A 57671-nucleotide genomic window follows, 5' to 3' on the forward strand; every position below is an offset into this window, starting at 1 on the left:
TTCCTCCATGCCAGAAAGATGAACAGATTTCGTATCAAAATGTTTCCCCATATAATCGCTCCCTTTTTACCAGCTTTCACATAATTATTCCTACTTTAACGCAAGATTGTTGAAAAGCGCAAGCATACTAAATAGAAAAGGAGAGGCTCGGTTCACCTCTCCCTATCTGGTTACACTGGTTGAATTCCTCTGTTGTATTTTTTTCCTGGATGGTTTTCTGAAAGACGTGGACCTGCTCCAAAAAGGTTATCCCTCAAAGTTTCACCTTTATAACTAGATCGGATAAGGCCGCGCTCCTGCAAAATCGGGACAACCAAGTCGACGAAGTCCTGGAAGGTTCCAGGCGTTATCGCATAGGCAATATTAAAGCCATCGACACCAGCCTCTTTGACCCATTTTTCCATCGTATCGGCTATCTGTTCCGGCGAGCCGACTGCATAGGCACCTAGACCGCCGATTCCAATAAACTCCTTGATTTCTTTTACTGTCCATTGTTTGTTCGGATCAATCCTTGTAAAATTCTCCACTGCTGATTGGATGGCATTATTTTCAACGTATCGTAAACTTTCATCAGGACCATATTGCGAAAGGTCAATACCAGTCCATCCACCGAACAAGGCAAGTGCCCCTTCATGGCTGATATGGTTTTTATAATCGTTGAACTTCTCTCTTGCCTCCTGTTCGGTACGCCCGACGATCGGAGTGAACATGGTCAGTATTTTAACATCTTCCGGATTGCGTCCAGCCAGTACCGTCTCTTCCCGCAATTTTTTGACCGACTGCCTGGCAGCTTCAATAGTTGGAGCACCGATGAAGACACATTCCGCATTGCTGGCGGCAAATGCCCTGCCTTTTTTCGAAGCACCAGCCTGATAAATCACCGGTGTGCGTTGTGGCGATGGCTCGCTTAAGTGTGCACCTGGAACTTTGAAATACTTGCCTTCATGCTGGATGTCATGGACTTTTTCCGGATCCGTATAAATCCCGTTCTCTTTATCGAGACGGACTGCATCATCCTCCCAGCTGCCTTCCCACAGCTTGTAGCAAACATCGACATACTCTGCTGCAATATCATACCGCTCATCATGACTGACCTGATCTTCCAAACCCATATTGACTGCGGCGCTCTTCAAATAAGAAGTAACAATATTCCAGCCCACTCTTCCCTTTGTCAAATGATCAAGCGTCGACATTCTGCGAGCAAAGGTATAAGGATGTTCGTGGCTGACAGAAGCGGTCACGCCAAAACCAAGGTGTTTCGTGACTGCCGACATAAGCGGGACGACCAGCAACGGATCGTTCACAGGTGATTGGGCGCCCTGTCTTACCGCCGCATCCCGGGAATCCTCGTAAACATCATAGGTGCCTAACACATCAGCTAAAAACACGGCATCAAAGTTTCCTCTTTCCAAAAGCTTCGCCAGCTCTATCCAGTATTCACTGTCCTTGTATTTGTGTGATTGGTCGTCCGGATGTGTCCATAACCCCGGTGACTGGTGTCCTGCACAATTCATATCAAAGGCATTTAAATAAATACGCTTATCCGTCATTTGATTACTCCTCCTTGTATGGGATATTTTTTGATTCAAATTGGCTGCTTTTGCTTATTGACCATCTGGACGAAATAATTCAGTTGCTTCTCTAATCGCTGGTTTAAGTCGCTATCATGAATCGGCTGTTGGATGTCCTGTTTATCGATGCATTTGTTCAAAAGATAAACGCCCTTCAAATTCTGTGCCTTCAATGTTGCCAACAGTGGCTTCAGACTATATTCCACTGCGAGCAAATGGGAGGGACTGCCGCCGGTCATCAGTGGCAAAACCGGAGTATCTTCCAACACATCCTGCGGCAATATGTCTAATAATGCTTTGAGAACCCCTGAGTAAGCAGCTTTATACACGGGTGATCCGACAATCGCCCCCTTTGCCTCCCGGATGAGCGCTGCTGCTTCTGTAACAGCCTGGCTGTCATACCTTCCTTCAAACAAATCCGCCTGTGGGATATCCTTTACAGATAAATGGGCAGTGGAAAACCCCTTTCGCCTTAAAGACTCTCCTAAATAATTCAGTACCGCATCAGTTCCTGATTGGGTCGAAGGGCTTCCAGATAAAATAATGATTTCGCTCAAAACAATCTCTCCCTTTCTGCCATATGGTATTTTCGGTTCAACTCGGGGAAAGAGGGAATTTTTCCATAAAGAAAACCCCCTTTTCCGCAGAATGAGAAAAGAGGGTTTTTATCGTCCGATATCCGCTCTTATCTCCCAAGAATACATCTTGGCTGGAATTAGCACCTTTCTGACAAATAGTCAGAGGTTGCTGAAGCTTCAATGGGCCAGTTCCCTCGGCTTCTCTGGATAAGAATTTTTAATTTGACACCAATCATAATACCAATGACTTTCCATGTCAACTACTTTTTGTAATAATCAGAATAGTGCTGGCTTCTGAAAGCGGCTTACACGGCAGGTTTATCTGCCCGGTTTTTGAGAAACATATAGATATACTTAATCCAGGAGGAATCGCGATGCACGAATTTAACGAGACTTTTATCCAAATCCTTATCCTGCTTGCTATCTCGGTCGCCGTAATCGGGATTGCCAAAAAAATCGGCCAGCCATACACGATTGCACTTGTTTTAGTCGGTTTAGTTCTTGGCATTATTAATGTTCACGTACCGCTGATAGATGAAGCAGAAGAATATATCACCCAATCAGAAGTTTTTCAGGCAATTATCATTTCTTTATTCCTGCCGATTTTACTGGGAGATGCGACACTGAAACTGCCATTTCATCATCTATACCACCATAAGCGGGCTGTTCTCGGAATGGCCTTCATCGGCACGTTCCTATCGTTTATCGTGATCGGCTTTTCCACCCATTACATTATCGGCCTGCCAATAGCGGTAGCATTTACATTTGCCGCGTTGATGAGTGCTACAGATCCGATAAGTGTTGTATCCATATTTAAATCGCTGGGAGTTTCGGAAAAGTTATCGACGATCATGGAAGGAGAGTCATTATTCAATGATGGGATTGCAGTCGTGCTTTTCAAAATTTCATCGATTTATTTGCTTACGTATATCGAATTAGGCTGGGAAGGACTTGGCAGCGGCATCCTGCTGTTCTTGAAATTCAGTCTCGGCGGGGTGCTTGTCGGTGTCATCCTTGGCTTTGTATTTTCACAAATCATCCGCTTTTTTGATGATTATCCATTTGAAATAGCTTTATCAGCCATCTTGTTCTTCGGTAGTTATTTCATAGCAGAGCACTTGGAAGTATCTGGGGTCATCGCTGTTGTGGCAGGTGGCTTTATGTTCGCTGACTATGGCGGAAAAATCGGTATGTCGGAAAAAACACGGGTCACCATCAACACTTTTTGGGATGTTATCACCCTCGTTGCCAACTCGATCATCTTTTTGCTGATTGGCTTGGAAATCCGCAATATCGACTTTAATAACCAGTGGGATATCATTGTATATGCAATCATCCTTGTAATCACAGGAAGAATCATCGCCTTGTATATCAGTACACTGCCTGTTAAAGATTTGAACCGAAAAGAGCGTATCCTGCTGAATTGGGGCGGTTTACGAGGCAGCTTGTCGATTGCACTTGCTCTCAGTCTGCCAACGGACTTCGCTGGCCGTGATACGGTATTGTTGCTGACCTTTTCCGTTGTCTTGTTTTCTTTGATCGTCCAAGGGCTGTCCATCAAACCATTGATCAAAAAGCTTGGTTTGTCAGGCACCGATTCAAAGGAATAAAAATGACTGGTTTTAAGTCTACTACCAATCGATAACAGGAATGAACGTGTCTAAAAATAATTTCCTCATGCATCCAGTTGGTTACGCAATGAAAGAAACAGAGAAGGACGTTTGCCCTTCCCTTGATCGACTTCCTTTATCCTGTTACTGATAAGTGCTTCTAATCGCTACGGCAAGATACCTCACGGAGTGGCGAGTCAGCATCATTCATGGTTACGAGTTTCTATCTAATATTTAAAACCGGACGAGTTCAAATGCGCTTAGCTTCGAATCATCGTCCGTTTTTTTGATATGACCACTACGCCGTTGTCGTGGCCATTTACTTCGCTGTATTCACTTCAATTACTTTATTGACAAAAGAGGCAAAGGGAGTGTCCTCAAAAGCAAAGTCATCTAAGTCCTTACGATAGATTTGCAGGACAACCGTATCATACCCCTTCCCATTTTGTATAATTCCAAAGTGAGAGGTCCGTGTATGGGATAACTCATCCTTGTGCGGCAATTTTATTGCATTATTTATTTCCTCAAGGGAAACAGAATCCCCAGGTACCTCCAAATCAATGCGCAATCGATTTTCCCCAGCTTGAATTTTTCCAAATCGTCTGGAGTGCCGCTTCCAAGGCAGTTTTGTCATTGTTTCAATCGCATAATTATGTTTTTCCCGATTAATCAACTTCACTTCACATTTCCCGCTGTTTTCCAACAGGGTAATGAGCTCGTTCACTTTCTTATACATCCAATCCGTCCTTTCCATACGAGTCAGCATCTAGTTAAACTATTCCCCATCGCAAATTGTTTTACCCGTTGAATCTTTCTTTTCAATGAATGTGCTTTGAAGGCTGGGCCATGGTGAAAACAAGGATGGTCGTTTAATTTTGCACAGTAGGAGCGTACCAAATTAGCAACGTGAAACCCCTTTTCATTTCATTAAATCGTATTATAATCATTATTAAGTTAGCTGACTTTCTTTAGTATTTGCACTTAAGAAACACTGCATGATTGGGGATCCTCATATGACTTTAGATGCGAGAAGCAAGTATATTTTAAACCGGTTTGTCGATGCAAATGGATATCTGTCCGTAAGATCCATTACTAGTTCACTGAATATTTCCAGAAGAACATTTTATTATGATTTAAAAAAGATCAACAATTTCTTACAGGAAAATGGACTTCAAGAAATTCAGAGGCAAAAAAAATCAGGTTATTACCTAAGGGAAGAAGATAAACAAAAGATACCTTCTCTGGTTCAATTAATGAATCATAACCAGTATTTTTTCGATAAGCAGGACCGTAACATGATTATGGCTGTTCAATTGTTGTCTTCTGAACAGACACTAGAAGAATAAAGAAATCATTAGGAACTACGGAGATCCAGACTCCACAAGGAAAGTAGAATCTGTTTATAGAACAAGCACAGATGAGTCAAGACTTTATCGGTTTTCTGAAAGACAAGCTATATAGTTGGAAAAAAGTCTTTGATAAATATCAAAACATACCAGCAAGCGGATTTTCTGATCATCATGTGCCAATTATCGTTCTGTCAACTTCTTCCTTATCTGTAGCGGAAGTACTTCATTCAGAACTCTTATTAGACACTTATCCTTTTACTATCTGGATTTGTGTTGAAGAGGATATGTGGGAAGACGGGTTAGAAACAGCATTCTACCGACCGCTAAAGGACAAGTTACAGCGTATGCGTTTAGATTTTCTAAGCAGGAACGAAAGCACAGAAGATTGAATTTATTCAGACATTCAGGGAGGTTGGAATCGAATGCGAATTGCTTTAACTTATAAAGGGACAAACTCTTTTTATGATCCAACTTCTCTGGAATCCTCACATGCTTACATTTGCATACGTTGCAACAATCTCTACGTGTAAGTGTTCTTTGACACTGTTTTTATTAAACTCAGTACAGTCCGTTCTTATAGTTCTTCTACTTGGTCCTTATATTCTCCTCAGCAAATACATACTACATCTTAAAAGGCTCTCTTTAGAGTCTTTTATTATGCAACGGAAGCAAAGCAAACTTACTACGGATTCTCACTAAACAAAAAAATTGAAAGTGAAAGTTTATTTTCCTCCCTTTTATGACACTTTGTTAAATGTAAGATCATAAACAGTCCGGACGAATCTTACAAAATTCACAAAAAAGGAGAGGAAACAGATGCCTTCTATAATTTTAGACCCTGGTCATGGGGGACGTTATTCTGGAGCTACGCACGGTTCAAATAAAGAAGAAGAAATTACTTTAGATATTGCTAACCGTGTACGGTTTAAATTGATTGATGTAGGAGCTTCACCCGTTTATCAAACCAGATACGAAGATGAAGACTTTGGTGGTGTTGACGGTAATGATGATATTAATAAACGAGTAGATTACGTGAATCGAACTTTTAGTGGATATGGTGCTTTAATCAGTATACACGTAAACACTGCTTTGGGGAGCACCGGTGTATATTGGTACGATGGCTCAAAAGCTACTGAGTATGAACGTACTGAGTCGAGAGCTTTAGCAAATGATATGAATTTAGAGCTTTTTGGCGTAGGAAGTGTATGGACCGAGGATTGGGCTATTCTTCGGGATACTTGGGAGTCATGCCCAAAGGTACTAGCTGAGATAGGTCAAATTGATGATGAATGGTCGGAAGATTACTATAGAGAAGCAATTGCTCAACGTGTTACTGACGGTATCCTCCGTTACTTCCGCCGTTATTACCCTATTTAAAGATGAGATGGAACGGTTTATTTTAAGTGCAGTAAACCGTTCCACTTTTTTATGAATGCTCTGGAATCTTTATTTTCATTTTGCCATCTCTAAATCGAGCATAGGGATCCTCCCTTTCTCCTATCAATAATTTTCCCTTCCATATTTCTGCTACTTCATTAAACTCCTTCATCTTCCCATTAACCTCTACTTTTAACAGAATATGATGCCAAAAAGTATGAGCATCAGAGTACTCTACATTTTTAATCTTATAGTCTTTTATAATATAATTTTGCTCTTTTAAATACGCTATCTTTTCCATAAAAAAGTCCTTAGCTTGTTCTTTAGGTAATGTTGTTCCAGTGGATAAAAATTCGTTGCTGTTTTTCTTATAATCGTATAAATATAAAACTTTAAATGCGTCCTCATAATCTTCATTAATAAGGGAGTTGTAATACTCGTTTATCATATGTTCCGCTTCTTTTTCAGGAAAGAATTTTTCTCTTATGTTTGGCCAGGAAAAAATTAAAATAACCAAGACTGCGACGAAAATTATAAGAGTAACTACTTTTTTCATCTGAATTACCTCCTTTAAAAAATCATACACCGGTGTATTCTAACATATATGTTTGGTAAAATATTTCCTGTATTTGTTTTTAGTTAAAAAGTAGCAGTAGTAAAATATATTTTGGATGGGAAGTATTATACTGAAAAAGGAGCCATCTATGTTTACAGAAGAGTTAACGCCCAATTTTTATATGCTAACGGGAAAATCCCGAAATGATCACGATTCTTTTATCTTGTGATTATTTCGGGATTTTTTTATTGCATAAAAGCGGAGTGAAAGCATGAAAAAGGTACTTTTAGCTATAGGAAATGAATCCTATAGCAATATTATAAGAAACCGTTTATCTGAACATAAAGAACACTTTTTAATTCCGGAACAAAAAGTAATGCACCACCGGTATTTGAAAGAAGTTGTAGAGTTAGAAAAGACAGACTTACTAATATTACATGACTACTATTTACCATCCGACTTTGATTCCAAGGAAGGAGTGTGGGAATGGCTGTCTTATATTCAACATATTAGGGAGCTTTATGATGACTCCATCAGAGTGGTCTTTTTATGTGAAAGAAATAGAGGAGATCCTTTTTCTTATCTCAATTGGTAAACAACAATGTATTAGATATATTTAACGATAGTGCCACTGGTGGCACAGCTTAAAGACCGGCCAAAGTTTTCAAAAGTATCTAAGTTTAAAGCTGCCACCCTTACTTTAGCTATTCCAAGGAAACAAGATGAAGAACAAGGAGTAGATGAAAATACAAAAGATAAAATCGTCTCTTCTAAAGGAGCTAAGACGGCTTCCTCCGCACCAAAAAAGAAATCACAAGAGAAACCTGTAAAAGAGAAGTCAAGAAAGGAAAAACCTGATAGTCCTCCTCGACCTTTAGTTGAAAAAGTTGTAGAAAAAAAGTTGAATACAAACAGGTCGTTAAACGAGCATTAAACTTTTTAGTCCTTTAATCCTCACTATTCTTATCAGACGAAGATGGAGTTTCCTTATTAGCAGTAACACCATCAGAAGAAGTATTAGAGACACTTGAAGTGGTGCCACTTGTAGGACTCGTGTTAACCGCCCTTTTTTTAGTGGAAGATTGAGAAACTGCCCGATCCGACTCAGAAGATATTTCGTTTCTCTGCTTTGCAGCAGTGTCTGCTGGTAATGTATCCTCATCGGTTGAAATTCCGTTAACCTCCAAGGAATCTCCCAATACTTGTTCACCTGCATTACTGCCGCTCGCCAGCACATAATGATGAGCCCCCGTACTGTTTCGCAATACGGCAGCTGCTAATCTTTTTTCTAACCTAACCTGCTTCAATAGAAAAGTAAATGCCTGGTGCTCCAGGCTTCTACGTTAATGACCAAGTGTAATAAAACAAAACCCAGCAGCCTATTCATAGCTGACTGGGTTTTGTCCGAATATCAAGATTTTGCTTTTTTAATCATATCGTGCACCTTTTGAATCTCGTCATCAGAAACGACTAGATAGTAAACATCCTGGCCACTTGAATTGGTAATATATTTGCCTTCGCCTTCCATTTGATAACTGACAACGTTCTTCCTGGTGTCCCGATAGTTCATCATCAAATTTTTCATATCACTGAAATCCAAATTGGTCTCCATGTTGTTTCCAAGAACATCGATCATATCATCGATTTTGTTCACAGAAGCCACGCTGGCACCCTTATCGACTATAGCCTGGAATACCTGTCGCTGACGACCTGTTCTGGCAAAGTCACTGTCGAAATGGCGCATCCTGACAAATCCCATTGTTTTAGCACCATTTAATTCAATTTCGCCTTTTTCATAATGGTATCCTTTTTTATAATAGCCTTCGTCAATCCAATCTGTCTTGTTGTCGACTGTGATACCGCCTACCGCGTCCACCATCTCCGACAAACCTTCCATATTCACTTTGACATAATAATCAAGTTCGATATCCAAAAGATTTTCCACTGTGTTGATCGACATATCTGTACCGCCATAGGCATACGCATGATTTATTTTATCTTCGTATCCTTTTCCAACGATTTCCGTTCGTGTATCGCGGGGAATGCTTACCAGATTCATGCTGTCGTCTTTCGGATCCAGCGATAAAACCATTAAAGCATCTGAACGGCCGGAATCTCCCGAACGTTCATCTACACCCAGAAGCAGGACATTCAATGGCTCGTTATCCCTCACTTTTTTCTTTCCGACTGTAGTGTCGATTGAATCCACCTGCTGATGCATCTTTTCCTCAACCGTATTCTTTGCATTACTATATATAGAAAAAGCATAGACACCTACGCCAATCACAACTATCGCCACTACGGCAAGTAATATTTTCCACCAGCGTTTCGACTTTCCCGCTTTTTTCGCTCTTCTACTTTCAGCCAATAAATACACCCCATCTGTTATATGATAACGACTTCTTTTTCTTCAACTATTATACTATAACATTGTAAATTTTTGTCTACCCCTATCGAAAAATTTTTTACCGACAACCTTTTCCAGTTTACCAGAAGACCTCCAAACTATGGCTCTTCTGCCAAAGGTCGTGCTAAAACGTCGTAAAGAGAGAAAAAACGACCCCCATTCAACTGAAAGGGGAGCCATTGTAAGTTGATTGCTGTACGGAATCACACTTATTACCTGCCGTTTAAAACAATGCAAGCCGAATAAAGAGCATTTTACTCCGGCCTTACCTGGCGTGCTAAAAGCATAAAAAAACAGAGAAGCAGCAGCCTCTCCGTTTTTTCTTCTCCGTTTATGAGTCCTTGACTTATAATTGCTGTCCATAACAATCACTTTGTTTCAATATATCCATTGCTTCCTGATAATCCGCTTCGTCTACCTCAAAGTGAAGCAAATGGGTCACTGTTTCCGGATTCCCGTCTCCTGATTTGCTCGGCTCATTATTATTGACTAATGGAGCAATCGGAGCAAATCCACCATTTGTACCTGTTCCTGTATTGGCAGGGAAAAACGGTACAAGAACTTTTGTATCCGTTCCTTCTGGCACTTCCTCGACTGATACATTATTCACTTTTAAAGGTTGAAGCTTGGCGTGCACTGCTTCTGCATCGTTCTCATTCTTAAAGTAAGCATCAATCTGTTTCGACATTCCTCTCATCCTTCCGCAACTTGTTACCGTTATCATTCCCGTTATCGCACGCTTTAAAACCGATCTCCCCAACTGATTAGTTAAGTCCGGATCCTTATATAAGCTCTGTCATCAAACGATTCATTACCTTTCGCCATTCCTTTGGAGGCTTTATAAGCTCGAAAGCATAACGGATCTTCACGGAGTAATTTCTCCAGCGCAACTTCAGATTCAGATAGATTATTCCTTAGAAAAGGATAGCCGTCCGAGGCGAGGATGACTTCGGTCTTACCAGCAGGAACGGGGGTTACTTGAACCATATTCTGGTCAACCGGGAAACCATTTATCACTTCATAACCATATTGATTTTTGGGGTCGTTTTGCAGATAGTATTGCTGCAAAATCAAAGGCTGAATGAATTCCCAGCCGGTGTCGTGCACAAGCAAGTCCTCTACCGCCTTCCCTTTTTTTAATTCTGCTTCTAAGTAAAGAGAGCGGGCGTTGGCCGTGATGGTATCAAGTTGTTTTTCGTTTTTGTAAAGCTTGCCTTCGATAATAGCCTGACAATCTCCGATTTGCCAGACCTCCCTGTGATAATTGCTATAAATAGCCATGCATGCAGAAGGGGCAAGCCACTTCACTCGACTTATCTCCTCCAGCAGCTCTTGTTTTTGATAGAATGACTGCATAGATTGATTAATTTGTTCAATCATTCCTTCCAACGTCACTTTCTTATCCATTCGTTCAACAGTTTGTTTGACGATTTCACCCGCAATTCTTCCAGGTGACTTTCCATTGATTTTTTTACCCGAAACATTGGTGGCACCGTCTATCACAGCTGTAAAATCTTCATTGATCACAAGCATATCTTCACAGAGTTCTGGGTCAGGTCGCTTTCCCTGCAAAAACGATTCGATGACATGGATTCCCACAGTTCTTCCTCCTCAGAATTATTCCAATATTTTCAACGATTGCTTAGTACATTCCATGCTTTAGCTTTTAAGTGGTTATGTTTATAATATATAATTGGGTTTCTAACTTGAAAAGAGGAAGGAAGGTATTTGTGCGAATAAAATTCAATCTCATTACACAAATTTTCATAGCGTTCATTCTCGCTATTATTCTAGGAATTATTTTCAAAGAATCCATCGCAGTCATCGCACCGCTTGGTGATTTGTTTTTACGGCTGATCAAATTCATCATCGCCCCACTCATCTTATCGACACTTGTCGTCGGGGTTGCCAGCAGCGGGGACCCCAAGCAGCTCGGAAGAATCGGGTTGAAAACCGTTGTTTACTATTTGTTGACAACAGCGGTTGCTATTATCATCGGCCTGGCCGTGGCCTTCATGCTGTCACCGGGCAAAGGAGTGGATGTTTCACTTTCGGAGAGTGCTCCTGAAAAGGAAGTGCAGGAGTCCCAAAGTGTTGTCGATACCTTCTTAAATATCATTCCGGAAAACCCATTCGAGGCGCTGGCAAGCGGCAACATCCTGCAAATTATCTTTTTTGCCTTATTTATCGGACTAGCAATCACATTCGTGGGAGAGAAAGCCCAACCAGTTTATCGATTTTTCGATGGGTTTGCAGAGGTTATGTATAAAATTACCTCCATCATCATGTATGTAGCGCCAATCGGAATTTTGGGACTGGTTGCTCCTGTCATAGGGGAGTATGGACTATCTGTACTGCTTCCTTTGCTCAAGGTAATTCTTGCAGCTGTTATTGCCTGCATCCTCCATGCTGCTATTGTTTATTCTTCAGCAGTCCGGATATATGGAAAAATAAACCCTGTCACCTTCTTCAAAGGGATTTCACCGGCCGCTTTAGTAGCTTTCAGTACGGCTAGTTCTGCCGGTACCTTGCCTATTACATTGAAAAACACACAAGAAAACCTGGGAGTTCCCAAGAAAATCAGTAGTTTTGTGCTGCCGCTTGGTGCAACAATCAATATGGATGGCACGGCGATTTATCAAGGGGTTGCCGTTGTTTTTATCGCCCAGTTTTATGGTTTGGACCTGTCGTTCATCCAATTGCTTACCGTTGTAGTTACTACGGTTCTGGCCTCTATCGGAACAGCCGGAGTACCAGGAGCAGGTTTGATTATGCTGACCATGGTATTAAGCTCCGTCGACATGCCTTTGGAAGGCATTGCGTTAATTGCCGGGGTCGATCGAATTTTGGATATGTTCCGGACAACCTTGAATGTTGTCGGAGACGCTTCCGCGACTGTCGTCATCTCCGGATCCGAAAAAGAACTACCAGGCCAAAGAAATGCGGAAACGCCTTGATAGTCCCTGTATTTAACATAATAACCCCTGCCGTTATCGGCAGGGGTTTTGTATTCGTTATTATCATTCATAGTTTGGCAGAATCAATACTTCCACCCGTCGATTCTTCTCCCGGTTCTGTGGACTGTCGTTCGGAGCGATTGGTTCATACTCTCCATATCCTTTTGCACTGAACAATCGCTCATCCAAGTCTTCATTGCCCAATAACAGCCGCATGAAATTGACTGCACGCATGACGCTTAACTCCCAGTTCGATTTGAATTCGCTGCTGTGGATAGGCTGATTGTCTGTATGTCCGCTGACTGTGATTTCATGCGGAGGATTAGTGTACAAAAAGTTGGAAACTTCTTTCGCAATTTCCTGCCCATCCCCGCTCACTTCCGCGCTTCCAGAATCAAAAGAAACATCATTCAGGATAGAAATCAATAAACCTTTATCGGTTAAATTCGTGTCCAGCACATCCGTTAATTCATTTTCAGTTATATATCCATTAATTTTTTGCTGGATTTTTGCGAGCCTCTCAATTTCCGCTCTTTTTTTCTCTTCATCCTCTGCCTTTTCCTGCTGTTCTTCTTCCTTTTCCTCCTGCTCTTCACCGACCAAGGGTTGTTCTTCAGGGGAAATCGTTGTGCCGTTTTCCATTATCCCTTCGCCGCTTGAGAATTCCCCTCGCATTACATTGGCCAGCTCAGCGAACTTTTCTTGGTCGACTTTACTGATGGCAAACAATACAATAAACAGCGCAAGGAGAAGCGTCAGCAAGTCGGCATAAGGGACAAGCCAGGTTTCATCAATATGGTCCTCCTTATGCTTCTTTTTCTTTCTCACTGTTCTTCTCCCTCCTCAAATTCGGCATACTCTTTCGGTGAGAGATAGGAGCTTAATTTCCCCTTGATCACTTGGGAAGAATCCCCAGTAGTCAAGGATAAAATCCCTTCAATCATGACACGTTTTGCATGCAATTCCTTTTTAGATTTTTCCTTCAGTTTATTGGCAAATGGATGCCATAGTACATAACCGGAAAAAATACCAAACAAGGTCGCTACAAAAGCAGCAGCAATGGCATGTCCTAATGCCTCGGTATCCTCCATATTTCCAAGGGCAGCAATCAATCCGATAACAGCTCCTAATACTCCCAATGTCGGAGCATATGTACCCGCCTGGGTAAAAATGGATGCTCCTTCCTGATGACGCTCTTCGATAGCATCTATTTTTTCCAATAAAACATCGCGAATGAATTCTGGTGTCTGTCCGTCAACTGCCAACTCCAAACCAGATGCCAAAAAAGGATCTTCAATTTCATCCAAATGGTTTTCCAAAGCCAAGATTCCTTCTCTTCTGGTCAAATTCGCCCAATCCGTGAACATCGGTATAATATCTTTTACATCTTCGGTTTTTTGCTCTGTAAAGATGATTTTGAATAGTGCCGGTACCTTTTTCAGCGTTTCGAGCGGAAAGGCAATACATACTGCAGCCATGGTACCAAGAAAGATAATCAAAAGGGCCGCAGGATTGAGCAAGTTTACAGGACTCACTCCTTTTAACACCATCCCCACTCCAACTGCAATAATCGCTAAAAATATTCCTCCAAAAGATGTTTTGTCCATTATTCTCCCCCATATCGATTCCTGTTGTTATGCCTAAACAACTCTTTATTTTTGATGTCTCTTTAAAAACAGTAATTCCTTCGAGTTTTGGTAAGTACCAACAACTCTACTGAAAAACCTATTCTATGTACTGTGACTACAAAACCACAGCGGAATCGCCCCATGTCGAATAAAGGCGAATTTCTTCCTCATATTATTTATCGGATGGAAAATAGCAATTTTAAAGGAGAAAAGGAGGAGAAAAAGAAGGAGCTGCAAAAAAACATTTTAGAAAGCTCTTTTTGCATGCTTTTTTGCTGTTAACTGGCGTAATTGATATAAACTGTGATAGTTTTCTTTGTCTTCCTAACTTGCAAGAAACGTCTTATCAAAAGACATAGCTAGGAAAACAAACAGAAAGTCCAAGAGAAGGAGAAAAGACGGAATCCCAACTGTTTTCCAGGGAGAAAAGCACGCCTTTCCTGACAACCGTTTGTAAGAAGTCTGTTGGGTTTCAAGGAAAAAGCGCGAGCTGAAGATCCGCTTGGTAAAGTGGTTTTCTTTACCAAGTTAGCTGAAGCCGTGCCTGCGGAAAAGCAAAGTATGTTACCGAAGCGGTGGTTAACCACTCTTTTGAATAGACATTTGAACTTCCCATTACAGGTACTGTGTTATTAACATTTTTTCACAGTTTTTTAGCGCATCCTTCAAAAACAAAAACAATGCACGAGTTATCGGAAAATCGCCGGGGAGGCCACTTATCGGAGTACTCGTGCATTGTTTTGAAAAATATATTGTTCTCCATTATTATGCCATGGATTTCTCAATCTGTCATACATCTAAGGTTGGAATTTTCCTAATATTTTCGACGGAATTGACAACATGACTAGTAAGCATGTTGTTTAACAATGCTCATATACTTGGATTAGCAATACCTAAGTAGGACACCAATCAATTTTTAAAGAATAGAATAAGAAAAACTGGTCATGATTACATAAAAAGCCTTGTGTGAAATCCACCATTTGTTTCTTAACCAAAAAAGGAGTTGGATAAGATGAAACAAGGCAGAGCGCCTTACCCTCCAAGCCATCACTTTATGAACCTAACCGAGAAAAAGTTAAGTTTTGAAGCGGTCTTTAAACGTATCATTACTTTTATGCAACAAGACCCTGCCGCAAATTATCGCTTGATGGTTGGAACGGATTCTCAAGTGTATCGATCGCACACGCTCTTTGTAACCGGGATAGTTATACAACGCAAAGGAAAAGGAGCTTGGGGATGTGTGCTGCCAACTATTTTCCCACGGAAGTATATGAATCTGCACGAGAAGATTTCCATGGAAACATCATTGACCGAACAAGTCGCCTATTTATTTGATGAGAAGAAAAAAGAACAATTGATCGATATCATCCTGCCCCACCTTTACCATGGAAGTTCCCTGACCATGGAAGGGCATATCGATGTAGGATTGGAAAAACGATCTCTCTCCCGTTTTTTGGCCGGGGAAATGATGTCCCGTATCAAAGCTTCTGGATGGGAACCAGTAGTGAAACCAGAAGCATTCGTTGCTTCTGGCTATGCCAATCGATATACAAAAACACCAGAGAAATTTTCCATCTAGATAATTCATTGCTTTATAATCGCAATGGAAACGCCTGTAAGAAGTGCTTTTATCTCTTTAGCTGAAAAGGTTACCTTACTCATGTTACCATATAGAAGAAAATTAGCATAAAATATACTGTAGCTAAAACATTCTTTCTCACGTGTACTAACTACAGGCACCACCTGTTTCTATAGTAATTTTTAATCCTCTATATTGTTGGTACAACTTATCCTCAACATAGTTGAATTCATGGCTATGAATTAACATGTGCTTACATAGCCCGTCTGTTATCACCCCTTGGTTTATAAGACATAGGGCATAGTTGATCTTTTCTTCATCAGCTTTTGTTCTTCCAGGATATCCCCCCCCCTTTTTTGCAGCTAAAATGCCTTCCTTTGCCCGTTTAGAAGTGAGATCTCGCTCAAATTGGGCAATGCCTGCAAAATTAGTAAACATATTATTCCATGCCCGTTGTTGTATCCACATCAGTCCTTACGTGGAACGAGATAAATATGGTGTCTTCGGGTCGAAGTAACTCCAGCATACGATTTAGGGCCGGACATTCCTGTTACCTTCTCCAAAAGGATGCCTTTACATCCAAATTCTTCAAGCTGTCTTTTTTTGACGATCCAAATTTTGATTAATAGTCGAAACGCGCATGTAACCAAATTTCATTTGTATCCTCACCTTTTAGCATAATTGAAGCAACTGTAGGGTGAAACTGCATTTTAATTGATGTATTTTTCGTATATTAATTAATCCAATGGAATAAGGTGGGGTATGAAATTGAATCCGAGGGGAGAAAAAACCATGCCTTATTCCATGTATCCATATTTAGGTTGGAAGCAGCAATGTACCAACGTCCCTGTCGTCTTTCCGTCACAGCATCAAAATAGGCAACCAGGTTTTGAATATTTGATGAATCCTCACCCGCTATCAGAAAATCCTACCTATACAGGTAGCGGGAAGTTGAAAAATAAGGTGGCGATTGTTACAGGCGGGGACAGTGGGATTGGTCGGGCCGTCGCTATAGCTTTTGCCAAGGAAGGTGCAGATCTTGTCATTGCTTATCTCGATGAACACCAAGATGCAGCTGACACGAAGCAATTCATTAACAGTTTGGGCCGTCAATGTTTGCCCATTGCTAAGGATTTAAGACTAGAGGAAAACTGTCATTCAGTTGTGGAAACAACAATAAAAACCTACGGACGATTGGATATTCTAGTCAATAATCACGGTGTGCAGTTTCATCAAAGAAGCATTATGGGTATTACGAAAGAGCAGTTGATTAATACATTCCAAACGAATATAATATCGTTTTTTGATATGACAAAAGCTGCGTTGCCTCATCTTCGTGCAGGTAGCTCCATTATAAATACGACCTCAGACACCGCTTTTTCAGGAATGAGCTTCATGATTGATTATACGGCCACCAAAGGCGCCATTGTTTCCTTTACGCGTTCTTTATCCCTCTCGCTTGCCGATCAAGGCATTCGCGTTAATGCAGTAGCACCCGGACCGATTTGGACGCCGCTAATTCCATCTGCATTTACGGCAGAAGAAGTAACCACATTTGGAACGGATGTACCGTTACGACGCCCCGGGCAACCGTTTGAGTTGGCTCCTGCATATGTGCTGCTGGCTTCAGACGATGGCTCATACATGTCAGGAAAAATTATTTTCGTTAATGGGGGCTCGATCGTTACTTGATAAATTGGCTAGAAAGTATGGGGAATCTAATACCCTAGGAGTGAATAAGTGGTCAAACTTATATTGGAAATAGCTAAAAAATTGCTTGCGGTCGATGAAGGTTTTCCTTTGGAGGGCTATTAATAAAAATTACAGATAATATGCGGAAAGATGACATAATTATAAACATGAGTGATTCTATTATCATTGGTGCCCTTGTTTTTGGATTAGTAGGCTATCATAACTTATAGAATTGAAAAGAAAGATGATTAATTTATTCAGGAATAGCCTCTTTAATAAAAGTAGTATGGGGGTACTTGTACCGATTTCCCTTAAATTAACCTGATCTTTTCGAATCATTTATAGTCACTTCATTTTAAATTGCTAAAATTACGGGTATACCACGAAAAGTACCCTCCCATCCTATAAATGAGGTGATTCGAATGCTTGAAAAATTGTTGAATGTATTGGTAGACGATTATGATGAGAAAGAATTTGAAGAGGATTTTGAATTACAAGAAGAAATGATTGAGTCAGACGATGAGGAAAACCTGGATCAGGATCAACTTATTGAGGACCCTGGCATTATTGGTAGGTATGAAGGAAATAATGTAACCGCCCATTCCTACTATTAAATCCTTTAAATAAACATATTTCAGCAGGCCTGCTTTTTATGTAGGCCATCCTTCCCCGTAACATCAACCTGTCGAAAAAATAATCCCTTATACCTGTGTAAATATACCTTTAGAAATAGTTTCTTTTCTATCAATAGGGACTTATTCGGTATAGACAACTATATTAATCTTTTAATAAAATGAAAAAGAGAAAGAGTTATTTATCGAAAGGAGGTACTTCTCGAAACAGAAACGTATCTAAATACGAAATATGGAGATAAAAGGAGGACGCATGAAAAAATACTTCATCCCTTTTTGCACAGTCGTTATTTGTTCATCATTTCTCATACCCGCTATCGTCACCGCAGATTCCCGCACCTCAGACAAACATTTACCTTCAATCGAAACCAAATTAAATAAACATTCGCAGCCAGTGGCCCATCCGGTTTTTTCCTGGGATCAACCAGGGAATTTGCCACCAGTCATTCATCCTGGAAACGCCCGGGGAGCAGGAATGGTCCAACAGCCGCTTCATGCAATCGACCAAACGATCAACGGATTTATCGCTGAACAAGCGATGCCAGGTGCCGTTACATTGGTTGCACGGCGTGGACATATCGTCCAGCACGAAGCATACGGTTATGCAGCCCGCTACTCGGATGCAAACCATACCGAAATGGAAAATCCCATTTCCATGAAAGAAGATACCATCTTTGATTTAGCCTCACTTAGCAAAATATTTACAACCACTGCTGCAATGAAATTGTATGAAGAGGGCTACTTTGAGCTGGATGACCCTGTCTCCAATTATATACCTGAATTTGCGGTTAACGGAAAAGAAAGCGTTACCATTAAACAACTAATGACCCATACATCCGGCTTTCCTGCCTGGATTCCCCTTTATACCGAGGGAGAAAACCGGGAAGATAGAATGGAACTTGTCTATCAATCGGGACTAACTGCCCTTCCCGGTGAGCAGTACACCTATAGTGATTTGAACATGATTACGCTCGGAGGATTAGTTGAAAGATTATCCGGCAAGCGTCTGGATCAATTTGTCTATGAAAATATAACGGAGCCGTTAAATATGGACGATACCATGTACAATCCACCAACCGATTTAAAAGATCGAATTGCTGCTACAGAATACCAGGCTGTTCCCGACCGTGGACTGGTATGGGGAGAGGTCCATGATGAAAACGCCTGGTCCCTCGATGGTGTTGCCGGACATGCCGGCGTATTCTCAACAGCCGAGGATTTAGCTGTATTTGCCCATATGTTCCTCAATGAAGGGAGATACGGCGGCTCACAAATTTTACAGCCCGAAACAGTGGAATTGCTTATGGAAAATCAAATTCCCGAATTCCCGGGAGACAGCCATGGTTTAGGCTGGGAACTTGGACAGGGCTGGTATATGGATGCACTATCTGAGGGAACAACTCTTGGCCACACAGGGTACACCGGCACTTCGATTGTCATCAACCGGAACAATGATACGATTGCTATCCTGCTGACAAACCGCGTCCACCCCAGCAGAGACACCGTATCGACCAACCCGGTAAGACGACAGTTTGCCCAACATGTTGCAGATGCAATTCCTGTAGCCATCCCCGGCAAAAAAGATGCCTGGTTTGCCGGATATGGCAGTCAGCTCGATCGCTCATTAACTATTGAATGGAATGAAGAGAAACCAGCTTTGTTAAGGTTTGATACTTGGTACCGAACCGAAACCAATTACGATTTCGGTTATATCGAGTCATCCAAGAATGGCGAAGACTGGACACAGTTAGACTCAATCAATGGAAGCAGTGTTGATTGGCAGCACCAGCAAATCCAGCTGCCGGCAGGTACAAGGTATATCCGCTTCCGTTATGAAACAGACGGAAGTGTGAATGGAAGAGGCTGGTATGTGCATAATATCCACTTAACTTCTGAACAAGGTAAAAACATCCCTACAGAAACAAAAAGTAATGGCTGGGTTGAACGCAACTATTAAAGAATCTATTACTTCCATTCCGATGGCATTAAGGTCATCTTAATCCTGAGTCTAGGAAACTAGAAGATGAAAACGGAGGAAATACCCAAACTCTTGCTGGAGGAAAGGCTTAGAAGAGAACCCGCAAGCGAGGCCAGAGGAAATTCATCAGCCACTTGCGGGAATTCCAGGATATTTCCGCAGCGGAATTTCCAAGTAAAAAAGCAGTTATACGTATACTAAAAACGAATTGAGGAGTGGATTCATGTGAAGAAAACGTTTGTCTCGCTGTTTGCTCTCGTTCTTTTGCTTTCTTCGCTAACCGTCGTATTTGCAAATGGCAATGGAAATGGACACGGTTATGGAAAAGATAAAGGAAAAGGCAACCCGCATAAATTCCAACTCGGCGTTGAACAACTGTTGAATGAGCAGAAGGAGTTAATTGAAGGACAAAAAGTGGGCCTCATCACCAATCCAACCGGCGTCGACCAGGATCTTAATAGTATTGTAGATTTGTTGCATAATGATCCAGATGTCGAGCTGACAGCTTTATATGGTCCAGAACACGGTGTTCGCGGAAGTGCACAGGCGGGTGATTATGTCGAATACTATATCGACGAACAAACCGGTTTACCTGTTTACAGTCTTTATGGGGAAACAAGGAAACCGACACCAGAAATGCTGGAAGATATTGATGTGCTTTTGTTTGACATTCAGGATGTCGGAACACGTTTCTATACGTATATTTACACGATGGCCTATGCCATGGAAGCAGCTGCTGAAAACGATCTCCCATTCATCGTGCTTGACAGGCCAAATCCAATCAGCGGGGAGAAGGTAGAAGGCCCTGTTCTTGATCCTGATTATGCTTCCTTCGTCGGAAATTATCCGATTCCGTTGCGTCATGGTATGACTGTCGGAGAGCTTGCAAAATTTTTCAACACGGAATATGACATTGGTGCTGATTTGACCGTAGTCGAAATGAACGGCTGGAATCGGAACGAATACTATGATGAAACGCCATTAGAGTTTGTCCTCCCATCTCCGAACATGCCGACGCTTGATACAGCATTGGTGTATCCCGGCGCAGCATTAATTGAGGGGACGAACGTTTCAGAAGGCAGAGGCACGACAAAACCGTTCCAGCTGATCGGTGCCCCTTTCATCAACAGTACCGAATTGGCAGCAGCTTTGAATGATTTGGAACTCCCAGGAGTCACCTTCCGGGCTGCATCGTTTACCCCAAGTTTTTCGAAACATAGCGGTGAACTTTCAAACGGTGTTGAAATCCATGTGACAGACAGAGACAGCTTTAAACCAGTGGAAACCGGACTTCACTTGGTTAAAACGATTCATGATATGTACCCAGATGATTTCGCCTTCCGTGCCGAAAATAGCAACGGTGTCTCCTTCTTCGATAACCTGATTGGAAATGGCTGGATTCGGGAAGCGATTGAAAACGGCCAATCCGTTGAGGAAATGAAAGCCGAGTGGCAGGACGAACTGAATGCTTTTAAAGAAGTTAGAGAGGAATATTTGTTGTATCGTTAGATTGAAAGAAACAGACCGTCCCTATGGACGGTCTGTTTTTTTATACCATGACAAATTAATGGCTTCTTCTTTATCTATCTTCCACAAGGATATAAGCAGCCTTTATCGGACCATGAACACCGACAACTAGATTCATTTCGATGTCAGCACTGTTGCTCGGACCACTAATAAAATTGATGCATGATGATATCCGTCCGCCACTTTCTATCTGATGGTGGATTTCTCTCGCTGCCTGGGACATTCTTGGAACCAGAGAACTTTTTGGAATGATGGCAATATAAGTAGAAGGAAGCAAACTTACAGACCGTCCCTTACCATCGCTACTAAATAGAACGACAGTACCAGATTCCGCCAGGGTGATATCACTGAACGTAATGCCTGCATCAGCTTGCTCTGCCAAATGGCGGCTTTGCCCAGGGCTTTCTATGTCCCATTTAAAAACATCAATATCACTACTGTTTTTCCAATCTTGATACTTATTTGTTAAGCCGAAACTGGAAAAACGCGAGTCATCCGAGGTCAACGCTGTTTTAACACCATACGCTTGTAACACTTGTAAAATCTTAGCATCCAACTCTTTCTCTGTGGTCCGGATAAAATCCGTATGGATTACCTCGCATTGCTTCTCCAATACATCAACAAGCTCGTTTTCTGTCAGGTCCGCAAGCACTTTCCATTGAACCTGATGTTTCCATTTTGGCCGGATAACATTATCTTTCCTACGGTTCCGTCCCAATTGACCAGCAACCTTATCTAAAAATGCTTCCCTGTTTTTAATCTCCCCTCTTTGCAATGTGTTGTCCTCCTTTGGTTCTATGCTTGAACCAATCCCTGAAACGTTCTTTTTGTGGCAATGGGAGCTCTCGAGCGCCGGTCCAAGCTTTTAGCGGTCCAGGCCCTTTGGAAATAGTTCCATCCCTGACAAACGGTGTAACGAGGAAAGGAGCCATTTTTGTCGCTATATTAAAAAGACCGGCTGAACCTGCTAGTTTATGAAAGCCTTGCATCGCCAATTTTTCAGATAAGTTTGATTTGTTTTCCTTCTCTACAATATTTCTCCGGTGATCAATTAAGTACTCATGTAATGGTATTTTTACAGGACATACCTCTGTACAAGCACCACAGAGAGAAGAAGCATATGGCAATTCTTTATAATCCTCATAGCCCGCCAATAATGGTGTCAGTACAGCACCAATGGGCCCTGGATAGATAGATCCATAAGCATGACCTCCTATATGTCTGTAAACAGGGCAAACATTGATACAAGCAGCACACCTGATACAGTGCAGAGCCTCTTGGAATTCTGTTCCTAATATTTTGGATCGTCCGTTATCGACAACGACTAAATGAAATTCTTCCGGTCCATCTCCTTCCGATTCTTCCTTTGGGCCTGTTAATGCAGTCACATAACTGGTTAACTTCTGACCAACCGCAGCTCTTGTCAAAAGACTGACTAGTACATCAAGTTCTTCCCATGTAGGAACAATTCTTTCCATTCCCATCACAGTGATTTGCGTTTTAGGGAGAGTGGAAACCATTCGAGCATTCCCTTCATTCGTTACCAAAGCACAAGTGCCCGATTCTGCAACCGCAAAGTTACATCCTGTGATGCCGACCTCCGCGGATAGAAACTCTTTTCGTAATTGTTCTCGGGCAAATAATGTCAGTTCTTCCGGTTTCTCTGTATGGAGATACCCAAGCTTTTCTTTAAATACATCCCTGATTTGTTCTTTATTTTTGTGTAGAGCGGGGGCAACGATATGAGAGGGGGGATCATGGTCATCGATTTGGAGGATATATTCTCCCAAATCCGTTTCTACTACGTTACAACCTTGTTCTTCCAAAATATCATTCAAGGCTATTTCTTCTGTTACCATTGACTTTGACTTGGCTATCTTCCGTGCCTTTTTCTTTTCAATTACTTCACTGATGTAATGATTGGCATCATCAGCCGTTTCGGCGAAGTAAACATGTCCACCTCTTTCTGCTACCTTCTCACTTAATTGCTGTAAATAAAAATCGAGATTCTCCATTGTGTGTTGTCTGATTTCCTGCCCAAGATTGCGCCATTCTTCCCAGTCCCCTAATTCTTCAGCTGCATGGGAACGACTGTCCTGAAGTCGGCCCTGTGCGGAACGGACGGCGCCTCGCATGAATTCATTTCCCAGACCTTTTTCAACTCTGCTCTTAAATGCTTTTTCTCCAACATGCAATGGCATCAGTTATCCCCCCGACTGTTCAAAATTTCAGCAATGTGCATCACCTTTATCGGTTTCTTTTGTCGATTCAAACGGCCTCCTATATTCATGAGGCAACCCCCATCTGCTCCGATCAACACATCAGCATCTGTTTCTTCAATATGGAGAGCTTTTTCGTCCACCATTTGTTGGGAAATCTCCGGCATCTTAACGGAAAAGGTTCCTCCAAAGCCACAGCAATCATGGCGATTCGGTAAATCAACCATCTCTAGACCGCTGACATTGCTCAATAGTTTTAATGGAGCCTCCTTCACACCAAGTAAACGAGTCATATGACAGGATGTATGATAGGTGGCCTTAGCATGAAATTCTGCTCCGGTGTTTTCTATTTGTAGAATCTCCGTTAAGAATTGGGTGAGTTCATACGTTTTTCGCTTTAATGCCGCCGCCTTTACTTTCCAGTCTGGTTCATTCTGCAATAACTCCTCATATTCACGGAACATATAAGCACATGAACCGGATGGACAAACTACATACTCCGAATGCTCAAAAGCGGTAATCATATTTTTAGCAGCTGCTTTTGTCTTTTCATGGTAACCACTATTATAAGCAGGCTGACCGCAACAAGTCTGTGTTTCCGGGAAGTCCACTTCACATCCGTACCGCTCGAGTAACTCCACCGTCGCTTTACCGGCATTCACATAAAATACATCCCCGAGACAAGTAATAAATATAGAAACTTTCATTTTCTCCCCTCCTGCCATGAATGGTGACGCATTCAAAAAGCTTCTCACTATCCCTCCTTAAACTCCATTGCTGGCTGGTAGTCATTTCTCTAAGAGAATTTTTCTTATCCATAAAAAACATTGCTATTTTCCGAGCACTTATTATATTTTAATCAAATTTAATGATCTGTCAGACAATTGCTGCAAGATTGCCGTATCCACTTTTCCATCTGTTATGACATGGTCAATAGCTTCTATACCACTAAGCCGTGAAAAGGCCCGCACACCAAATTTACTATGGTCAATCATTATAAAAACGGAGTCAGCATTATCCATCATTTTTTTCTTGATCCTTGCCTGTTGTTCGTCTGACTCACTGATTCCTTTATCGAGGTGGAATCCTTTACAAGAAATAAATGCTTTATTTACATGGTAAGTATCCAAAGAAGATTCCGCCAAAGGCCCGACGTAAGAAAGTGATTTAGACAGCAATGTTCCTCCGGTCGAAATCACAGTTACTTCTTTCCTGCTGCTCAGTTCCATCGCTACTTTAATCGAATTCGTAAGGACTGTAACCGGAATGTCAGGCAGGGCTTTTGCCAGATACCATGCAGTTGTACTGGCATCCAGCATGATTTTATCCCCTTCGATGACATGTTTAGCGGCCTCATTAGCAATTTCCTTCTTTTCTTTAACGTTGGTTATTTCTCTTTCGGAAAATGAAAGCTCTGCCGATTCATCCGGGATTATGCTAACAGCTCCACCATGGCTTCTTGCCAACTTCTGCTCTGTCTCCAATTTTTCCAAATCTCTGCGGATTGTCTCTTCTGTAACCGAAAATATACGACTGAGCTCGGAAACACGGATACTTTTACGTTCATTTACAACCTCTACTATCTTTTGTTGCCTCTCTGCAACTAACACTTCCTACCCCTACTTTCATGCCCTCTCTAATATGACGGTTTAATTTACTCCTCATTTTAAACAGGAAAATACGGTTCCGCAACACAGACATAGAGGGGATCTCCGATTAATAAGGACCTTGCCCTCTGCCAGATTTTCAGTTTAATATCTCATTTTTCTTTTTAAAGCAGGATAGACAGGGGCGGTTACACCGGAATAAACGCTGTTACCCCGCGGTATCATCCCCACGGCTTACCTTTACCTTGTAAATGCTGCTGCTACACCGCCATCTACTGTTACCATGCATCCTGTAGTCTTAGCTGACTTGGATGAAGCAAGGAACGCGATTGACTCCGCAATGTCCTGCGGCAGGATGTTCACATTCAATATGGTACGTTTTCGATAGTGTTCTTCTAAGTCGTCTGTTCCGATTCCATAGGAGGAAGCTCTTTCTTCTTTCCACTCAGAATCCCAGATTTTCGAACCACGGATAACGGCATCTGGAAGGACGGAATTGACACGGATGCCGTATTGGCCTCCATCTGCTGCCACGGTGCGGGCAAGATGTACTTCCGCTGCTTTAGCAGTGCTGTAAGCCGCTGCATTTTTGCCTGCATAGATTGAATTTTTTGACCCAACGAAAACCATGCTTCCACCGATTGCCTGGTCTTTCATCAACTTGAACGCTTCTCTTGCAACGAGGAAGTAGCCGGTTACCAATACATCCATGTTCAAGTTCCACTTATCCATCGTTGTTTCTTCAAAAGGGCTTGAACTAGCCAACCCAGCATTATTTACAATAATGTCCAACCCACCATAAGTTAAAACGGAATCTTGAATTGCAGCCGATACTTCTTCTTCCTTGGTAACGTCCATTTTCACTGCAGTAGCACGCTTTTCACCAAAGCGATCGTTGATTTGACCCGCAAGTTCTTTTGCTCCTTCTAAGTTGATATCTGCAACTACGACATGGGCACCTTCGGAAACAAGTCGATAACAAGTGGCACTTCCGATACCACCGGCTCCTCCAGTTACAAATGCGACCTGGCGGGAAAATTCCGCTTCTGGTGGCGCAAGGCTAAGTTTATATAGTTCCAGCGGCCAGTATTCAATTGCAAATGACTCTTCTTCGTTAAGTGATACGAAGTTTCCAAGAATGGTAGATCCCCTCATTACAGAAACCGCTCGGTGATAGAGGGACTCACTGACATTTGCTGCAGTCCAGTTCTTTCCTGTATTAATCATGCCGAGTCCTGGGATCAGTACAACACGAGGCGCTGTTTCTACCATTTGGTCCCCTTCCGATTTATTTCTTTCAAAATATGCTTCGTATTCTTCCTGGAAGGAAACAATGCCGGCTTTCACACTTTCTATCAGAGCGTCTACATCTTCACTGCTCGGATCCCATTGCACGAATAATGGCGTCCGTTTCGTATGCACAAGATGATCCGGACATGCCGCACCGATTTGCGACAACTCTTTCGCATTTTCGCTGTTTACAAAATCCAAAACATCTTCACTGTCGTCGTATGTAACCAGCATCTTTTTGTTTCCGCTGACTTGCCCGCGAACAACAGGAAGTACTTTAGCAAAAATTTCTTTTCTTTCTTCCGCTGACAAAGACTCATATTTCTGTCCACCGAACAGTGTTTGTCCCTTCGCTTTTGCTTCGATGTAGTCTTCCGCTTCCTGAATGACTGATATTGTTTTATCATAGCTTTCTTTAGAGGTTTCTCCCCATGTCACCAACCCGTGTTTTTCCATGATTACCAATTCAGCATTCGGATTGTTTTGGACACCTTCAGCTATCATTTTGGATAACTTGAAACCGGGTCGGATATATGGCACCCATACGAATCGGTTACCGTATATTTCTTTTGCGATTGCTTTTCCATTGTCTGCACATGCAATACTGATGATAGCATCTGGATGTGTATGATCCACATGTTTAAATGGCAAAAACGCATGCAGCAATGTTTCGATAGAAGAACGGGGATGCTTGGCATCGATCATACAGTGAGCCAAGTAGTTGACCATATCCTCATCCGACATTTCATCTTTTTCCATCAAGGGCCGTATATCTTCCATTTTCAGTCCGGTGAAGTTCTTCGCGCCCATTGTCGCCAGATCAGATCCGCTCCCTTTCACCCACATAACTTCGATTTCGTTCCCGCGGAAGTCTGTTTCTATGGATTTTGTTGAAGTATTTCCGCCACCCCAGTTGGCAACAGATCGATCTGAGCCCAATAAATTGGAGCGATACACCAATTCTTCTAAACCGCTTTCATCGTTAGTTTTACTTGCATCCCATCGATATTGTACCAACATTAATTCCTCCTCTATTCGGTTTGTTTCCTTTTCTGTTTTAATCATAACATATGTTTGTTTGTTTTTGAATTATAATTTTTATCTTTGTTTATTTTTATTTAAATTAATAAATATGTAACAATGTAACTGTTCATCCTAGTACAAAGTGCAACTTAAGCTCGGAAACCCCAATGGTATAAAATATGTTTTAAAAGCAAAACAACATAAACAAAAATTTGTTTTTTGATCAGATTAGCTTCTTTTCATAGAAATTAAAAATAAAATGAATACTGGAATAGTCTCTCCATCCCTCCAAAAGTCGCCAATAAAAAACGGACCAGCTTCATCCTCCACTGATCCGCATGTATATTATCTCTTCAGCAAAACCTCGTTTTCATAATGTTTGATATCTTCCAGCCATGTTTCTTTTGCAGGCACTCCCATTTTTTCGCAATAATAATCCCAAATTGCGCCGAATGGATAGGTCTTAAATTCTTCCATTAAAGCCAAACGGTCCGTAAAGTTACCTTCTTCTTGTAACTGTTTTAAGTGCTCATTTGGTTGAAGGAGTGCATATAACAGAGCTTTAATCATGTTACGGGTTCCAATGGTCCATGCAGCAACCCGGTTAATACTTGCATCAAAGAAGTCTAATCCTATTCTTACTTTATCAAGGGCACCGTTTCGGACAATTTCTAAACCAATTTCTTTCAACTCATCATCAAATATGACAACATGATCGCTATCCCAGCGGACTGGCCTCGATACATGCAGTGCCAGTTGATCACTATACAGAAGCATTGCCGAGATTTTATTGGAGACCACCTCTGTTGGATGGTAATGTCCTGTATCCAGCAAGCATAGTTTATTATTCTTTAAAGCGTATCCTAAATAAAATTCATGGGAACCGACAACATATGCTTCAGAACCGATGCCGAACAGCTTGCTTTCCACCGCATCGACATTATATTTTTCATCAATTTCAACAGCAAATATCTCATCCAGCGACTCTTTCAAACGCTGTCTCGGAGTTAAACGGTCACTAGGGATATCCTTGTAACCATCTGGAATCCAAATATTCGTTAAAGCAGATGTACCTAGTTCTTTACCGAAATACTCCGCAATCTTGCGACTGGCGATGCAATGTCTGATCCAGTAATCGCGTATCTCCTTATCAGGATGTGCCAGTGTCAAGCCATCCGCCGCTTTTGGATGAGAAAATAGTGTCGGGTTGAAATCTAACCCTAATCCATTCTCCTTCGCCCAGTTCACCCAGTTTTCAAAATGCTTTGGCTCCAGCTGATCCCGTTCCACAACTTCTCCATTAGTTTCCGCATAAATCATATGCAGGTTTACTCGGTGTTTCCCTGGTATAAGTGAAAGAGCCTTTTCTAAATCTCCCCTTAATTGCTCCGGTGTTTTAGCTTTACCGGGATAATTTCCTGTTACATCTATTCCCCCGGAGAGTTCCTGCTTATTTACTTCAAACCCACTGACGTCATCCCCTTGCCAACAATGAATCGAAATAGGGATTCTTTGCAATTTATCTAATACTCCCTCGACATCTACTCCCCACCTCTCATATGCCTCTTTCGCCATTTCGTATTGCTCTTTTATATTCATGTTACATTCTCCTCCTCTCGCCTGGCTGCTGTATATCTTTTGAGCTCAAAGGATTGGCCAATAATGTTTCTTGCCTCCTTGATATCCTTTATTTCTCCTAGTGTGATTAGCTGAGAAACAAGGTTACCAATTGCCGTTGCCTCTACCGGCCCTGCTATAACTTCTTTTCCTGTTTTATCAGCAATCAGTTGATTTAACATTTCATTCTGGCTGCCGCCGCCGATAATATTAATTTTTTTAAATTCTTTCTCATATATTTCTTCAATTTGATCAAGAGCTTTTTGGTAGCTAACCCCTAAACTATCAAAGACACATTTCGCTACCTCACCTGGTGTCCCAGGCACCTCTTGATATGTCTCCTGACACACCTTTTGAATTTCTTCTATCATGTTTTCCGGCTTCAGAAAACGATCATTATCCACGTTTATCTTTGCTCTGAATTCAGAGGCTTTGTCTGCCAACTCCACTAATTCCGAAAAACTATATTGATCGTTGTAATTCCTCTTGACTTCCTGAATCATCCATAATCCCATTACATTTTTCAAAAAACGGTACTGATAACCGAAACCACCTTCGTTAGTAAAGTTATAGTCCAAAGCTTTTGTAATGCAGATAGGAAACGGGTTCTCGACACCAATCAGTGACCAAGTCCCAGAACTTATATATACCGTATCATCCACCTCCGGAACGGCAACCACAGCTGAACCGGTATCATGGGTGGCAGGGAGGATTACCTTCATATCTATACCAAGCTCTTTTGATAGCTCTGTTTCCATATCTCCCAGTATTGATCCCGGTGGTTTTATTTCTAAGAACATTTCTTTATTTATTCCAAGCAAATCCAATAAATCTTCGTCCCACTTTTTCGTAAAGGCATTTACTAACTGAGTAGAGGTAGCATTCGTATATTCATTTACTTTCTTTCCGGTCAATAAGTAGTTGAAGTAATCAGGAAGCATCAGAAAAGATGTCGCTTGGTCCAGAACTTCCGGATTGCTCTTTTTTAGAGAGTATAATTGATAAATTGTATTGAATTTTTGAAACTGTATTCCAGTTTCCAAATATAGACGCTCTTTGCTAATGAAGTTAAAAACTTCCTCCATCATTCCGTCCGTTCTAGCGTCGCGGTAAGCGATAGCATCTGTCAGTAATCGGTTTTTTTCATCTAATAAGACAAAATCAACTGCCCATGTATCAATTCCGATGCTTTCAGGATGTAACCCCCTATCCCAGCATAAGCGGATTCCCGTTTTAATTTCGTTGTATAAAGCATGAACATCCCAACAATAATGACCTTCTTTTATAATCAAGTTGTTGTCAAACCGGTGTATTTCCTCCAATTTAAGGTTATTATCCTGCAGGCACCCAGCAATAAACCTTCCACTTGATGCACCAATATCAACGGCTATACTGCATTTGCTCATTATTACACCTCCTGTCGAAAGCGCTTAACTGCTTGATATAGGGAAGTAAAAACCTTTTTTGGATGAGATTATTCCACTTCCTTGAATTATTTAAATTTGAATATTTTCTCTCAGACTCTTCAATTCTTTCATTATATTATTTTGCCCTCTGCCAAAATAATCGTGCAGCTTCTCATATTCTCTGAAAAGTCTTTCGTAGACCTCTACATTTTTTGGAATAGGAATTATTTTTTCTTCTTTTACTCTAGCCATTTTGTTTGCAGCTTCCACAATGTTAGAAAAACCGCCATTCTGTTTTCCGGCTGCTACTGCTCCAAACATAGCTGCTCCAACTGCAGGAGTATGCTTAGAATCAGCTAATGTAATGGTTCGGTTAGTTACATCTGCATAAATTTGCATTAATAATTTGTTCTTTTGCGGTAATCCACCACATGCGTATAGTTCATCAACGGAAATGCCGTTATTATGGAAAGCCTCGATAATTTTTCTTGTTCCAAATGCTGTTGATTCTAAAAGCGCTCTGTAAATTTCTTCCGGTTTAGTTTGAAGGGTTGCTCCTATCAGTAAACCGCTTAATTGTGTGTCTACTAGTACTGACCTATTTCCATTCCACCAGTCAAGCGCAAGCAACCCTGTCTCACCCGGTTTATATTTACTAGCTTCTTTTTCTAACCATTGATGAACGTTCATTCCTTCTTTCTCTGCTGTCTTCTGAACATAAGCAGGAACGCCTTCTTTTACGTACCAGGCAAAGATATCTCCGACAGCTGACTGCCCTGCCTCGTAGCCGTAATAACCAGGAATGATTCCATCTTCTACTACTCCGCACATACCTTCAATATCTTTTTCCTCTGTCCCCAAAAGCATGTGGCAAATGGAGGTGCCCATTGCCATTACCATCTTCCCTGGTGACACTACTCCTATTGCTGGCACGGATGCATGAGCATCAACATTCCCTACAGCTATTGAAGTTCCAGTACACAAGCCAGTAAGAGCAGCCATCTCCTCTGACAAAACTCCAGCCTTCGAACCAAGTGGTTCAACTTTCCCTTTTAATTTGGTGTCCGTCAAGTCCGCTAATCTTGGGTCAAGAGCACGAAAGAATTCTTTATCCGGGTAGCCCTCTTGTTTGTGCCACATTGCTTTATAGCCAGCTGTGCAACTGTTTCGGACAAAGGTATTCGTCATTTTCGAAACTACCCAATCCGCTGCTTCTACAAATTTATCTGCCTTGTCATAAATGTCCGGAGCTTCATTCAGGATTTGCCAAGCTTTTGCAATCATCCATTCAGATGAAATCTTGCCACCGTATCTAGATAGAAATGCCTCTCCCCTTTCTGATGCTATCTCATTTAGTTGATTAGCCTCCTTTTGTGCAGCATGATGCTTCCATAATTTCACCCAGCTATGAGGGTTATCCTGTAATTCTGGGTGGAAGGAAAGCGGATCCCCTTCTGCATCTATTGGAAGCATTGTACATGCCGTGAAATCTATTCCCAAACCGATAACATCCTGGGGTGCCGCTCCGGATTTTTCGAGGACTGCGGGAACAGATTTTTTTAAAACTTCTATATAATCGCCTGGATGTTGTAGTGCCCATTCATGGTCTAGTTTAATCCCTGAAACAGGCAATTTATTATCAATAACACCATGTGGATAAGGCGTTACATGTTCTTCTAGTTCTCTCCCGTCCGATAATGCGACGAGTACTGCACGTCCTGATTCAGTTCCATAATCAACCCCAATTGCATACTTTTCCGTCATCATTGCGCCTCCTTATCCTCTACTGGCCATAATATGCATTTACTCCGTGTTTTCTTAAATAATGTTTATCTAATAGAACTTGATTCATAGGTCTTAGACCATTGTTTATTTGAAGAGAACGGAAGGCCATTTTTGATACCTCTTCCAGAACTACTGCATTGTGGACAGCCTCTTGAGGATCTACTCCCCAATTGAAAGGGGCATGGCTGTTAACTAAAACGCCTGGAACCTGACGGTAATCTATATCTTTAAAAGTCTCCACAATCAGTTTTCCGGTTTCCTGCTCATAGTTTCTGTTTATTTCTGTTGCTGTCAATGCTCTGGTACAAGGAATAGAGCCATAAAAATAATCAGCATGTGTTGTTCCTAACGGCGGGATGAATTTCCCGGCTTGTGCCCATATAGTAGCCCAAGGAGAATGAGTATGGACGATCCCCCCAATTTCAGGAAACGATTTATAAAGTTCGATATGTGTTGGCAAATCTGATGACGGTTTTAAGTTACCCTCCACCACATGCCCTTCCATATTTAGTACTACAAGTTTCTCTTTGGTAAGATTTTTATAGGGGACCCCACTTGGTTTAATAACAACCAACCCACTGTCTCTATCGATTCCACTGGCATTTCCCCAAGTGAAAGTAACCAAATTAAAGTCTTCTAATGCTATATTTGCCTGCAAAACCTTTTCTTTTAATTTTTCCAGCAAATGAAACAACACCTTCCTACTTAAATCATGACAGAGGAGACTATCCTCTATCTATGCTCAATAATTCCTCCTCACGCTCTCTAAAGTAACTTGATGTTTGGTTTACTAAAAAATCCAGTTTTTGTTTATCTGGTTTTGCATTCATCGCCGGATAAGGATCTCCCCCTGGTCCAAGCGGTTCAGGTGTTACGTACTTTCCCGGCTGATTAAATCCGATCAGATAAAGTGACTTAATAATCGTATCAATATCCATAAATCCCTCCCCGAGAGCTCCTCGGTTGCTATCGGCTAAATGTAAGTTCACCAATTGATCGCCGGCTTCTAAAATTGCCTCCCCTATATGCGCTTCCTCTGACTGCATATGGTATATATCACCGTTTATATGACCAATGCCTTTATGATTAATTGCCTCAATGTATGATTTCGCCTCTCCAATAGTATGTACAAAACTAACCTCCGCTGCTCTTACAGGTTCTATAGCTGCTTTGATTCCCTTTTCGATAAACAAATTCCCTAAGCCACGAAGTGTTTCAACACTTCTTTCAAACTCCGTATCATCATAAGCCTTAGGACGTCCGACAGCTCCAGGCACAACCAACAAGTATTCACCATTTACCGCATGTGCAAAATCTAGTTCTCTCTTAATATATTCAATGGCTGCTTGTCTTTTCCCCGGGACATTGCTAGAAAGATCATTTTCAGCAGAAAACATGCCACAAACACCTGACACTTTCATGTCATAGTGGCGTAGAATATCAAGCGTCTCATCTGTTTTATAACCAAGATCAGCACCATAGTGGTTACCGTGTAACTCAATGTAATCAATACCTGCGTTTTTTAGTCTTTTTACTGACTCTTCAAGGGACTCCAGACCGAACCCCCAGTTACTCCATGATAAATTCAGTCTGGTTTCCATTTTTTCAGGTCGCTCTTCCTTCAATCTTTGAAAAGCTTTATTTATTCTTTCAGTTTTAAGTTCGTAGTTTTGTTTCCTCAAATTAATTCCTCCTTCACGATTAAGCGTTCAGAAAAGAAAGAGAAAAAGAGCACGGCCAAAAGTATTAAAATTACTAGTAGCCGGCCCTTTTCTATTAGATATTCTAATTAAAAATCAAAGTCAGCTGCATTTTCTTTTGTGAAGTCAGCCGGAGGTCCCATAATCACCGTTTTTCCATCTTCTTTCACCGTAATTTCTCCAACACCTTCAATTTCCTGGCCATCTTCTGGCATTTCTCCTTCTGCCAGCATTTTTCCTAATGCGACGGTTAGATAGCCCAATTTACCTGGATCCCAGAGAACAGCGGTATCAAGTGATCCATCTTCGAGAAATGGAGCAGAATCGGTAGGAAGTGCAGAACCTACTACGGATACTTCATCTTGCAGACCTTCTTCCTGCACTGCTTGTGCTGCACCTAAAGGAGCTGGTGTAGAAACAGCCAACACGCCTTTAAGGTCAGGATAGGATTTCAGCAGGTCCAAGGTTTTTTGGTAAGCAACCTGTTGCTTTTCATCTGTAGGAATTTTTTCAGATACTATTTCTATTCCAGGATAATTTTCATCGAATTCTTTTTGGGCTGCTTCAATCCACAAATTTAAGTTGGCTGCAGACAGTCCTCCTGTCAAAATGGCTATCTCGCCTTCTTCAGTTCCCATTGCTTCTACTAGTTTTTGTGCCATATGACGTCCGAACTCTTCATCATCAACTTGTTTTACAGAAAGATCTACCAATTCTTTATCCGCCGGAGTGTCCCAGTCCATTACATGAATGCCATCCTCTTTCGCTTTCTTCAATACCGGTTCCACAGAGGCCGGATCATTCGGTGCAACTGCTATGACATCGACATTCTTAGAGATAAGATCCTCAATTACTTTTACCTGTGCAGAGGCATCTGCTTGTGTCGGACCTGTATAATTAACATTGACTCCTTCCAAATCTTCACCAGCTTCATTTGCTCCCGATTCGGAAGCATTGAAGTAAGGAATGCCAACTAATTTAGGTACCACCGCTATATCCAATCCCTCTTCTCCTCCAGCAGACTCACCTTCTGAGCCTCCCGCTTCAGCTTCTCCCTCACTATCTGAGCTGCCACTGTTCTCAGCAACACAACCGGCCAAAATACCAACCAACAACAGTGCAGCAATTAATAACAAATACAACTTCTTCATCGTTCATGTCCCCCTTAGTTAATATGATTTAATTTATATTACCTAGAATAATCCAGGATAATATCCATGACTCGTAACCGCTTACACTTCATGCGTATATCCTTTCGGTTTAGGCAGCCTTTTCTGCTTTTCTTGTTTCTGCTACTTTTTTAAATTTATCTGAGAAGAAATTCATCGCAAGGACTAGAATCAAAATGGCCCCTATTACGACGTCAACAAGGGAAGAATGGAAACCTAACAGATTTAACCCATTGCGTATGAATTGGAAAATCATGACTGCATAGACAGTACCAATAACCTTTCCATATCCGCCATGTATGTTTGTTCCACCCAATACAGCTGCTGCCACGGATTGTAGTAGATAAGATGAACCTAAATCTACTTTGACGGAGTTATAACGAGAAGTCATGATGATAGCAGATATGGCTGCCAGCAAGGAGGCATATAAATATACCTTCATGAGCACTCTGCTGTTTTTCACTCCAGAAAATAATGTGGCGGTTTCATTGCTTCCATACATATACACACTTCTTCCCCAGCTAGTTTTGCTAAGCAATATGGCGGTAATAATAGCAAATAGGACAAATATAACTATCGAAAGCGGGACAAGTCCCAGGTAATACCCATTTCCTATTAGGCTATATCCATCACTAAATCCTGAAATAGAATTTCCTTTTGTTATGGCCAAAATAATCCCTTCGAATAAGACCATTGTCCCTAAAGTAACCAAGATGGGAGAAACCCCGATTTTTGATATAACAAAACCATTGAATGCGCCACAAGCTAGTGCAAAAAATATCGCTACAATGATGGCAGGTAGTATTCCATACCCATTTGTCAGCATCAAGGCTGCCCCCACACCAGATAGTGCAGCTATATAAGTTATAGAAAGATCAATTCCGCCGGTAACGATTACTACCATCATCGCCAGAGCAATCAGTCCAAATTCTGGCAGTTGAAACATCATGCTTGTTATATTGTTTGAAGATAAAAATCCAGGGGCTATAAGTGCTAGTAATAAAAATGTTCCAAGAGCGATTAATCCTAAAATACTTTCTTTTGAAAGTTTCATCCTTGGACCTCCTATGCCTCGACTTCTATTTTTGCTAGTTTATCCTGAGATCTCTTGTAGCTAATGTGATCATAAGAAACAGCTATAACGATAATTGCGCCAGTAACTACGTTTTGCCAATAGGTATCAATTCTTGCCAGTATCATGCCATTTTGCATTATAGCTAGTAACAACACACCCAACAGAGTCCCATGAACCGAACCTCTACCGCCATGTATATTCGCTCCGCCTAATACTACTGCAGCAATTACGGTCAGTTCCAGTCCCAGCATGCCGTTAGGATCTACAGCTTTTGTATAAGCTGTTTGTGCAATTGCTGCGATGCCGGCCAAGACGCCCATATACGCGAAAACAAATAGTTTCACTTTTTTGTAATCAATTCCAACTCTGACGGACGATTGTGTATTTCCGCCTATAGCTAACACGGACCTGCCAATTAATGTGTGCTTCAAAATGTACCAGGTTCCGATCGCTACTATTGCAAGTAAATAAATCAAGATTGGTATTCCTAACAATTCATAGTTGGCAAATTCCATAAAAGACGTCGGGAAGCTCGTGCTATTAATATAGTTGCCATTGGTGATATATAAAACTATTCCTGCAATGATATTCAAGGTTCCAAGTGTCACAACGATTGCCGGTATCTCGATGATAGATACGAGTAAACCATTTACTAATCCCATAACCAAACCAATTACAGGTGCTATCAGGAACAATAGCAGAACAGAAATCCAGCTATCAGGCAGATAAGTAAACAGATAACCAATTGAGACCGCAACCGCAGTAGTTACCGCTGCCACAGATACGTCGATATCACTGGTAATGATGATTAACGTCATTCCTATTGCCAATATCCCGAGGACTACATTTCCTTCGATTATGTCCAGGAAATTTCCTACCGTTAAAAATACCGGGCTGACAAAGGATAAAACGGCTCCTATTAATAGGATTATTGCTAAGATGCTTATTTCCTTTTGTTTCAGCAACTCTTTCATCGCTTCATACCCCCTGGCTTACCTGATTTGATTCATGTAACACATCAGACGAATCATCCTTTTTTCCCGAATTCAAAGCATAACTCATGATTTTTTCCTGGGTTGCTTCTTTGATACCTAATTCACCGGATATCCTTCCATGTCTCATCACTAAAACTCTGTCACTGACTGCTAAAATTTCCGGAAGTTCGGAGGATATCATGATGACGCCGATTCCGTCGTTTGCCAATCTTCTAAGTAATTTATGGATTTCCGTTTTTGCTCCAATATCTATACCATTTGTCGGCTCATCAATAATTAGTATTTTAGGTTGTGCGGAAAGCCACTTACCAATTACTACTTTTTGTTGGTTTCCACCAGAGAGCTTCGAGGCCGGTAAATCAGGAAGCGCAGGACGGACATCCAGTGACTTAATGTATTGTTCAGCCAGTTGAACTTCTGATTTCCTGTCTATCAACTTCAGCTTATTTCTCATTCTATTAAGGATAGGCAGCGAAATATTGTTGATTATAGACTGTTCCAACACTAATCCTTGAGTTTGCCGGGCTTCAGGTATGTAGGCCACACCTTTTTTTACAGCATCTGCTGATGAACGGATTTGCACATAATTTCCGTATATCTTCAGTTCACCACTATCCGGTTTGTTTACTCCAAAAATTGCTTGAGCTAATTCAGTCCGCCCCGAACCCACCAACCCGGTAATCCCCAGAACTTCTCCTTTTTTCAGGGAAAAGGAGATGTCTTTAAAATTTCCTTGTTTAGAAAAGTTGCTAACTTGGAATATTATTTCCCCTGTTTCAACTTCCTTTTCATTCTTTTCATAAGAAACGTCTCTTCCTACCATTAGATTGATCAACTTAGCCTCATCTATCTCTTCAGTTTGATAGGAACCTACATACTTGCCATCCCTTAAAACAGTAAATCGATCTGATACTCTAAATAATTCTTTCAGCTTATGGCTGATAAAGATAATAGAAATCCCTCTGCTGCTTAGCTTATCCACAACCTTATACAGCTTCTCTACTTCACTTGACGATAAGGCGGAAGTAGGCTCGTCCATGACAATTAACTTTGCTTCAAAAGCCAACGCCCTGGCTATTTCCACAAGCTGTTGTTGTGCAATACTTAAACGCTCTACAGTAGTATTGGGATCAATATCTACCTCCAGTTCTTCAAGTGCTCTTTCCGCAGTTTTTTTGATGTTTTTCCAGTTTATCTTTTTCCATGGTTTTTTATTGCTGTCCTGGCCAATATAAATGTTTTCTGCTACGGAAAGGTTAGGGAAAAGGCTTAAATCCTGATAAATTATCGAAACACCTTTTAAAGTTGCATCAATCGGCTTGTTAATCTTCGCTTCTTCTCCTTCGAAGTAAAATTTCGCCCCTGGATCCGGTTTATGAATACCTGCCAAGATTTTGATCAAGGTTGATTTCCCTGCACCATTTTCCCCAATTAAAGCATGGACCTCTCCTTTCTTTACTTCCAGTTCAACATTATCAAGTGCTTTTACTCCGGGGAATGTCTTGCTAATGTTTTTCATTTGTAAAATATAATCACTCAACTTGACTACCTCCTTTTAGAACGTTTTCTCCTCCAGCCCGTAATAGGTCAGGCCTCGCTCCTTACAAAAAGCATCTACTTCTTCAAGTGTTGGAATTCCTGATTGTGCGCCTAGCTTCGTAACCTTCAAAGCCCCTACAATGGAGGCGAATTTAGCTGCTTCTATAAGGTCATATCCGTCAGAAATCGCACATGCCAGGGCACCAGCAAACGAATCGCCCGCGCCTACAGTATCTAGCGGGGTCACCGGTATGGATGGCAGATGCTCCCACTCTCCGTTTTGGTAGACAACACATCCTTTATCTGCCATCTTTAAAATCGAATTTCTGACACCCATTTTTTCAAAAGTTCTTCCAGCCTCAACGGCAGTCTCGATATCATTAACATCGATTCCAATCATATGCTTAGTCTCTTGTCTATTCGGCGTAATGACATCAGCATAATCCAAGGCTTTAACCGTAATCCCTTCAGCAGGAGCAGGATCTAAAATTACATACATCCCTCTTTTCTTAGCGAGCTCCATCGCCCTAATTACAGTTTCCTGCGGTACCTCCATTTGCACTAGCAACACTTCACTATGTGTCATTTTCGAGAATGCGCTTTCAATATCTTCCGGAAGTAAATCGTCATTTGCACTTTTTAATACGAGCATGGTATTTTCTGCCGTCTGGTCTATCGTTATGATTGCTGTGCCAGTTGCAAGGACTTGGGATCGTTTTATAAACTCAGTGTTAACTTTCCTTTCTTTTAAGGTATCCACTAATTTATCCCCATGAAAATCATTGCCTACAGCACCAATCATGCTTACTTGTTTTCCCAATTTAGCAACAGAGGTGGCTTGGTTTGCCCCTTTTCCTCCAGATAGATAATCTATTTTTTTTCCGAAAATAGTTTCCCCTCTAGAAGGATAGCGGTCTGTTTGAGCAACTATATCAATATTGATGCTTCCAACCACGGTTATGCTCATCTGATATCATCTCTTTCTATGTCAAGTTAGGAATTGGCCAGATTCTTTTCCTCAAAGTCTTGCAAAAATCTTTGTAAATTCGCTGTTGCATGCTCAAGAGTCTCATTTTTTCTAAATAAGCAGGATGTACCGCATACTAGCATTTCTGCTCCTCTTTCCAATACTTCTGGAATAATCTCATAGCTGATATTTCCATCCACTTGGATATCAATATTTCTGCCGCTTTCTCTTATCAACTCGTTTAGCATGGAAATTTTTTTTAATGTCATTGGAATGAACTTTTGACCAGCGAAACCCGGGTTCACTGTCATAACCACAATATAATCAACTGTATCCCAGACATACTCCAGACAATTAAGCGGAGTAGCAGGGTTTAAGGCTACTCCTGCCTTTAAACCTTGTTTTTTGATTTTTTGAAGCGTACGCTGTAAATGTATCGTAGCCTCTGCATGAACAGAAATCATATCGCAACCAGCATCGGCAAATAAATCTATGTATCTTTCAGGTTCCTCAATCATTAAATGTGCATCAAATAACTTATTCGTATGAGGTCTTAAGTTATTTATCATATCTGGTCCCATAGTGAAGTTAGGAACAAATGACCCATCCATAATATCAAAGTGAAAAAAATCTACAGGCGCTTGATCAAGTCTCTTAACTGTATCTCGGAGTGTGCCCATATCCGCACACATTAATGAAGGACCTATAGCTGCCATTGTATTCCCTCCTGAACGACCATGAACAGGCCGTTGATTGAATTTTGCAATAATTGAAATCGTATTCATTAACCTGAAAAAATTTTTAACTTTTTCTTATTAGTTGATTGCATTAATTATAACAAGCAAGTTTTTGGTTTTCAACATTTTTTGTGGTTTAATTAATGATATTTTTTGATTTTCAACATTATTTAACGTAAAAATGTTGAAAAACCAAAATTAGGTAAAAAAAAAGAGAAAAGCTAATCGCTTTTCTCTCCAACTATTCCGGTTACTCCCAGATTATTTAATTCTCTTATGGTGTTTATCGGTACTTTATTATCTGTAATTAAGTAATCAGCATCTGTTATATCACATAAACGAAACAGGGATTTTTCTCCGAATTTACTATAATCAGCTAATAAAAATAGCTTCTCTGAGATGGATATCAGCTGCTTTTTCACAAGAGCCTGGTCTTCATGAATCTCACTGACGCCTCTTTTAAAATCCACTCCTAAACACGAAAAAAAGAATTTATCAACATGATAATCCTGAATTACTCTTTCAGCAAAGTTACCTACCAACGACATGGAACTTTCCGCAAGATAACCGCCAATAAGAATTACTCGTATATCACTTTCTTGTGCTAATTCCAAAGAAACGCCGATCGAATTAGTTATTACCGTCAGACTTTTTCCTTTAATATACTTGGTCATAATTAATGTCGTTGTACTAGCGTCCATGGCTATAATATCCCCATCTTCTACATAAGAAGCCGCCTTAGCCGCAATCATTTCTTTTTCCTCAATATTTTTAGCTCTTCGCTTTGGAATAGGTATCTCCGACTTTTGTTCTATTCTAACTGCTCCCCCGTGAATCCGATTTAACAATCCCTGTGCTTCTAACTTTTCAAAGTCACGTCTAATTGTTTCCTCACTGACATTAAATTGTTTACTCAAATCGGCAACTCTTAATGAGCCGCTTTTATCTACCATTTCAGTGATCTTTTGTTGCCTTTCATTAAAAAAGGACAACTTTTCTTTCATATTTTCTGTATAATCGAACATTTTTCCCAACCTTTAGTTTGTATTTTGTTAATAACCCAACTAAATTATATCTAAAACAAACAAATAATCAACACATAAGCGTTGTTTATTGTGGGTTATTTTGTGGTTTTCATAATCACTTGTTCAGCTGCTTCAAATAGAAGGATGTGTGTAATGGGAAGAAAGAGAATGAAAATTAGCAAAGCAATATAGCCAACCAATTCCACAAGTACCATTTTCTACATTTCACGAATCCTCCTCCCACATCGAAAAGTAAGCGTTTCAATATCTAGTGTAAGCATAACAGATATTATACTCCGCATGAATAAATTAGTTTATAAGATTGAAGAGAATGTTCTATATTACCGATAATCCACTCCATTTAAAAAAGCCCTTCACATGAAGGGCCTTCTTTCTTACAGAAGAGGAAGAGTAGCTAATGCTTTTTCAAAAAATTCATCGCCGTACTGATCTCCTGAAAGTAATCCGCTGCTTTATTATATTGATCCGTCACCACACTGACGAACAATATATCGATCATATGCAGCTGGGCCAGGCGCGAAGAAGTCGCACCACTGCGAAACGGTGCCGGAACTTCCCTGGAAGCAGAAATATACAAATTGATGTCGGCATGCTCTGCAACCGGCGAACTTCCATACCTGGTAAGGCTGATGGTGACAGCCCCCTTTTGCTTGGCCAGTTCCATCATTTTCGCTGTTTCCATCGTTTCTCCCGAAAAAGAAATACCAAATACTACATCATTATGATCCACATTGGCAATGTACATCGCCGCATTATGGATATCGGTAAAAGCCGAAGTCGCTTTGTTCATCCGCAAAAATTTTTGCTGGGCGTCCTGGGCAATGATTCCAGAGGCACCGACACCGAAAAAATGTATTTTTCCGGCATTCTTTAAAGCTGTCACCGCTTTTTCCAACGTTTCGTAGTTCACGAATTCCGTCGTTTCTTTAATGGCTTGCAGACTATTGTTGGTCACTTTATCGACGATCGATTCTGGAGACTCTCCCGGATGAATATCCCTGTACTGAATATCGGGCGATTTTTGCAAGTCACCGGTAATCCGAAGCTTTAACTCCTGAAAACCCTTTAACCCGAGCGATTTACATAGACGGATGACGGCAGCGCTGCTGGTTGAACTTCTCTCCCCGAGTTCTGCCGCCGTACAGTGAATCGCTTCATGTGGTTGTTCCAAAATGAAAACTGCTATCTTCCGTTCTGATGGAGGCAGCTTGTGCTTCACTTCATTCAGCATGGCAAGTCCTCCAGATAAGGACGTCAGCATATTTTTTTCTTTCACCATTCTCATCCTTTTTCTGTTCCGGTTTCGTTACCCCTTGATTGCTCCCTCGGTCATGCCTTTTGAAATCCGGCGTTGGAAAATCGCATACAACACGATGACCGGGATAATTGCGATGGCAAGACTGGCGAACAGTGTACCCCAGGCATTGGTGTACTCCGCTTCATTGCTGATATAGTCGATTGCCAGGGCCAGGGTATAGTTCTCCTCGCTTTGCAGGAATATCAATGCCATGAAATACTCATTCCAAAATTGGATAGCATTCATGATGGTCACGGTTATAATACCTGTCATGGAAAGCGGGGTAATGATTTTCCATAGTACACCATAAGGGGACAGTCCGTCCATTGCCGCAGACTCTTCCAGTGCTTTGGGAATGGTCCCCATAAAACTGGTAAGGACAAAAATGCTGAAAGGAAGCTGACTGACAGCATAAACGATCGACAGACCGAAAATATTATCGAGTAAATTCAACTGCATCAACAAGAAAAACAATGGAATCCAGCCTAATACCGTCGGAATCATCATGGCCGAAATATACAGGGTGAATAAAAAACGATTTCCCTTGAAAACTATGCGTTCCAGTGCATACGCAGTCGGAATCGCCATGATAAGTGTCAACAAGGCGCCAACTACTGTAACTATTAAACTATTGAACACACTTGTATCGATATTGTAATCATTCCATGCTTGGGAAAAGTTCTGAAAGTTGAATACATGGGGCAGTCCCCAAGGATTGGCATAGATTTCTGCATTCGATTTAAACGCACCAATGAACATCCAAAGTATCGGATAAATAACCGCTATCGCCCATAAGATAAGCGGCAGTCTGATAACGATCCGCGATAATAACTTCTTCAATGGTTCTCTCTCCTTTTCTAGTAATGTTCCGGAAGCATCCCATAGGAACTATCTTCGGTTAATACTCTACTTTTTCTCGTTTCATGAAAAACTGCATGATCAGCACGGTGATCAAGGAGAGGATTAAAATCATGACGCCGATTGTTGCTCCGTAACCGAAGTTATATTGCTGGAAAGCCTGTTGATAAAGATAAGACCCCATCACATGCGTCGCATTGTTCGGCCCTCCGCCCGTCATTACTTGAACAATGATAAATGAACCATTCAAGGTAGTAATGACTATGTACAGAATCGAGATTTTAATTTGCGGCCATATCAATGGCAGGGTCACCTTCCAAAACTGCTGCCATTCCGTAGCGCCGTCGATTTCCGCTGCTTCATAATAGCTTTTCGAGACATTGGAGATGCCGCCCATCAGCATTAGCATGAACAAGCCGATTCCTGCCCAGACCGACGGCAGCACCAGGCTCGGCAATGCCCAATCCTCACTTCCAAGCCACGGCCTTGTCCAGCTGTCCAGACCGACCAGCTCCAAACCAGAGTTGATCAAACCTAGGCTTGGATTGTAGATAAACGACCATAAGATACCGATCACCACTACAGACATAATATTCGGAAAGAAAAACACAATCCGGTAGAAAGGTGCTTCCTTTATCCGCAGCTGCGTCAAGGCTACGGCGAAGAAAGTGGCCAGAATCATGATGCCAAACACTTTTGTGACCACTAAAAAGTAATCGTGGAAAATCGTGCGCGGAATAATCGAATCGTTGAACAGCTTGACGTAGTTGTTCATCCCGGTGAACTCTGCTGCCGAGGAGGAGCCTGACCAGGAAAACAGAGAATAATAAAGGCCATTAAACAATGGATATAATGTAAAAATGGAAAACATGATCATCGTCGGTACTAAACAAAATGCCAGGAACAGGTACTTCTGTTTTTTTGATTGAACCATCGTATCACCCTTTTCAGCTTTGTAGATTTGCTCTCGGGAGCATTGCGATTTATAGCCCGTTCTTTCTGTGTCGAATTTTCGGCGGAGCATTGCCTGCTCCATGATAAGGCCTGCTTTACAGGCCATAATAAAAAGAAAATTGGAATGCAAAGACGAAACTTTGCCTTTACATTCCAACTGGTTCATTTCTTATTTACTGTTACTCGCCGCGGTACTCGGCTGCGGCCGCTTCCGCTTTTTCGACGAATTCTTCTGCTGTGATGTTACCAAGCATCAATGAAGTCAGCGCGTCACCGATCGGTGTTTCCAAGTCTGAGCTCATTGGATGCGGCTTGTTATAAATTTGCACCTGTTCAGGATCGTTGATCATTTCGTTTGCTTCCGTCAGATACGCCGGAACATTTTCATTGCCGGTCAAATCAACATTTGTCATATTCATGATCGCACCAGTGTGTTCTGAGAATAGCGTTGCATATTCACGGTTATAAACAAACTCGACGAACGCTTTCGCTGCTTCAGGATTCTCTGCCTTTTCAGCGATTGCCAGTGGACGCAAATCCGGAACGATGGCGAAAGGATCTCCTGCATCTTGCATCGGAGACGGGATAAACCCGAATTCAAATCCGTCTGGAACATCATTGGCCATCTCGTTCGGCAGCCAGAATCCTACCGGAATGAATGCGTTATCATGAAGTAAAAAGTTCATTTGCGATTGCGTATGGTTCAATGCACCGAAACCTGGATCGATGTAACCCGCCTCTTGCATTTTTTCTACTTTTTTCATGACTTCCAGTACTGGTTCACTTGTCCAGGCGCCTTCCTCCCCGTCAATCACGCTGGCAAGCAATTCTTCCCCGCCTGCAGCTGCAAATGCCGGATAAAGCATGCCACGAAGGAAGTAGTATGGATATTGTCCAGTCGTCACAAAAGGAGCAATGCCTTCCTTGTCCTTGATTGTTGCCATGGAATCCATGAAGCTGTCAAAGTTTTCCGGTACTTCAAACCCTTCTTCTTCGAACCATGCTCGATCATACCAGGTTCCCCATGTGTCGAATACAAGCGGCAAGCTGTAGATGTCGCCGTCATAATCGGCCGGCTCGACAATCAGGTTGTCCAGCAACGGTGAACCGTCTACTTCAATTTCGTTCACCCAATCTGTTAGATTCATCAGCTGGCCATCTTCCACCATCTGTGTTTCACTGGAACCAGCACCGTCGATATAGACAACATCCGGTGGATCGTCCGAGACCCAGCGTGAACGCATCTCTTCGTTGATGTTCGGTCCGGCATGCTCGGTAATCGTCACATCCGGATACTCTTCCTGGAAGTCCCCGATAACTTCTTTCCACCAGGAATCGCCGTATCCTCCGACAAAGTACTGAATCTCCAATTCGCCTGAGATTTCCCCACTGCTATCGCCACTGTCATCACCGCCGTCGGAAGTGTCACCCGTATCTTCCGACTGACCGCCTTCTGCTTCATCACCGCCGCTAGCACCAGGCGCACAGCCTGCCAGCATCAATCCAAGAATCAGAATGGCAGCCCACAACAATCCAACAGGACCTTTCCTCCACTTTTTCAAACAAAATCCCCCTTTGTGAAAAATTGATTTATGAGAAACACATCCACAGCCTGTGGCCACAGACGTCGTTTCAACCCCTTTTACGCTTGCGTGTAATGCTTGTTTGCGTAATCAATCGCTTCTCTGACATACCCCTTGCTTTCTTTGATAGCCTGTTTGGCTTCCTCGTATGTAACCTTGGCCTCCACCATGACAATGGCCGGTTTCACCTGTTTGTTTGCGGCTTGCAATGCCTCTTCCGCCGCTTGATACGATATATCGGTCAGTTCCATGATGATCCGTTTCGCCCGTTCCATCAGTTTGTAGTTGCTGGCATGGACATCGACCATCAAATTTTCCTGCACCTTGCCAAGCTTGATCATAGCTGTGGTACTAATCATATTGAGGATCATTTTATGGGCGGTTCCTGCTTTCAGCCTGGTAGAACCGGTTAGCACTTCCGGCCCGACGATTACTTCGATACTGCAGTCAGCATGACTGCTGATGACAGCCTGCTCATTGCAGGAAAGGGCGACCGTGTACGCCCCGACTTCCCTTGCATACTTCAAAGCCCCAATCGGGTATGGCGTTCGACCGCTTGCAGTGATGCCGATTACCACATCGTCAGCGGTAAGGTGCCGTGCCTGCAAGTCTTTCGCACCCTGCTGTTCATTGTCCTCAGAGCCTTCCAGCGCTTTGCTGACAGCCTGATTTCCCCCTGCCATCACGGTTTGGACCATTTCAGGTGATGTCATAAAGGTGGGCGGACATTCAGAGGCATCGAGAAAACCAAGCCTGCCGCTCGTGCCTGCTCCGCAATAAAACAGGCGACCGCCTTTTGAAAAAGCCTGGTAAGTATGCTCAATGGCCACTTCGATATCCCCCAGGACTTGTTCGACTGCTTCGGCAACCTTTTTATCTTCCTGGTTGATTGTTTGCAGGATTTCGATTGTCGACATTTGATCCAGCTTCATGCTGTGTTTATTCCGCTGTTCTGTTACTAGGCTTGCCAACTCCATTTATTCGTCCCCCTACTGTTTAGATGGGTGTGCCAGCTCTTCTGCGACGATCGCCGCTCCAAATGCCGGGCTTTGATATGCTTTCCGATAGATTCCCAGATTCCGCTGTCTCAACCCGTTGATAAAGGTTTCCCTTACTAGTGTGGAATACGTAAAAATTGATCCAGCAGCGGTCACTACTGTCTGTTTAGTAAACTGCGGATTTTTCCGGAACAGACTTTCAACGTGTGTAAGCAGCTCTTCCCCTGCCTGGCGGAGAATGTTTTCAGCTGCTTCATCCCGATGTTCAGCCGCCTCGATGACCTGACGTGCCAAACTGGCAATCTCCCGTTTCTCTGGTCGTTCGCCATATATGTATGCGATGAGATCTTCTGTTTTTTCCAACTGAAGCCGTTTTAGAATCAAACTGGTCAGCATTGTAGCCTTGTCTCTGCCATCATATGCCCGTGTGATATAATTTAGAGCCTTCATCCCGATATAATAACCGCTTCCTTCATCTCCTAGTACATGCCCCCAGCCTCCACTTTTCGTCAGCTTGCCGGAGTTCGTCAGCGCAAGAGCATTGGACCCTGTGCCAGATATGACGAGGATCCCCTCACCCGTCCCCGGCTCGAGTGCTCCCCGCAGGGCGATATAGGAATCCGAGCATACGTCCAATTCGCAATATTCGGACATTTTAAGTGAATCTAGTTCATCGGAGATTAATTGCTGCATCCTTTGTTCTTCGGATTTTCTCCCCACACCTGCGAGCCCGCAGCAAACAGCGGAAACCTCTTCTGTCTTCAGACTTCCTGCCTCTAGTCCATATCGGATAAGCTCACCGATCCTGGCAGCTGCCGTTTCAAAACCGACTACGTGCGGGTTCGTACCTGGCCCTTGAAATTGTTCTACCAATCTCCCATTCTTCTGTAGCTCTCCCCCTACCTCTTTTATCAAGCAGGTAGTTTTTGTTCCTCCACCATCCATTCCAATAACAAAAGGCATAGGAATCCTCCAAGATTAAGTTGCTTTCATTATATAAGCGTTGAATTTTTTTGTCAATATTTTATTTAAATAGTGTTATATTATTTCAAATCGGGACTTCCGACCGGAAATAAATGCTTTTGAAGCATGCCAAATAAAAGGACACAAGCCCTTTTTCCTAAGCTCGTGTCCAATGAACATAGTCTGTTAGAACCTCTCGACGATCATGGCGGCTGCAGGACCTCCGCCGGCACATAAAGTTGCACAGCCTCTCTCTAGCTGACGGTGCTCCATGACGGTCAAAAGTGACACGAGCAATCGCACGCCGGTACAGCCTACTGGGTGCCCAAGTGAAATGCCGGAACCATGCGCATTTACCTTATCGAGATCCAGTTTAAGCTCGCGATTGACTGCCAAAAATTGAGCGGCAAAGGCTTCATTGATTTCCCAATAATCGATGGCTTCCTGTCCGATACCGGCAAATTTCAATGCTTTTTCCACAGCAGGAACGACACCGATTCCCATTACTTCAGGACTTACAGCCGCTGAGGCGGATGCTGTGATTTTTGCCAAAGGCTGCAAGCCAAGCTGCTCTGCTTTTGTTTTACTCATTACAATGACGGCCGCCGCACCGTCATTCAAGCTGGAAGCATTGCCGGCTGTCACGGTTCCATCAGACTTGAAGGCAGGCCTCAGCTTTGCAAGCTGCTCCAAACTGGTTTCCGGATTCGGATGCTCATCTTCTGCCACTTGCACAGTGCCCTGTTTTGTTTTTATTTCCAACGGGATGATTTCTTCGGCGAAACGTCCAGCTGACGCAGCCTGGCAGGCACGCTCGTGACTTTGCAGCGCAAATGCATCCTGTTCTTCCCGGTTGATATCATATTGTTCCGCCAAATTTTCCGCTGTAATTCCCATATGATACCCATTAAACGCGTCAATCAGGGCATCATGCAACAACCCATCGACAATCTTGCCGCCACCTAATTTATATCCACTTCGCGCCCCTTGGATCAAATGCGGAACATTGGTCATGCTTTCATACCCGACAACCGCTCCGACTTCCATTTTCCCAAGCATAATGTTTTGTGCCATCATCTCGACCGCCCGCAAAGAAGACGGACATTGCTGGTTGATTGTCAACGCTACGGTTTCATCGCTACACCCTGCTGCAAGGGCAATTTGCCTGGCCGTATTTCCCTTACAGCCTGCTTGATAGACTTGTCCTCCGATTACTTCTTCGATCAGTCCGGCTTCCATCCCGGCAGCAGAGATTGCCCCCTTCAGCGCAGCCGTTCCCAATTCCACCGCCGAGTAATCCTTCAACATGCCGCAAAAGTCACCGATCGGCGTCCGTTTCGCACTGACGATTACCGCTTCCTCCATACCACCACATCCTTTTATTATTGAAATACCGTTTCAGCTTGCTGTTATTCCATTATAAGTAATCGCTTACATTATTGGCAATAGAATGGTACGCTCTCGTTAGATAGTTAACCATTAATGTCATAAATACCCATGCCATGTAAAATGTCATCTCGTCTGGTTATCGTGCTTCTCGCAAAATCCAAATATTAAATCAATACTCCATTATGGTACTACCTTCATGAGCTTTGAATTTCAAACTGGTCTCATTCATATTGTTCTGACTTCGCCAAAAAACAAAAGCACCTGTGCCTAGAAGGCAACCAAGTGCTTTATTGTTTACTTTTCTTCAAATTCCTCCATTCTCTCTAACAAATCCAAATCTAGCTGTTCTTTGTTTTGTCTTATATATTTGTATTCAAAATACTTAACTCTATCTGTTGGACCAAATTCACTTTTATGCCAATTTGTATAATCAAAATGTACGTTTAATTTACCTGTATCATTTAATATTAATGTCACTGAAAACCAAGGATCTTGGTCATTATCAGTAAAAACTTTTTGGAGTTCAACAGTAAGTTGAAATAATTTATGTAGTTCTTTATTATAAGCCCTCTTATCTACACTATATAATTTTGGAATATAATGTGAAAAAATGTGTTGTTCCTCACCTTTTGGCGTAAAAAAGAAGAAAACTCCGCCTTCTCCCTCCTTAACTTCACCATTAAAATAGAAATTATCCCATTCAGTTGGAATCATATCATTAACCTGTTGTGCAATTTCTTTATATAACTCGTTTAATTCTGTTTCAAAACTCATCAATTTCAGCCTCCTGATTTATTTGCAATATCGCGAATCACTGGAAATTGGCCTTCAATTTCATATTCGACCATAAAGGAGTCTGGTCGCATTGAATTATTAGAATAAATCGGTTCAATACTAACAGAGACTTTCTTGGACGGTACATCTTTCAATGCATTGGCCCATTCAGTCTCCATTTCGTACCAAACTCCACCCCTCCTATTAACTTGACTATTTTGTGGTATAAGATTATCAATATCAGGAGGACCATTAAATGTCCGCCATCATCATCTGGTAATCTGTCTTTTCCCCCTACATTTGCCTGAGCATATTTATTTCTATTTGCCTTTTTCAATACAAGTTCGGGAGCATCTACATTAACAATACGTCCAAGTTCATCGGTAGTATATTTGTAGTTATCATTGGTTACGTACTTAGTATTTGGGAGTAGTTGTTTCTTACCATTTTCACCTTTTATTATGTGCTTTCCAAAATCAATTTCTTTAACTTCGTTGACTATATTACCTTTACCCGTACCCTATGTTGTTATCTTAAAATCTAAAAATAAAAAAAACAACCAGTCTTAATGTTTTTAAACTACTTCCTTCTCTTTCATTTTCGGCAATTCATAGGTAGTTTTGTACTTCATCATGCCATATATAATGTTCACAAGCCTTCTCATAATACATACCAATGCTTGTCCCTTTGTTTTACCTTCTTTTAGCTTTCGTTGATAATAGGCATGAAACACTGGGTTCCTTGGCAGTTTACTTCCTTTTGCCACTTGTACTTGTTGGACTGCTAGGTTGTAAAATAAAGCGTGTAGCGCCCGATTTCCCTGTTTGCTTTTTTGTTCCTTGCCTTTCCCACCAGAGCCAAAGTAAACAGGCGCAATCCCCGCGAATCGTGCTAATTTGTTGGCATTGGGAAAGCGTCTTACATCACCTATCTCTGCAATTAATGCCGAAGCTGTCACAAGGTCAATTCCTGGCATGGAGTTTAGTTGAAAGTCTAGTAAACTCATTAACTCTTTTAATTCTCTTTCCACCTTGCCTATTTCCTGCTTTCCAAATAAAATATGGCGCACAATGCTTTCTACCAAAAAGTTTCTTGTCTCCTGATGTTCTTTTGTTGTATTCCCATCCTCTTTCATTAGCTTCAGAATTTCATTGGCTTTTTTCACCGAACTACACGTATTGTTACTTACTTCTAATAAAAATGTGGTCAATTGCTTTACACTCAAACCTTCTAAACAAGACGGTGAAGGATATCGTTCCCAAAATGCTAAAGCTGTTTTCCCATCCACCTCGGAGAAAAACTTCTTATAGCTAGGGTAATGGTGACTCAATTGAATGTGAAGTTGGTTTTTTAAAGCACCTTGCGCCTTTACCAATACATTTCTTCTAGTAACCAATTGTTGTATCGACCAAAATAGATCATGCGGTTTTGCATCTGGCAAATGGTTCAGTTTATTCAATAAAATGCGTGCTACACATTCTGCATCCCAGCTATCACTCTTTTGTGTGGTCATATGGCTTTTTCGTTCAGCGTATGAAAGTGCTGGGTTAACCTCTTTTACAACTTGTCCATGGTCCGTTAGATATTGTGCCAGGGCTCGACCGTAACCGCCCACATCTTCTAATCCAAATACAGGTGTCAACCCTTCTTCTGTCAGTTTATCAATATCTAGTAAAAATGTTGAGAAAGCGGACGGTTTATTTTCAATTTTTATTTCATCTAGTTTTTCCTGCCAACAATTAATAATCACTGCCACATGGTGCTGTTTATGTAAGTCTACACCCACATAAATATGTTTCTGCTTTTCATGCATGGTTATCCCCCTATTCAGTTGTCAATTATGGAATGAAAATGCCGGCAACCTTAGTTCGAGCGTTCACCATTCGGTGCGCATTGGTACGAAAGCCTATCCATTTTCACCGCTACACAGTAACTTATAAGAAAATGAGTCCCTTTTTTAAGTAACCTTTTAAATTATTGCTTCATGTTTTCCATTTGCCTGTATTTGTCCGTATTTATATATCCCTTGATAAAAACTTTCTCGGTCTAATATTCGCTTCACTTGTACTTTCGTAAATGCTTTACCTTGCGTTGTTTGATAACCTTCATCATTTAAGGCTTCTGCCAATCTAGACAGTGACCATTTCTTATATTTTTGTTTAAGTTGAAATAATCTTTTTACTACTTCTGCATGCCCGTTATGTATTTTTAGTTCTTTTTCACCCTTTTGTTTGGTATAGCCAAATGTCGCCCTTCCTCCTGCATATCCGCCTTCCTTTGCTTTCTTGTTTCTGCCTTTCGTTAGCTTTAGCGCTATTTCAAGCCGTTGATATTGGTCTAATAACTCCATTAAGCCATTGACCAAAAAGTCGTTTGGGTCTTTTTTGTGAATGCTGTAATATGGTTGTTCAATGCTTTTAATGTCACATCCATATTTCTTTAACTCTCGTTGTATCAACACCTTTACTATATCCGACCTCCATAATCGGCTTGTGTTCAGTACTACCACATAATCAATTTGGACAGACGAAAGGTGAGCCAACATTTCCTGTAAGCCCACCCTGTCTATTTCTAATGCTTCTTCATTTAGTTTTGCGCCACTAATTCCTTCGTCTCTAAAAATATGTATCAAGTTAAAACCCTGTTCTTCACAGTATGCTTTGATTTCGTCTTCTTGATATTTCAAACTATATCCTTCTTTGGCTTGCCCTTGAGTGGAGACACGTATATACCCAACAACGTTCAACTTTTCACCCTCCCGTTACGAAAATTAAAATTTATGTAACGCTTTTTAAACGAATAGCGAGCATTATACGACCGTCTCGAGTAAAAATACAACTTAAAATTTTTAATCCAAAACAGACAAAGAACTCCCTTTCACGTTACCAATTGTTTATCGCCACGAGCTTTGTCATTCTCGTTAGTTTTTTAGCCATTCCCTGTCATAACTACCCCTACCATATAAAATGTCATCTCGCCTAATTATCGTACTTTTCTTACTATCCAAGTATTAAAACGATACCCATGATGGTCCTACCATCATGAGCTCTCAATTCTCAAACAAATTATTTTCTTATTGTCTCACTCAAATATCAGTAAATTTATTATAAATTAAAGAAAAAAACCTTGAAAGGCGTAAAACCATTCAAGGTATGTTTTATTATCGTTCTTTAATCAACTAGTAACTCCAAATAATATTTATCATTTTCTTCTATCTTTCTTAAAAATTCTTCAAGAGAAGTCGCAATTTGAATATCATAATAGTAAACTGCACTTCTATTATTTTCATTCAATTCTATTGACATTAAAGCTGCTTCACTGCCTTCAAAAAATATTAGTTTGTTATTCTCAAATTCATCATAGATTTCTATGTCGGGATAAAACTCAAAATCATTAACTCTTAATCGAAAATCCCTTACTGAATATGGGTCCATAATACGATTAATATTAAACTCTGAACCTTTAATAAATCCGTAGCCGACCTCTATATAAAAATTAACTAACTCCTTAGGAAATTTTAAATCGAGTTCCTTCTCAACCTCTTTTATTTCGTTTTCATTCACTGGATAAAAACTATTTTCTTGGTTTTCCTTAATAAATTCATAGTTCATTATTTTATACCTCCTTTAAATAGTGTACTTGCTGGTGAACCAGCTCCATGAATACCAGCTTGATGCTCATTTGGGAATTTTGCAGGATGCATATTCCACCATTCATGTTCTCCGCCAAAAGTATTTTCAATTATATGATGAGCATCATACTTATCTCCTTGTTTCCTAATTATTTTACCTGTTTTTTCCGAAATAACATTTTCATTATACATAGGCCACTTTTGCCCAGTATTTTCTTCCCACTCTTTAATTACTTTATTTTTTACTTTATCGAATTCTGCCCTATGCTTAGCTGTTTCTATTGGTGACATTTTTTTATATTCTTTATTTCTTAAGGCTTCCTTTAACTTCTCTGTTTGGTTTTTAGGTAACTCTCTGCCGGTTCGTCCTTCTATATCTCTAATATATTTTTTTATTGTATCAGAATCTATCTTATTACCCGTACCCTTAACACCTAAACTAACACTAGCCCCGTCTGCCTTAGTCAACGTATCTTTTATCTTGTTCTCAAAGAAGCGGGTATTTTCGGCAGGGATATGTACGTTGCCCAATTCATTCATGGAGACCACTCGCCGTGGCGAAGCAATATTTTTCGCAGAAGTGACCATACTGTCTGCTGCTTTTCCTGTGGTTATCGCATCACGAATGGCCCTGTCCTTCAAAGCTGCTCCGGCGCTTTTCAGCCTTGCAGTCGATTGCCTTCCTGCCGCGGTAACCATGTTCCCTACATGCCTCAGTTCCTGCTGTATGCTGGTTTTAAGGCCCGCTTTTAGGCCAAATTGACCCAGGTTTGCTGCCTGGTTGGCCGTGCGGACGCCGCTGCTGAACCTCTTGATTCCGGCTACACCCGGGACGATATCCAGAGGGCTTAGTGCCCCTCGTAGCCATCGTTCCCCCGTACCCAGTTCCCTTCCGGAGGCCCAGTCTTTTCCGGTGACAGCTGTTCCCAGCTCCATTGTACCATATGCCGTTCCCACTGTGAGTGCTAAAGGCACCCCGACCGGTGGCACAACTACAGCCAATACGGTAGCTCCGACGACCACCGCCAATGCGCCGATATTGCCCAAAACTCCTTGTTATGCTGCTGGTCCTTGATAGTCTCATATTCAAAAGCGTTCATGTTGACCGCGGCCATGCGGTATTCTTCCTGCGTGAACTCCTGGTCGGGATGTTCCGCCTTCCATATGTCGTATTCCACCTGCAGCTGTTCCGCATAATAATTATCGCCGCTGAGCAAGTCATCCAGACTGACTTCCGTCTTCGGCACTTCCCGGGTTTCCTGCATGCCGTAACGCTGGTAAATCACTTGCTGCTGGGTCGCGTCTATCCGGTTCTTTGTCGTATAGTTGGAAATAGTGGCATCCCGCATGGAGGATACAAATTTGTCGATGTCTTCATGAAAAGGATCATCGATGGTGCGGTCTACAATATCGCCAACCTTTCCCGAAAAATCATGCAGTACTTTAAAATCCTCGAATAAGGATTGGTATTTTCCTTCCCGGTCGATATGCGAAAAAGAAATGACGCCATCCCGGTCATATTTGGTGATTTCCGATTCTGCGTCCTCCAGGTTTTCCGTTATGTGCCTTAAATCATCGATTATGCCTTTTCCAAAGGGACCAATTCCGATCAGGTCGCCCAACCCGTCCTTCATCTTTTTCCAATGCGCCGGGATGTACTTTACATCCATTTATCAGACCTCCAATAACCCGTTTCGTAATTCGTCACTGACTTCCACACATCTCTGAAGGGGTAAACATTTTCTATTATAGAATAAATGGGTATATCCAATTAGCTTTCTTTCCAGTTACACTAATTGTTTGTTCTTTTATGGTGACTCAACACAATCTGATAAAAGTAATCAAAGGCATCATTTTCATTATCTAACTCTTTCATAATGAAGTGCCCTCCTCGTTCTCTTGTTTCATAGACTTTCCATATGCCTTGGTCGTGTGCACAACCTAGCACTAGCGATTCATCTGTTATGTCATCTAGCACTAGAATATATTCACCAATATCTAGTTTTTCAGCTTCATATTTCTTTAGGAATTCTGTTTTTGTCATTTTAACCTCTTAATTTTTAAATTGCTTAAACCACTTCTGAATGTGTTGAGTAGGGTGGTATATGGATTTTGTTTAAGATAAGATGACTGCGTCATCTTCATCCTCAAAGTCAGTGTTTACTTCATTTTTGCTGATTAATTTCTTACTGTGTTCATCCAATAAATATAAGTAATACAGCAAACTAAAAAATGCATAATATGCCAGCCAGTTATCTAAGGCTTCTGTCTTGATAACAATGTTCCGTTTTCGCCAATAAATTTGACCATACATTCCGTGTTATTAATCCCCTCTAGATAGTAAGTCCATTAATTCTCCATACTCTCTCAACCTAATTAATCTTCCATCTCATAAGAGGCATCAGTAATATAGTTAAACTCAATTTCAAATCGTCTAGACACCTTGATTTTTAAGGATGTTGTTATTTCCATCAACAAGGAACGTTCCCTTCATTTACCTAAACACCAACAAATTAATTTTATCTGTTTTGCACAGAGTTCCCAGCATTACAGATTTTTTGTAAATTTTAAAACTTCAATTTCATCTTGTGTTACTATTTTCTCATAATAGTATTTATCAGTTCGTTCAAATCCATTTTGCTTTGCAAGTTCTGCGTTAGTGGTGCCTAGCCTAAATTGTGAACCTGCAGCATTAAAACTTAAATTAAATATATGCCCTTTGTGTCGTGCTTTGTAATCAACTTCAAATATTTCGTCAATCTCTTTTTTCTTTACTTCCTTAATATACAGCCTGGGGAGGTTAGTACTATCTTTAATATTGCCAGAATAAATCTTTTCTTTAAAACCATTGTTTAAATCGGCTAGATCTTCACTTACTAATCTTATATTATCTCCATTAATATTACTCACTCTAAAGATTTTATTTTTATATTTTGCAAATGTTCCTTTTTCCATACATGACCCTCCTTTACTATTTGACCGGTATAAACATTTTTAAATCGCTATCATATATAGCTACTAGTTTTTCAATTCCGTCTTTAACTCGATATAATTCTGCTTCATTATTAGGGAAATATCTACTATCAAATTGCCATTCCGGCACTAATTCGCCATTTCTGGATCCTGTAAACCCATTCTGTGTACAAGGTGGACCATCTGTATTCGTTCCACCGAATCGTTCTCCATAGGGAATCTCAATATTATCTTCATTGTTAGTTGTAAATTTAATTTTTCCATAGCTATCACCATCATCAGGAAATGGCCTACTTCCATTCCATGAAGTGTAGTCAAGGCGGAAAGATTCAACCACGTCACCATAGTTTTTAATATGACTAACATCATCATACTTAGCAATATATCCACCTATTTCCGTATACTCACCAGATAAGTATTTTTCGATATCACTTTCTGGGATTGTTTTTTGAAACTATTTTGGGATTCAACACCATCAAGGGTAGTTTTAACTTTACTGGCTTTATTACTAATTTCACCCGTACCCTATGTTGTAATCTTAAAATCTAATAATAAAAAAAATCGGACGTTTATTACCTTATTAAACTACTTCTTCCTCTTTTATTATTGGCAATTCGTAGGCAGTTTTGTTCTTC

At 41.4% G+C, this 57671-nt stretch carries 57 protein-coding genes, 3 pseudogenes and 1 riboswitch (2 of these 61 only partly in view); of the genes and pseudogenes, 12 read left to right on the top strand and 48 right to left on the bottom strand.

All coding sequences use genetic code 11. The annotated features are described in order from the left end of the window. From BLR82_RS09220 to ssuE, 3 genes are all read right to left on the bottom strand, one after another. Positions 1–51, bottom strand: partial view of a trans-sulfuration enzyme family protein gene (locus BLR82_RS09220; RefSeq protein ID WP_074598703.1) — the start only. 1095 nt of this gene lie to the left of the window's left edge; only the first 51 of its 1146 coding nucleotides appear in the window; it begins with the start codon at positions 49–51; its stop codon lies off the left edge, out of view. 119 nt (positions 52–170) lie between these two features. Beyond that, on the bottom strand, positions 171–1550 hold the full coding sequence (locus BLR82_RS09225) for an LLM class flavin-dependent oxidoreductase (RefSeq protein WP_074598704.1): 1380 nt from the start codon (positions 1548–1550) through the stop codon (positions 171–173). 35 nt (positions 1551–1585) lie between these two features. After that, on the bottom strand, positions 1586–2128 hold the full coding sequence (gene ssuE / locus BLR82_RS09230; protein WP_074598705.1) for an NADPH-dependent FMN reductase: 543 nt from the start codon (positions 2126–2128) through the stop codon (positions 1586–1588). A gap of 125 nt (positions 2129–2253) precedes the next feature. Beyond that, a riboswitch (SAM riboswitch) is annotated at positions 2254–2363 on the bottom strand. A gap of 160 nt (positions 2364–2523) precedes the next feature. Here ssuE and BLR82_RS09235 point away from each other — a divergent pair. Beyond that, positions 2524–3759 carry a cation:proton antiporter gene (locus BLR82_RS09235; RefSeq protein ID WP_074598706.1) on the top strand — a complete coding sequence of 412 codons (1236 nt, stop codon included), beginning with the start codon at positions 2524–2526 and terminating at the stop codon, positions 3757–3759. 319 nt (positions 3760–4078) lie between these two features. Here the strand turns inward: BLR82_RS09235 and BLR82_RS09240 are convergent, their stop codons facing one another. Next, complete coding sequence (locus tag BLR82_RS09240; protein ID WP_074598707.1) at positions 4079–4495, bottom strand: hypothetical protein; 417 nt, start codon at positions 4493–4495, stop codon at positions 4079–4081. 277 nt (positions 4496–4772) lie between these two features. On the opposite strand from BLR82_RS09240, the gene BLR82_RS09245 reads away from it, so the two are divergent. The 3 genes from BLR82_RS09245 (at position 4773) to BLR82_RS09255 (ending at position 6485) form a co-directional block, all read left to right on the top strand. Next, positions 4773–5105 (top strand): HTH domain-containing protein, encoded by a 333-nt coding sequence (locus BLR82_RS09245; RefSeq protein WP_074598708.1) that lies wholly within the window; start codon positions 4773–4775, stop codon positions 5103–5105. A 71-nt stretch (positions 5106–5176) separates the two neighbouring features. Beyond that, positions 5177–5497 (top strand): hypothetical protein, encoded by a 321-nt coding sequence (locus tag BLR82_RS09250; protein WP_074598709.1) that lies wholly within the window; start codon positions 5177–5179, stop codon positions 5495–5497. A gap of 427 nt (positions 5498–5924) precedes the next feature. Beyond that, the gene (locus BLR82_RS09255) at positions 5925–6485 is read left to right on the top strand and encodes an N-acetylmuramoyl-L-alanine amidase family protein (protein WP_074598710.1); all 561 of its coding nucleotides are present in this window, start codon (positions 5925–5927) and stop codon (positions 6483–6485) included. 49 nt (positions 6486–6534) lie between these two features. On the opposite strand, the gene BLR82_RS09260 is transcribed toward BLR82_RS09255, so the two are convergent. Then, a complete protein-coding gene (locus BLR82_RS09260) occupies positions 6535–7041 on the bottom strand; it encodes a hypothetical protein (RefSeq protein WP_074598711.1) in 507 nt (168 codons plus the stop codon). A gap of 271 nt (positions 7042–7312) precedes the next feature. On the opposite strand from BLR82_RS09260, the gene BLR82_RS09265 reads away from it, so the two are divergent. Further along, entirely contained in the window at positions 7313–7636 is a 324-nt protein-coding gene (locus BLR82_RS09265) for a hypothetical protein (protein WP_074598712.1), read from the top strand. 39 nt (positions 7637–7675) lie between these two features. Further along, the gene (locus BLR82_RS09270) at positions 7676–7975 is read left to right on the top strand and encodes a hypothetical protein (RefSeq protein WP_074598713.1); all 300 of its coding nucleotides are present in this window, start codon (positions 7676–7678) and stop codon (positions 7973–7975) included. A gap of 13 nt (positions 7976–7988) precedes the next feature. Here the strand turns inward: BLR82_RS09270 and BLR82_RS09275 are convergent, their stop codons facing one another. The 4 genes from BLR82_RS09275 to BLR82_RS09295 all read right to left on the bottom strand — a co-directional run bounded on the left by BLR82_RS09275 (position 7989) and on the right by BLR82_RS09295 (position 11047). Beyond that, entirely contained in the window at positions 7989–8306 is a 318-nt protein-coding gene (locus BLR82_RS09275) for a hypothetical protein (protein ID WP_139186927.1), read from the bottom strand. A 146-nt stretch (positions 8307–8452) separates the two neighbouring features. Then, positions 8453–9409: an LCP family glycopolymer transferase gene (locus BLR82_RS09280; protein WP_074598715.1), complete on the bottom strand. Its 957-nt coding sequence runs from the start codon at positions 9407–9409 to the stop codon at positions 8453–8455. A 385-nt stretch (positions 9410–9794) separates the two neighbouring features. Then, positions 9795–10136 carry a hypothetical protein gene (locus tag BLR82_RS09290; protein ID WP_074598717.1) on the bottom strand — a complete coding sequence of 114 codons (342 nt, stop codon included), beginning with the start codon at positions 10134–10136 and terminating at the stop codon, positions 9795–9797. 80 nt (positions 10137–10216) lie between these two features. Next, a complete protein-coding gene (locus BLR82_RS09295; protein WP_074598718.1) occupies positions 10217–11047 on the bottom strand; it encodes a hypothetical protein in 831 nt (276 codons plus the stop codon). A 137-nt stretch (positions 11048–11184) separates the two neighbouring features. Between BLR82_RS09295 and BLR82_RS09300 the strand changes: the two genes are divergently transcribed. Beyond that, positions 11185–12405, top strand: a complete 1221-nt coding sequence (locus tag BLR82_RS09300) for a dicarboxylate/amino acid:cation symporter (protein ID WP_074599089.1) — start codon at positions 11185–11187, stop codon at positions 12403–12405. 63 nt (positions 12406–12468) lie between these two features. Here the strand turns inward: BLR82_RS09300 and motB are convergent, their stop codons facing one another. Then, on the bottom strand, positions 12469–13233 hold the full coding sequence (gene motB, locus BLR82_RS09305; protein ID WP_074598719.1) for a flagellar motor protein MotB: 765 nt from the start codon (positions 13231–13233) through the stop codon (positions 12469–12471). After that, on the bottom strand, positions 13230–14012 hold the full coding sequence (motA, locus tag BLR82_RS09310) for a flagellar motor stator protein MotA (RefSeq protein WP_074598720.1): 783 nt from the start codon (positions 14010–14012) through the stop codon (positions 13230–13232). Before motA ends, motB begins: the two co-directional genes overlap by 4 nt. A gap of 1033 nt (positions 14013–15045) precedes the next feature. Between motA and BLR82_RS09315 the strand changes: the two genes are divergently transcribed. Beyond that, positions 15046–15612, top strand: a complete 567-nt coding sequence (locus BLR82_RS09315; protein WP_074598721.1) for a ribonuclease H-like YkuK family protein — start codon at positions 15046–15048, stop codon at positions 15610–15612. A 273-nt stretch (positions 15613–15885) separates the two neighbouring features. Here BLR82_RS09315 and BLR82_RS20585 read toward each other — a convergent pair. After that, a pseudogene (locus tag BLR82_RS20585) lies at positions 15886–16269 on the bottom strand (recombinase family protein); the annotation flags it as partial. A gap of 135 nt (positions 16270–16404) precedes the next feature. Between BLR82_RS20585 and BLR82_RS09325 the strand changes: the two are divergent. The 4 genes from BLR82_RS09325 (at position 16405) to BLR82_RS09340 (ending at position 21423) form a co-directional block, all read left to right on the top strand. Then, positions 16405–17304, top strand: a complete 900-nt coding sequence (locus BLR82_RS09325) for an SDR family oxidoreductase (RefSeq protein ID WP_074599091.1) — start codon at positions 16405–16407, stop codon at positions 17302–17304. 422 nt (positions 17305–17726) lie between these two features. After that, positions 17727–17918, top strand: coding sequence for a hypothetical protein (locus BLR82_RS09330; RefSeq protein WP_074598723.1), 192 nt, complete (start codon positions 17727–17729; stop codon positions 17916–17918). A 271-nt stretch (positions 17919–18189) separates the two neighbouring features. Beyond that, entirely contained in the window at positions 18190–19893 is a 1704-nt protein-coding gene (locus BLR82_RS09335; RefSeq protein WP_074598724.1) for a serine hydrolase domain-containing protein, read from the top strand. Positions 19894–20139: 246 nt separating this feature from the next. Continuing rightward, the gene (locus BLR82_RS09340) at positions 20140–21423 is read left to right on the top strand and encodes an exo-beta-N-acetylmuramidase NamZ family protein (protein WP_074598725.1); all 1284 of its coding nucleotides are present in this window, start codon (positions 20140–20142) and stop codon (positions 21421–21423) included. A 70-nt stretch (positions 21424–21493) separates the two neighbouring features. Here BLR82_RS09340 and BLR82_RS09345 read toward each other — a convergent pair whose 3' ends face one another. From BLR82_RS09345 to BLR82_RS09520, 36 genes and pseudogenes are all read right to left on the bottom strand, one after another. Beyond that, the gene (locus BLR82_RS09345; protein ID WP_074598726.1) at positions 21494–22216 is read right to left on the bottom strand and encodes a LutC/YkgG family protein; all 723 of its coding nucleotides are present in this window, start codon (positions 22214–22216) and stop codon (positions 21494–21496) included. Next, positions 22197–23642 (bottom strand): LutB/LldF family L-lactate oxidation iron-sulfur protein, encoded by a 1446-nt coding sequence (locus BLR82_RS09350; protein ID WP_074598727.1) that lies wholly within the window; start codon positions 23640–23642, stop codon positions 22197–22199. The genes BLR82_RS09345 and BLR82_RS09350 overlap by 20 nt, the downstream gene beginning before the upstream one ends. Then, a complete protein-coding gene (locus tag BLR82_RS09355; RefSeq protein WP_074598728.1) occupies positions 23642–24367 on the bottom strand; it encodes a (Fe-S)-binding protein in 726 nt (241 codons plus the stop codon). Before BLR82_RS09355 ends, BLR82_RS09350 begins: the two co-directional genes overlap by 1 nt. 141 nt (positions 24368–24508) lie before the next feature. After that, positions 24509–25270, bottom strand: a complete 762-nt coding sequence (locus BLR82_RS09360) for a DeoR/GlpR family DNA-binding transcription regulator (protein ID WP_074598729.1) — start codon at positions 25268–25270, stop codon at positions 24509–24511. Positions 25271–25507: 237 nt separating this feature from the next. Then, on the bottom strand, positions 25508–27574 hold the full coding sequence (locus BLR82_RS09365; RefSeq protein ID WP_074599093.1) for a bifunctional aldolase/short-chain dehydrogenase: 2067 nt from the start codon (positions 27572–27574) through the stop codon (positions 25508–25510). A 351-nt stretch (positions 27575–27925) separates the two neighbouring features. Further along, a complete protein-coding gene (rhaA, locus tag BLR82_RS09370; protein ID WP_074598730.1) occupies positions 27926–29179 on the bottom strand; it encodes an L-rhamnose isomerase in 1254 nt (417 codons plus the stop codon). Further along, positions 29176–30603 carry a rhamnulokinase gene (rhaB, locus tag BLR82_RS09375; RefSeq protein ID WP_074598731.1) on the bottom strand — a complete coding sequence of 476 codons (1428 nt, stop codon included), beginning with the start codon at positions 30601–30603 and terminating at the stop codon, positions 29176–29178. The genes rhaA and rhaB overlap by 4 nt, the downstream gene beginning before the upstream one ends. Positions 30604–30693: 90 nt before the next feature. Continuing rightward, a complete protein-coding gene (locus tag BLR82_RS09380) occupies positions 30694–32367 on the bottom strand; it encodes a ribulokinase (RefSeq protein ID WP_074598732.1) in 1674 nt (557 codons plus the stop codon). Between the two features lie 19 nt (positions 32368–32386). After that, entirely contained in the window at positions 32387–33073 is a 687-nt protein-coding gene (gene araD / locus BLR82_RS09385) for an L-ribulose-5-phosphate 4-epimerase (RefSeq protein ID WP_074598733.1), read from the bottom strand. Positions 33074–33113: 40 nt separating this feature from the next. Continuing rightward, positions 33114–34070 (bottom strand): sugar phosphate isomerase/epimerase family protein, encoded by a 957-nt coding sequence (locus tag BLR82_RS09390; RefSeq protein ID WP_074598734.1) that lies wholly within the window; start codon positions 34068–34070, stop codon positions 33114–33116. Between the two features lie 107 nt (positions 34071–34177). Continuing rightward, positions 34178–35239: an autoinducer 2 ABC transporter substrate-binding protein gene (locus BLR82_RS09395; protein WP_083334782.1), complete on the bottom strand. Its 1062-nt coding sequence runs from the start codon at positions 35237–35239 to the stop codon at positions 34178–34180. 109 nt (positions 35240–35348) lie between these two features. Continuing rightward, on the bottom strand, positions 35349–36311 hold the full coding sequence (locus BLR82_RS09400) for an ABC transporter permease (RefSeq protein ID WP_074598735.1): 963 nt from the start codon (positions 36309–36311) through the stop codon (positions 35349–35351). Positions 36312–36322: 11 nt separating this feature from the next. Continuing rightward, entirely contained in the window at positions 36323–37306 is a 984-nt protein-coding gene (locus BLR82_RS09405; RefSeq protein WP_074598736.1) for an ABC transporter permease, read from the bottom strand. A 4-nt stretch (positions 37307–37310) separates the two neighbouring features. Further along, the gene (locus tag BLR82_RS09410; RefSeq protein ID WP_074598737.1) at positions 37311–38867 is read right to left on the bottom strand and encodes a sugar ABC transporter ATP-binding protein; all 1557 of its coding nucleotides are present in this window, start codon (positions 38865–38867) and stop codon (positions 37311–37313) included. A gap of 15 nt (positions 38868–38882) precedes the next feature. Further along, positions 38883–39833 (bottom strand): ribokinase, encoded by a 951-nt coding sequence (rbsK, locus tag BLR82_RS09415; protein WP_074598738.1) that lies wholly within the window; start codon positions 39831–39833, stop codon positions 38883–38885. A 26-nt stretch (positions 39834–39859) separates the two neighbouring features. Then, complete coding sequence (rpe, locus tag BLR82_RS09420; RefSeq protein WP_074598739.1) at positions 39860–40549, bottom strand: ribulose-phosphate 3-epimerase; 690 nt, start codon at positions 40547–40549, stop codon at positions 39860–39862. Between the two features lie 242 nt (positions 40550–40791). Beyond that, the gene (locus BLR82_RS09425) at positions 40792–41595 is read right to left on the bottom strand and encodes a DeoR/GlpR family DNA-binding transcription regulator (RefSeq protein ID WP_083334783.1); all 804 of its coding nucleotides are present in this window, start codon (positions 41593–41595) and stop codon (positions 40792–40794) included. Positions 41596–42010: 415 nt separating this feature from the next. Continuing rightward, entirely contained in the window at positions 42011–42877 is an 867-nt protein-coding gene (locus BLR82_RS09430) for a MurR/RpiR family transcriptional regulator (protein ID WP_074599097.1), read from the bottom strand. Positions 42878–42922: 45 nt separating this feature from the next. After that, on the bottom strand, positions 42923–43753 hold the full coding sequence (locus BLR82_RS09435; RefSeq protein WP_074598740.1) for a carbohydrate ABC transporter permease: 831 nt from the start codon (positions 43751–43753) through the stop codon (positions 42923–42925). A gap of 58 nt (positions 43754–43811) precedes the next feature. Beyond that, positions 43812–44705, bottom strand: coding sequence for a carbohydrate ABC transporter permease (locus tag BLR82_RS09440; RefSeq protein WP_074599099.1), 894 nt, complete (start codon positions 44703–44705; stop codon positions 43812–43814). Between the two features lie 199 nt (positions 44706–44904). Then, the gene (locus BLR82_RS09445) at positions 44905–46287 is read right to left on the bottom strand and encodes an ABC transporter substrate-binding protein (protein WP_425440894.1); all 1383 of its coding nucleotides are present in this window, start codon (positions 46285–46287) and stop codon (positions 44905–44907) included. An 80-nt stretch (positions 46288–46367) separates the two neighbouring features. After that, positions 46368–47285 (bottom strand): N-acetylmuramic acid 6-phosphate etherase, encoded by a 918-nt coding sequence (murQ, locus tag BLR82_RS09450; protein ID WP_074598741.1) that lies wholly within the window; start codon positions 47283–47285, stop codon positions 46368–46370. Between the two features lie 12 nt (positions 47286–47297). After that, entirely contained in the window at positions 47298–48269 is a 972-nt protein-coding gene (locus tag BLR82_RS09455) for an N-acetylglucosamine kinase (RefSeq protein WP_074598742.1), read from the bottom strand. Positions 48270–48455: 186 nt separating this feature from the next. Further along, on the bottom strand, positions 48456–49634 hold the full coding sequence (locus BLR82_RS09460; protein WP_074598743.1) for a thiolase family protein: 1179 nt from the start codon (positions 49632–49634) through the stop codon (positions 48456–48458). Positions 49635–49952: 318 nt separating this feature from the next. Continuing rightward, the gene (locus BLR82_RS09465; protein WP_074598744.1) at positions 49953–50432 is read right to left on the bottom strand and encodes an immunity protein YezG family protein; all 480 of its coding nucleotides are present in this window, start codon (positions 50430–50432) and stop codon (positions 49953–49955) included. 5 nt (positions 50433–50437) lie between these two features. Further along, positions 50438–50934 (bottom strand): annotated as a pseudogene (locus BLR82_RS09470) (DNA/RNA non-specific endonuclease). Between the two features lie 72 nt (positions 50935–51006). After that, complete coding sequence (locus BLR82_RS09475) at positions 51007–52245, bottom strand: IS110 family RNA-guided transposase (RefSeq protein WP_074598745.1); 1239 nt, start codon at positions 52243–52245, stop codon at positions 51007–51009. A 156-nt stretch (positions 52246–52401) separates the two neighbouring features. Next, positions 52402–53178 (bottom strand): recombinase family protein, encoded by a 777-nt coding sequence (locus tag BLR82_RS09480; protein WP_074598746.1) that lies wholly within the window; start codon positions 53176–53178, stop codon positions 52402–52404. Between the two features lie 424 nt (positions 53179–53602). Next, positions 53603–54043 (bottom strand): SMI1/KNR4 family protein, encoded by a 441-nt coding sequence (locus BLR82_RS09485; protein WP_074598747.1) that lies wholly within the window; start codon positions 54041–54043, stop codon positions 53603–53605. After that, positions 54043–55110: a hypothetical protein gene (locus tag BLR82_RS21470; RefSeq protein ID WP_281242177.1), complete on the bottom strand. Its 1068-nt coding sequence runs from the start codon at positions 55108–55110 to the stop codon at positions 54043–54045. Before BLR82_RS21470 ends, BLR82_RS09485 begins: the two co-directional genes overlap by 1 nt. Further along, complete coding sequence (locus BLR82_RS09495; RefSeq protein WP_074598748.1) at positions 55056–55733, bottom strand: hypothetical protein; 678 nt, start codon at positions 55731–55733, stop codon at positions 55056–55058. The genes BLR82_RS21470 and BLR82_RS09495 overlap by 55 nt, the downstream gene beginning before the upstream one ends. Positions 55734–55855: 122 nt before the next feature. Then, positions 55856–56107: a hypothetical protein gene (locus tag BLR82_RS09500; protein WP_074598749.1), complete on the bottom strand. Its 252-nt coding sequence runs from the start codon at positions 56105–56107 to the stop codon at positions 55856–55858. A gap of 72 nt (positions 56108–56179) precedes the next feature. Next, a complete protein-coding gene (locus tag BLR82_RS09505; RefSeq protein WP_074598750.1) occupies positions 56180–56377 on the bottom strand; it encodes a hypothetical protein in 198 nt (65 codons plus the stop codon). Positions 56378–56610: 233 nt separating this feature from the next. Continuing rightward, positions 56611–57018 (bottom strand): hypothetical protein, encoded by a 408-nt coding sequence (locus BLR82_RS09510; RefSeq protein ID WP_074598751.1) that lies wholly within the window; start codon positions 57016–57018, stop codon positions 56611–56613. A 16-nt stretch (positions 57019–57034) separates the two neighbouring features. Then, positions 57035–57373, bottom strand: coding sequence for a hypothetical protein (locus BLR82_RS20800; RefSeq protein ID WP_139186929.1), 339 nt, complete (start codon positions 57371–57373; stop codon positions 57035–57037). 243 nt (positions 57374–57616) lie between these two features. Then, a pseudogene (locus tag BLR82_RS09520) lies at positions 57617–57671 on the bottom strand (IS110 family RNA-guided transposase); it runs 1181 nt beyond the window's last position.

The organism is Sediminibacillus halophilus, assembly GCF_900103695.1.
Lineage (GTDB): Bacteria > Bacillota > Bacilli > Bacillales > Amphibacillaceae > Sediminibacillus > Sediminibacillus halophilus.

What these genes read in the sequence shown, in the direction of transcription:
- BLR82_RS09425 (WP_083334783.1), bottom strand. Translation starts at nt 41,595, where the DNA reads ATGTTCGATTATACAGAAAATATGAAAGAAAAGTTGTCCTTTTTTAAT.
- motA (WP_074598720.1), bottom strand. Translation starts at nt 14,012, where the DNA reads ATGGACAAAACATCTTTTGGAGGAATATTTTTAGCGATTATTGCAGTT.
- BLR82_RS09430 (WP_074599097.1), bottom strand. Translation starts at nt 42,877, where the DNA reads ATGCTGACGTCCTTATCTGGAGGACTTGCCATGCTGAATGAAGTGAAG.
- BLR82_RS09325 (WP_074599091.1), top strand. Translation starts at nt 16,405, where the DNA reads ATGCCTTATTCCATGTATCCATATTTAGGTTGGAAGCAGCAATGTACC.
- BLR82_RS09255 (WP_074598710.1), top strand. Translation starts at nt 5,925, where the DNA reads ATGCCTTCTATAATTTTAGACCCTGGTCATGGGGGACGTTATTCTGGA.
- BLR82_RS09330 (WP_074598723.1), top strand. Translation starts at nt 17,727, where the DNA reads ATGCTTGAAAAATTGTTGAATGTATTGGTAGACGATTATGATGAGAAA.
- BLR82_RS09495 (WP_074598748.1), bottom strand. Translation starts at nt 55,733, where the DNA reads ATGGATGTAAAGTACATCCCGGCGCATTGGAAAAAGATGAAGGACGGG.
- BLR82_RS09455 (WP_074598742.1), bottom strand. Translation starts at nt 48,269, where the DNA reads ATGCCTTTTGTTATTGGAATGGATGGTGGAGGAACAAAAACTACCTGC.
- BLR82_RS09380 (WP_074598732.1), bottom strand. Translation starts at nt 32,367, where the DNA reads ATGACGGAAAAGTATGCAATTGGGGTTGATTATGGAACTGAATCAGGA.
- BLR82_RS09440 (WP_074599099.1), bottom strand. Translation starts at nt 44,705, where the DNA reads ATGGTTCAATCAAAAAAACAGAAGTACCTGTTCCTGGCATTTTGTTTA.
- BLR82_RS09290 (WP_074598717.1), bottom strand. Translation starts at nt 10,136, where the DNA reads ATGTCGAAACAGATTGATGCTTACTTTAAGAATGAGAACGATGCAGAA.
- rhaA (WP_074598730.1), bottom strand. Translation starts at nt 29,179, where the DNA reads ATGAATATAAAAGAGCAATACGAAATGGCGAAAGAGGCATATGAGAGG.
- BLR82_RS09235 (WP_074598706.1), top strand. Translation starts at nt 2,524, where the DNA reads ATGCACGAATTTAACGAGACTTTTATCCAAATCCTTATCCTGCTTGCT.
- BLR82_RS09395 (WP_083334782.1), bottom strand. Translation starts at nt 35,239, where the DNA reads ATGAAGAAGTTGTATTTGTTATTAATTGCTGCACTGTTGTTGGTTGGT.
- BLR82_RS09475 (WP_074598745.1), bottom strand. Translation starts at nt 52,245, where the DNA reads ATGCATGAAAAGCAGAAACATATTTATGTGGGTGTAGACTTACATAAA.
- BLR82_RS09510 (WP_074598751.1), bottom strand. Translation starts at nt 57,018, where the DNA reads ATGGAAAAAGGAACATTTGCAAAATATAAAAATAAAATCTTTAGAGTG.
- BLR82_RS09315 (WP_074598721.1), top strand. Translation starts at nt 15,046, where the DNA reads ATGAAACAAGGCAGAGCGCCTTACCCTCCAAGCCATCACTTTATGAAC.
- BLR82_RS09265 (WP_074598712.1), top strand. Translation starts at nt 7,313, where the DNA reads ATGAAAAAGGTACTTTTAGCTATAGGAAATGAATCCTATAGCAATATT.
- BLR82_RS09355 (WP_074598728.1), bottom strand. Translation starts at nt 24,367, where the DNA reads ATGAAAGTTTCTATATTTATTACTTGTCTCGGGGATGTATTTTATGTG.
- BLR82_RS09485 (WP_074598747.1), bottom strand. Translation starts at nt 54,043, where the DNA reads ATGAACTATGAATTTATTAAGGAAAACCAAGAAAATAGTTTTTATCCA.
- murQ (WP_074598741.1), bottom strand. Translation starts at nt 47,285, where the DNA reads ATGGAGTTGGCAAGCCTAGTAACAGAACAGCGGAATAAACACAGCATG.
- BLR82_RS09405 (WP_074598736.1), bottom strand. Translation starts at nt 37,306, where the DNA reads ATGAAAGAGTTGCTGAAACAAAAGGAAATAAGCATCTTAGCAATAATC.
- BLR82_RS09245 (WP_074598708.1), top strand. Translation starts at nt 4,773, where the DNA reads ATGACTTTAGATGCGAGAAGCAAGTATATTTTAAACCGGTTTGTCGAT.
- BLR82_RS09250 (WP_074598709.1), top strand. Translation starts at nt 5,177, where the DNA reads ATGAGTCAAGACTTTATCGGTTTTCTGAAAGACAAGCTATATAGTTGG.
- BLR82_RS09465 (WP_074598744.1), bottom strand. Translation starts at nt 50,432, where the DNA reads ATGAGTTTTGAAACAGAATTAAACGAGTTATATAAAGAAATTGCACAA.
- BLR82_RS09335 (WP_074598724.1), top strand. Translation starts at nt 18,190, where the DNA reads ATGAAAAAATACTTCATCCCTTTTTGCACAGTCGTTATTTGTTCATCA.
- BLR82_RS09350 (WP_074598727.1), bottom strand. Translation starts at nt 23,642, where the DNA reads ATGCCATTGCATGTTGGAGAAAAAGCATTTAAGAGCAGAGTTGAAAAA.
- BLR82_RS09500 (WP_074598749.1), bottom strand. Translation starts at nt 56,107, where the DNA reads ATGACAAAAACAGAATTCCTAAAGAAATATGAAGCTGAAAAACTAGAT.
- BLR82_RS09505 (WP_074598750.1), bottom strand. Translation starts at nt 56,377, where the DNA reads ATGTATGGTCAAATTTATTGGCGAAAACGGAACATTGTTATCAAGACA.
- rbsK (WP_074598738.1), bottom strand. Translation starts at nt 39,833, where the DNA reads ATGAGCATAACCGTGGTTGGAAGCATCAATATTGATATAGTTGCTCAA.
- BLR82_RS09260 (WP_074598711.1), bottom strand. Translation starts at nt 7,041, where the DNA reads ATGAAAAAAGTAGTTACTCTTATAATTTTCGTCGCAGTCTTGGTTATT.
- BLR82_RS09240 (WP_074598707.1), bottom strand. Translation starts at nt 4,495, where the DNA reads ATGTATAAGAAAGTGAACGAGCTCATTACCCTGTTGGAAAACAGCGGG.
- BLR82_RS09460 (WP_074598743.1), bottom strand. Translation starts at nt 49,634, where the DNA reads ATGGAGGAAGCGGTAATCGTCAGTGCGAAACGGACGCCGATCGGTGAC.
- rpe (WP_074598739.1), bottom strand. Translation starts at nt 40,549, where the DNA reads ATGGCAGCTATAGGTCCTTCATTAATGTGTGCGGATATGGGCACACTC.
- rhaB (WP_074598731.1), bottom strand. Translation starts at nt 30,603, where the DNA reads ATGAGCAAATGCAGTATAGCCGTTGATATTGGTGCATCAAGTGGAAGG.
- BLR82_RS09400 (WP_074598735.1), bottom strand. Translation starts at nt 36,311, where the DNA reads ATGAAACTTTCAAAAGAAAGTATTTTAGGATTAATCGCTCTTGGAACA.
- BLR82_RS09225 (WP_074598704.1), bottom strand. Translation starts at nt 1,550, where the DNA reads ATGACGGATAAGCGTATTTATTTAAATGCCTTTGATATGAATTGTGCA.